The organism is Rhizobium vallis, assembly GCF_003985155.1.
In the GTDB taxonomy this organism is placed as follows: domain Bacteria; phylum Pseudomonadota; class Alphaproteobacteria; order Rhizobiales; family Rhizobiaceae; genus Rhizobium; species Rhizobium vallis.
Genome location: NZ_ML133686.1, coordinates 112,911 through 168,925, shown reverse-complemented (window position 1 = coordinate 168,925; position 56,015 = coordinate 112,911). Strand labels below are relative to the sequence as shown.

At 62.5% G+C, this 56,015-nt stretch carries 56 protein-coding genes, 2 pseudogenes and 1 riboswitch (2 of these 59 cut by a window edge); of the genes and pseudogenes, 20 read left to right on the top strand and 38 right to left on the bottom strand.

The genetic code is table 11. From position 1 onward, the window contains the following. From EFQ99_RS00875 to EFQ99_RS00865, 3 genes are all read left to right on the top strand, one after another. Positions 1-471: the 3' portion of a LacI family transcriptional regulator gene (locus EFQ99_RS00875; protein ID WP_126918780.1), read on the top strand. The gene continues 573 nt to the left of window position 1, outside the view; the window shows 471 of its 1,044 coding nt (coding positions 574-1,044); the start codon falls outside the window, past its left edge; its stop codon occupies positions 469-471. 261 nt (positions 472-732) lie between these two features. Beyond that, positions 733-1,347, top strand: a complete 615-nt coding sequence (locus EFQ99_RS00870; RefSeq protein ID WP_126918779.1) for a C39 family peptidase — start codon at positions 733-735, stop codon at positions 1,345-1,347. A 31-nt stretch (positions 1,348-1,378) separates the two neighbouring features. After that, entirely contained in the window at positions 1,379-2,455 is a 1,077-nt protein-coding gene (locus EFQ99_RS00865) for a D-alanine--D-alanine ligase family protein (RefSeq protein ID WP_126918778.1), read from the top strand. Positions 2,456-2,464: 9 nt separating this feature from the next. On the opposite strand, the gene EFQ99_RS00860 is transcribed toward EFQ99_RS00865, so the two are convergent. The 5 genes from EFQ99_RS00860 to gndA all read right to left on the bottom strand — a co-directional run bounded on the left by EFQ99_RS00860 (position 2,465) and on the right by gndA (position 5,888). After that, the gene (locus tag EFQ99_RS00860; RefSeq protein ID WP_126918777.1) at positions 2,465-3,082 is read right to left on the bottom strand and encodes a class I SAM-dependent methyltransferase; all 618 of its coding nucleotides are present in this window, start codon (positions 3,080-3,082) and stop codon (positions 2,465-2,467) included. A gap of 78 nt (positions 3,083-3,160) precedes the next feature. Continuing rightward, on the bottom strand, positions 3,161-3,670 hold the full coding sequence (locus EFQ99_RS00855) for a GNAT family N-acetyltransferase (protein ID WP_126918776.1): 510 nt from the start codon (positions 3,668-3,670) through the stop codon (positions 3,161-3,163). Positions 3,671-3,727: 57 nt separating this feature from the next. After that, the gene (locus EFQ99_RS00850) at positions 3,728-4,027 is read right to left on the bottom strand and encodes a type II toxin-antitoxin system RelE/ParE family toxin (RefSeq protein WP_126918775.1); all 300 of its coding nucleotides are present in this window, start codon (positions 4,025-4,027) and stop codon (positions 3,728-3,730) included. Continuing rightward, positions 4,027-4,308 (bottom strand): ribbon-helix-helix domain-containing protein, encoded by a 282-nt coding sequence (locus tag EFQ99_RS00845; RefSeq protein WP_126918774.1) that lies wholly within the window; start codon positions 4,306-4,308, stop codon positions 4,027-4,029. The genes EFQ99_RS00850 and EFQ99_RS00845 overlap by 1 nt, the downstream gene beginning before the upstream one ends. A gap of 128 nt (positions 4,309-4,436) precedes the next feature. Beyond that, positions 4,437-5,888 (bottom strand): NADP-dependent phosphogluconate dehydrogenase, encoded by a 1,452-nt coding sequence (gene gndA, locus EFQ99_RS00840; protein ID WP_208722707.1) that lies wholly within the window; start codon positions 5,886-5,888, stop codon positions 4,437-4,439. A gap of 210 nt (positions 5,889-6,098) precedes the next feature. On the opposite strand from gndA, the gene EFQ99_RS00835 reads away from it, so the two are divergent. The 3 genes from EFQ99_RS00835 to EFQ99_RS00825 all read left to right on the top strand — a co-directional run bounded on the left by EFQ99_RS00835 (position 6,099) and on the right by EFQ99_RS00825 (position 7,710). Beyond that, entirely contained in the window at positions 6,099-6,881 is a 783-nt protein-coding gene (locus EFQ99_RS00835) for a helix-turn-helix domain-containing protein (protein ID WP_126918772.1), read from the top strand. Between the two features lie 70 nt (positions 6,882-6,951). Beyond that, on the top strand, positions 6,952-7,350 hold the full coding sequence (locus EFQ99_RS00830) for an SRPBCC family protein (protein ID WP_126918771.1): 399 nt from the start codon (positions 6,952-6,954) through the stop codon (positions 7,348-7,350). Further along, positions 7,351-7,710: a VOC family protein gene (locus EFQ99_RS00825; protein WP_126918770.1), complete on the top strand. Its 360-nt coding sequence runs from the start codon at positions 7,351-7,353 to the stop codon at positions 7,708-7,710. A gap of 22 nt (positions 7,711-7,732) precedes the next feature. On the opposite strand, the gene EFQ99_RS00820 is transcribed toward EFQ99_RS00825, so the two are convergent. The 7 genes from EFQ99_RS00820 to EFQ99_RS00790 form a co-directional block, all read right to left on the bottom strand. Further along, positions 7,733-8,431 (bottom strand): PAS domain-containing protein, encoded by a 699-nt coding sequence (locus EFQ99_RS00820; protein WP_208722706.1) that lies wholly within the window; start codon positions 8,429-8,431, stop codon positions 7,733-7,735. Between the two features lie 292 nt (positions 8,432-8,723). Beyond that, positions 8,724-9,656, bottom strand: coding sequence for a lipid A biosynthesis lauroyl acyltransferase (locus tag EFQ99_RS00815; protein ID WP_126918769.1), 933 nt, complete (start codon positions 9,654-9,656; stop codon positions 8,724-8,726). Between the two features lie 6 nt (positions 9,657-9,662). Then, entirely contained in the window at positions 9,663-10,691 is a 1,029-nt protein-coding gene (locus tag EFQ99_RS00810; RefSeq protein WP_113320662.1) for a zinc-binding dehydrogenase, read from the bottom strand. A gap of 56 nt (positions 10,692-10,747) precedes the next feature. Continuing rightward, entirely contained in the window at positions 10,748-12,034 is a 1,287-nt protein-coding gene (locus EFQ99_RS00805; RefSeq protein WP_126918768.1) for a beta-ketoacyl-ACP synthase, read from the bottom strand. An 11-nt stretch (positions 12,035-12,045) separates the two neighbouring features. Further along, positions 12,046-13,251 (bottom strand): beta-ketoacyl-ACP synthase, encoded by a 1,206-nt coding sequence (locus tag EFQ99_RS00800; RefSeq protein ID WP_126918767.1) that lies wholly within the window; start codon positions 13,249-13,251, stop codon positions 12,046-12,048. Continuing rightward, positions 13,248-13,730 carry a 3-hydroxyacyl-ACP dehydratase FabZ family protein gene (locus tag EFQ99_RS00795; protein WP_126918766.1) on the bottom strand — a complete coding sequence of 161 codons (483 nt, stop codon included), beginning with the start codon at positions 13,728-13,730 and terminating at the stop codon, positions 13,248-13,250. The genes EFQ99_RS00800 and EFQ99_RS00795 overlap by 4 nt, the downstream gene beginning before the upstream one ends. A gap of 113 nt (positions 13,731-13,843) precedes the next feature. Continuing rightward, complete coding sequence (locus EFQ99_RS00790) at positions 13,844-14,122, bottom strand: acyl carrier protein (RefSeq protein WP_003540486.1); 279 nt, start codon at positions 14,120-14,122, stop codon at positions 13,844-13,846. Between the two features lie 374 nt (positions 14,123-14,496). On the opposite strand from EFQ99_RS00790, the gene EFQ99_RS00785 reads away from it, so the two are divergent. Further along, on the top strand, positions 14,497-15,216 hold the full coding sequence (locus EFQ99_RS00785; protein WP_126918765.1) for a Crp/Fnr family transcriptional regulator: 720 nt from the start codon (positions 14,497-14,499) through the stop codon (positions 15,214-15,216). On the opposite strand, the gene EFQ99_RS00780 is transcribed toward EFQ99_RS00785, so the two are convergent. From EFQ99_RS00780 to EFQ99_RS00740, 8 genes are all read right to left on the bottom strand, one after another. Next, on the bottom strand, positions 15,206-15,634 hold the full coding sequence (locus EFQ99_RS00780) for a L,D-transpeptidase (protein ID WP_126918764.1): 429 nt from the start codon (positions 15,632-15,634) through the stop codon (positions 15,206-15,208). The two genes, EFQ99_RS00785 and EFQ99_RS00780, sit on opposite strands and share 11 nt — an antisense overlap. A gap of 145 nt (positions 15,635-15,779) precedes the next feature. After that, entirely contained in the window at positions 15,780-15,980 is a 201-nt protein-coding gene (locus tag EFQ99_RS00775; RefSeq protein ID WP_126918763.1) for an ECs_2282 family putative zinc-binding protein, read from the bottom strand. 280 nt (positions 15,981-16,260) lie between these two features. Then, positions 16,261-17,241 (bottom strand): adenosylcobinamide-phosphate synthase CbiB, encoded by a 981-nt coding sequence (cbiB, locus tag EFQ99_RS00765; RefSeq protein WP_126918762.1) that lies wholly within the window; start codon positions 17,239-17,241, stop codon positions 16,261-16,263. Continuing rightward, on the bottom strand, positions 17,238-18,281 hold the full coding sequence (gene cobD / locus EFQ99_RS00760; protein WP_126918761.1) for a threonine-phosphate decarboxylase CobD: 1,044 nt from the start codon (positions 18,279-18,281) through the stop codon (positions 17,238-17,240). The genes cbiB and cobD overlap by 4 nt, the downstream gene beginning before the upstream one ends. Next, positions 18,278-19,585: a cobyrinic acid a,c-diamide synthase CobB gene (locus EFQ99_RS00755; protein WP_126918760.1), complete on the bottom strand. Its 1,308-nt coding sequence runs from the start codon at positions 19,583-19,585 to the stop codon at positions 18,278-18,280. Before EFQ99_RS00755 ends, cobD begins: the two co-directional genes overlap by 4 nt. Further along, positions 19,582-20,421: a uroporphyrinogen-III C-methyltransferase gene (cobA, locus tag EFQ99_RS00750; protein ID WP_126918759.1), complete on the bottom strand. Its 840-nt coding sequence runs from the start codon at positions 20,419-20,421 to the stop codon at positions 19,582-19,584. Before cobA ends, EFQ99_RS00755 begins: the two co-directional genes overlap by 4 nt. Before the next feature lie 338 nt (positions 20,422-20,759). After that, the gene (locus EFQ99_RS00745) at positions 20,760-21,710 is read right to left on the bottom strand and encodes a nucleoside hydrolase (protein ID WP_126918758.1); all 951 of its coding nucleotides are present in this window, start codon (positions 21,708-21,710) and stop codon (positions 20,760-20,762) included. Positions 21,711-21,837: 127 nt separating this feature from the next. Further along, positions 21,838-22,257, bottom strand: a complete 420-nt coding sequence (locus EFQ99_RS00740; RefSeq protein WP_126918757.1) for a cobalamin biosynthesis protein — start codon at positions 22,255-22,257, stop codon at positions 21,838-21,840. A gap of 98 nt (positions 22,258-22,355) precedes the next feature. Here EFQ99_RS00740 and EFQ99_RS00735 point away from each other — a divergent pair, with 98 nt between their 5' ends. The 3 genes from EFQ99_RS00735 to EFQ99_RS00725 all read left to right on the top strand — a co-directional run bounded on the left by EFQ99_RS00735 (position 22,356) and on the right by EFQ99_RS00725 (position 24,405). Then, positions 22,356-23,141 (top strand): TSUP family transporter, encoded by a 786-nt coding sequence (locus tag EFQ99_RS00735; RefSeq protein WP_126918756.1) that lies wholly within the window; start codon positions 22,356-22,358, stop codon positions 23,139-23,141. A 104-nt stretch (positions 23,142-23,245) separates the two neighbouring features. After that, positions 23,246-23,611, top strand: coding sequence for a nuclear transport factor 2 family protein (locus tag EFQ99_RS00730; protein ID WP_126918755.1), 366 nt, complete (start codon positions 23,246-23,248; stop codon positions 23,609-23,611). Next, a complete protein-coding gene (locus EFQ99_RS00725) occupies positions 23,611-24,405 on the top strand; it encodes a helix-turn-helix domain-containing protein (protein WP_126918754.1) in 795 nt (264 codons plus the stop codon). The genes EFQ99_RS00730 and EFQ99_RS00725 overlap by 1 nt, the downstream gene beginning before the upstream one ends. A gap of 3 nt (positions 24,406-24,408) precedes the next feature. Here EFQ99_RS00725 and cobO read toward each other — a convergent pair whose 3' ends face one another. Genes cobO through cobU form a run of 4 tightly spaced genes read right to left on the bottom strand, consistent with a single transcriptional unit; the run spans position 24,409 to position 30,666 of the window. Then, complete coding sequence (gene cobO / locus EFQ99_RS00720) at positions 24,409-25,041, bottom strand: cob(I)yrinic acid a,c-diamide adenosyltransferase (protein ID WP_126918753.1); 633 nt, start codon at positions 25,039-25,041, stop codon at positions 24,409-24,411. Beyond that, a complete protein-coding gene (gene cobN / locus EFQ99_RS00715) occupies positions 25,038-29,081 on the bottom strand; it encodes a cobaltochelatase subunit CobN (RefSeq protein WP_126918752.1) in 4,044 nt (1,347 codons plus the stop codon). The genes cobO and cobN overlap by 4 nt, the downstream gene beginning before the upstream one ends. Before the next feature lie 9 nt (positions 29,082-29,090). After that, positions 29,091-30,137, bottom strand: a complete 1,047-nt coding sequence (cobW, locus tag EFQ99_RS00710) for a cobalamin biosynthesis protein CobW (RefSeq protein WP_126918751.1) — start codon at positions 30,135-30,137, stop codon at positions 29,091-29,093. Between the two features lie 4 nt (positions 30,138-30,141). Next, a complete protein-coding gene (gene cobU, locus EFQ99_RS00705; protein WP_126918750.1) occupies positions 30,142-30,666 on the bottom strand; it encodes a bifunctional adenosylcobinamide kinase/adenosylcobinamide-phosphate guanylyltransferase in 525 nt (174 codons plus the stop codon). Between the two features lie 456 nt (positions 30,667-31,122). Then, positions 31,123-31,513: riboswitch (cobalamin riboswitch) on the bottom strand. A 256-nt stretch (positions 31,514-31,769) separates the two neighbouring features. Between cobU and EFQ99_RS00700 the strand changes: the two genes are divergently transcribed. Then, the gene (locus EFQ99_RS00700; protein ID WP_126918749.1) at positions 31,770-33,560 is read left to right on the top strand and encodes a chloride channel protein; all 1,791 of its coding nucleotides are present in this window, start codon (positions 31,770-31,772) and stop codon (positions 33,558-33,560) included. A gap of 21 nt (positions 33,561-33,581) precedes the next feature. Here EFQ99_RS00700 and EFQ99_RS00695 read toward each other — a convergent pair. Continuing rightward, a pseudogene (locus EFQ99_RS00695) lies at positions 33,582-34,670 on the bottom strand (adenylate/guanylate cyclase domain-containing protein). A 245-nt stretch (positions 34,671-34,915) separates the two neighbouring features. Between EFQ99_RS00695 and EFQ99_RS00690 the strand changes: the two are divergent. From EFQ99_RS00690 to EFQ99_RS00665, 5 genes and pseudogenes are all read left to right on the top strand, one after another. Further along, positions 34,916-35,737: pseudogene (locus EFQ99_RS00690) on the top strand (P1 family peptidase); the annotation flags it as partial. A 51-nt stretch (positions 35,738-35,788) separates the two neighbouring features. Further along, positions 35,789-36,709, top strand: a complete 921-nt coding sequence (locus EFQ99_RS00685) for a LysR family transcriptional regulator (RefSeq protein WP_126918748.1) — start codon at positions 35,789-35,791, stop codon at positions 36,707-36,709. A 148-nt stretch (positions 36,710-36,857) separates the two neighbouring features. Further along, a complete protein-coding gene (locus tag EFQ99_RS00680) occupies positions 36,858-38,387 on the top strand; it encodes an ABC transporter substrate-binding protein (protein ID WP_208722704.1) in 1,530 nt (509 codons plus the stop codon). Between the two features lie 365 nt (positions 38,388-38,752). Continuing rightward, positions 38,753-39,700: an ABC transporter permease gene (locus EFQ99_RS00670; RefSeq protein WP_126918746.1), complete on the top strand. Its 948-nt coding sequence runs from the start codon at positions 38,753-38,755 to the stop codon at positions 39,698-39,700. Positions 39,701-39,703: 3 nt separating this feature from the next. Next, on the top strand, positions 39,704-40,567 hold the full coding sequence (locus EFQ99_RS00665) for an ABC transporter permease (protein WP_126918745.1): 864 nt from the start codon (positions 39,704-39,706) through the stop codon (positions 40,565-40,567). Positions 40,568-40,585: 18 nt separating this feature from the next. Here EFQ99_RS00665 and EFQ99_RS00660 read toward each other — a convergent pair whose 3' ends face one another. From EFQ99_RS00660 to EFQ99_RS00650, 3 genes are all read right to left on the bottom strand, one after another. Next, complete coding sequence (locus EFQ99_RS00660; RefSeq protein ID WP_126918744.1) at positions 40,586-41,443, bottom strand: C40 family peptidase; 858 nt, start codon at positions 41,441-41,443, stop codon at positions 40,586-40,588. Between the two features lie 11 nt (positions 41,444-41,454). Further along, a complete protein-coding gene (locus EFQ99_RS00655; protein WP_126918743.1) occupies positions 41,455-41,805 on the bottom strand; it encodes a MarR family transcriptional regulator in 351 nt (116 codons plus the stop codon). A gap of 146 nt (positions 41,806-41,951) precedes the next feature. Continuing rightward, positions 41,952-43,343, bottom strand: a complete 1,392-nt coding sequence (locus EFQ99_RS00650; RefSeq protein WP_126918742.1) for a leucyl aminopeptidase family protein — start codon at positions 43,341-43,343, stop codon at positions 41,952-41,954. A gap of 143 nt (positions 43,344-43,486) precedes the next feature. On the opposite strand from EFQ99_RS00650, the gene EFQ99_RS00645 reads away from it, so the two are divergent. Further along, on the top strand, positions 43,487-44,323 hold the full coding sequence (locus EFQ99_RS00645; protein WP_126918741.1) for a tetratricopeptide repeat protein: 837 nt from the start codon (positions 43,487-43,489) through the stop codon (positions 44,321-44,323). 45 nt (positions 44,324-44,368) lie between these two features. Here EFQ99_RS00645 and EFQ99_RS00640 read toward each other — a convergent pair whose 3' ends face one another. The 10 genes from EFQ99_RS00640 to EFQ99_RS00595 all read right to left on the bottom strand — a co-directional run bounded on the left by EFQ99_RS00640 (position 44,369) and on the right by EFQ99_RS00595 (position 53,889). Next, on the bottom strand, positions 44,369-45,001 hold the full coding sequence (locus EFQ99_RS00640; RefSeq protein ID WP_126918740.1) for a LysE family translocator: 633 nt from the start codon (positions 44,999-45,001) through the stop codon (positions 44,369-44,371). A 61-nt stretch (positions 45,002-45,062) separates the two neighbouring features. Continuing rightward, positions 45,063-46,043: a type II secretion system F family protein gene (locus EFQ99_RS00635; protein WP_126918739.1), complete on the bottom strand. Its 981-nt coding sequence runs from the start codon at positions 46,041-46,043 to the stop codon at positions 45,063-45,065. A gap of 15 nt (positions 46,044-46,058) precedes the next feature. Next, positions 46,059-47,066, bottom strand: a complete 1,008-nt coding sequence (locus tag EFQ99_RS00630) for a type II secretion system F family protein (RefSeq protein WP_126918738.1) — start codon at positions 47,064-47,066, stop codon at positions 46,059-46,061. Between the two features lie 5 nt (positions 47,067-47,071). Beyond that, entirely contained in the window at positions 47,072-48,547 is a 1,476-nt protein-coding gene (locus EFQ99_RS00625; protein ID WP_126918737.1) for a TadA family conjugal transfer-associated ATPase, read from the bottom strand. 32 nt (positions 48,548-48,579) lie between these two features. Further along, complete coding sequence (locus tag EFQ99_RS00620) at positions 48,580-49,857, bottom strand: CpaE/TadZ family protein (RefSeq protein WP_126918736.1); 1,278 nt, start codon at positions 49,855-49,857, stop codon at positions 48,580-48,582. 14 nt (positions 49,858-49,871) lie between these two features. Beyond that, positions 49,872-50,630, bottom strand: coding sequence for a CpaD family pilus assembly protein (locus tag EFQ99_RS00615; RefSeq protein WP_126918735.1), 759 nt, complete (start codon positions 50,628-50,630; stop codon positions 49,872-49,874). Then, a complete protein-coding gene (locus tag EFQ99_RS00610; RefSeq protein WP_126918734.1) occupies positions 50,627-52,126 on the bottom strand; it encodes a type II and III secretion system protein family protein in 1,500 nt (499 codons plus the stop codon). Before EFQ99_RS00610 ends, EFQ99_RS00615 begins: the two co-directional genes overlap by 4 nt. Positions 52,127-52,138: 12 nt before the next feature. Then, positions 52,139-52,954, bottom strand: a complete 816-nt coding sequence (gene cpaB, locus EFQ99_RS00605) for a Flp pilus assembly protein CpaB (protein WP_126918733.1) — start codon at positions 52,952-52,954, stop codon at positions 52,139-52,141. A gap of 110 nt (positions 52,955-53,064) precedes the next feature. Beyond that, a complete protein-coding gene (locus tag EFQ99_RS00600; protein ID WP_126918732.1) occupies positions 53,065-53,577 on the bottom strand; it encodes an A24 family peptidase in 513 nt (170 codons plus the stop codon). 123 nt (positions 53,578-53,700) lie between these two features. Then, positions 53,701-53,889, bottom strand: coding sequence for a Flp family type IVb pilin (locus EFQ99_RS00595; RefSeq protein WP_126918731.1), 189 nt, complete (start codon positions 53,887-53,889; stop codon positions 53,701-53,703). A gap of 391 nt (positions 53,890-54,280) precedes the next feature. Between EFQ99_RS00595 and EFQ99_RS00590 the strand changes: the two genes are divergently transcribed. The 3 genes from EFQ99_RS00590 to EFQ99_RS00580 all read left to right on the top strand — a co-directional run. Then, positions 54,281-54,688 carry a pilus assembly protein N-terminal domain-containing protein gene (locus EFQ99_RS00590; protein ID WP_125846636.1) on the top strand — a complete coding sequence of 136 codons (408 nt, stop codon included), beginning with the start codon at positions 54,281-54,283 and terminating at the stop codon, positions 54,686-54,688. 115 nt (positions 54,689-54,803) lie between these two features. Beyond that, positions 54,804-55,439, top strand: coding sequence for a TadE/TadG family type IV pilus assembly protein (locus EFQ99_RS00585; protein WP_126918730.1), 636 nt, complete (start codon positions 54,804-54,806; stop codon positions 55,437-55,439). Continuing rightward, on the top strand, positions 55,439-56,015 hold the 5' portion of the coding sequence (locus tag EFQ99_RS00580) for a TadE/TadG family type IV pilus assembly protein (RefSeq protein WP_126918729.1). Its footprint extends 5 nt past the window's final position; the window shows 577 of its 582 coding nt (coding positions 1-577); the start codon lies at positions 55,439-55,441; its stop codon lies beyond the right edge, outside the window. The genes EFQ99_RS00585 and EFQ99_RS00580 overlap by 1 nt, the downstream gene beginning before the upstream one ends.

Below are 56,015 nucleotides of genomic sequence, written 5' to 3'. Positions count from 1 at the left end.
GTCAAGCGCGGCCGGCGGCGCATTGCCCTGCTGCAGCCGCCGAGCAAGCTCACCTATTACGCCCATATCCGTATCGGCTTCCAGACCGGCCTGCACGATTACGGCGCCGAGGAAGTGCCGCTGCGCGTCAACACCGACGCCCCGCTTGCCGACATCCGCGACGTCGTCGAGGTGATGATGCGCTCGGGGAACGCTCCCGACGGCATCGTCTGTTCGGCCGGCAGCGCGGCCATCGCCGTCAATGCCGGCATCGAGGCCGCCGGCAAGGCGGTCGGCCGCGATCTCGACATGGTCTCCAAGCAATCCGTGCCAATCCTCAACTGGATCCGCCCCGAGATCATCACTGCCCAGGAAGACGTGCGTCAGGCCGGCCGCGAAATGGCCAAAGCCGTCATCGCCCGCATCGACGGGGTGGAGCCGGAACTGCTCCAGAGCATCAGCCAGCCGGTCTGGCCGGAGGGCGGCAGGTAGGCGGATTTGGAGCGGGAACACCTCCTTCCGCGCCCCTCAGAAGCGCTAATCTCTCCTCCGTCATTCCTGTGCTCGTCACAGGAATGACGGAGGGAAAGGTTGGCACATCCCAACAAGTCTCTCAAGCACACTCCATATGATCAGACAGATCCCGCGGTGCCTCTCTGCCAAGCATGATCTCATGGATGCAAGTGGCCATAGGCCCGAAAAAGCCAAGATTGCCAGCCATCTCACAGACGAGCCACGGGGGATATCGATAGAATGCAACAGAGCGGCGTGCCTTATTTCAGCCAATGGGAAACACCGGGCATGACGCTGCCGGTGCTTGCCGAGGGAACGCAGGCGCTGCTCGGCGATCCGCTGTGGCGCCATTCGGGAGCCGACACGATCGAGGAATATGCGCGCTGGGCGGTGAATGTCTGCGGCATGGCCTGCCTGAAGATGATCCTTGCCGCGCGCGGCGAGATCCATCCGACCCTCGAGCTTGCCCGCGCCTGCACTGCCTATGGCGGTTACGTCGTCAACGAAATCGACGCCTCGATTAAGGGGCTGATCTACGCGCCCTTCGTTCGCTTCGTCAGCGAGCGCTTCGGGCTCGGCGCCGAGACAATGACCGGGGTTACAACATCCGCCATTCCCGATCTCCTGTCGAAGCGGCGCTTCTTCATCGCCTCGGTGAATTCGGGCATCCGCTGGCCGGAGCGCGAGCCACCCTCGAAGGGCGGGCATCTCGTGCTGGTAACGGCTGCTTCGCCGGAGACGATCCGCTTCCACAATCCGTCCGGCCATGACGAGGCGAGCCAGGCCGACGTCACACTTCCCCTTGCCGTCTTCGATCGTTTCTTTGCGGGTCGCGGCATATCGATCGAAGCCTGACCCTTTCAACAGCAGATCATCAGGAGGTTTCATGACCCCTTCTCCCAACAGGCTGCGCATCGCCGTGCTCTTCGGCGGCCGCTCGGCCGAGCACGAGGTTTCGATCCTTTCGGCAACGAATGTCATGGGCGCGCTCAATCCCGAAAGATATGACGCCGTCCCCGTCTTCATCACCCGCGAGGGGCAATGGCTGCTGAGCAGCTTCGAGGACGGCGCGCTGGCGACACCTTCGTCAGGCACGGAAATCTGCCTCGTCCCGGGCGGCCGCGGCCGAATGCTGGCGATCGCGGCCCACGGCGCGCCGCATGAGCTTCGAGGGATCGACATCCTCTTTCCCGTGCTGCACGGCCCGCATGGCGAAGATGGATCGGTGCAGGGTGTGGCCGAGGTGGCGCGCGTGCCGCTCGCCGGCTGCGGCATCCTCGGCTCTGCCGCAGCGCTCGACAAGGATATCGCCAAGCGCCTGCTCAGAGCGGCTGGCCTGCCGGTGGCACACGCCGTGACAATCCATGATGGCGCCGTTCATTCATTCGCCGCGCTCGAAGCTGAACTCGGCCTGCCGCTATTCATCAAGCCGGCGCGCCAGGGTTCCTCCGTCGGCGTCGCCAAGGTCCATGCCAGCCAGGAATTTGCAGCAGCCCTCGCCGGAGGCTTCCGCCACGACCGCACGCTGCTCGCCGAGGAATTCATCGTCGGCCGCGAGATCGAATTCAGCGTACTCGAGGATACGACAGGCGAGCTTTTCGTCTCCCGGCCGGGCGAAATCGTGCCAGCGGAAAGCCATGGTTTCTACAATTACGACGCCAAATATGTCGATGAGAATGGCGCGGCGCTGAAAGTGCCGGTTGACCTGCCGCCGGAGGTCGAAACTGCCATGCGCGATGCGGCCGCCAAAGCCTTCCGGGCCGTCGGCTGCGACGGCATGGCGCGTGTCGATTTTTTCCTGACGCCGGACATGCGCTTCGTCATCAACGAGCTCAACACCATTCCCGGCTTCACCGACATCAGCATGTATTCCAAAGCGATGGCGGCAAGCGGCATCAGCTACGCCGAGATCATCGACCGATTGGTGGACCACGGCATGGCGCGCGCCGGTCGGGCAGGCTGAACCAAGCGTTCAGCGCCTCCTGAAAACGCACCACTGAAACCACTGCCGGCCTCCGCCGGGCGTCGTGTGCTCTTCCCGCCAGTCGCGTTCGAGCGCGAAGGCGGAGCCGAATTCCACCGCGAGGGCGGCTGCGTCATAACGCTGGACCGGCAAACCGCTGCAGCGTTCCGGTCCGTCAGGTGCGAAGGTCGCGATGATGACGACGCTGCCCGGCGCCGTGCCGGTTTCGAGCGCATGGCGATAGGCGAGCCGCTGCTCCGGCTCGGTGAGGAAATGAAAAACGGCGCGGTCGTGCCAAACATCATAGCGCCGGCCGGGTCGCCATTCGGTGACATCGGCCACGATCCAGGCGACCCGGCCGGCATCACCCTGCAACCGCGCCTTGGCGACATCCAATGCCGGCGCGGCAATATCGAGAATGGTGAGGTCGAACCAGCCGCGCTCGAGGAGGCGATCGGCAAGGCTCGACGCGCCGCCGCCGACGTCAATCAGCGCTGCGGTGGCCGGCAGTTGCAACTCCTCAAGCGCCCTGAGCGAAGGCTCCGGGGTCGGCTGGTACCAGCTGACGCTGTTGGCAGCTTTCGTGCGGTAGACTTCGTCCCAATGTTCCCGCTTCGTGACCATCATCCGCTGTCCCCATTTCTTGATCAACATATAGGGATTGAGCCATCTGCCACCAACCGCTCGTCGGCCCGTGAGCATGGCTCAGGAAGCGACGTGACGATAGACGAGATCGGCAGGATCGGTTCGTGGCGCTGCAGGATCGAGACGCGCCCCCAGCCGTTCCGCAACGGCAACGGATGCAGCATTGCCGGGCGCGATATAGCTGACGAGCGACGGCAGCTTGAGCGTCGCGAAGGCCCAGTCACGCAACGCGGAAGCCGCTTCGGTCGCATAGCCCCGGCCCTCATACCCATCGTAAACGAACCAGCCCAACTCCCTCTCCGGAAAGAGCGGCCCATGATTGATCCCCACCTGGCCGACGCATTTACCGGTTTCGGCAAGATCGACCATCAGCGCCCCATGTCCGAAAAGCTGCCAGAGTGCGATGTCGTGACAGAACATCCCCCAGGATGCCCGCAGGTCGAACGGGCCGCCCATGCCGACCGATCGCGGCGAGGCCATTAGTTGCGCGTATGCCGCAAAATCATCGATGTCAGGCATCCGGAGCCTAAGCCGCTCGGTTCGAAGGGTAATCGCGCCCGTTTCGGACATGTCATCGCTTTCTGCTGCCCAGGTTGGTGTGCCCCCCAGCCCGAGATGGTCCAAGGCTCATTCCTCGTAAAGGCGCAGCTCCTGTCCGCCAGATAAGATCCTGAGGATATAGACCGTTTCTCCTTCGACGATAAAAGCGATACTCAGGCTGCGCTCAAAGCCGACAATCCTTAGGCCATCACGAATCTCGTCCCGAACCGTTCCTCGCTGAGGAAAGATTTGAAAACCTTTCAAAAAAGCTTGAAGGCGCGCGACATAGCTTTGCGCAATAACCTCTCCTGCCACCGGCACGAGGTAGTCCAACAGCGCATCGACGTCGCGTTGAGCGGCGGCACTCAGCCTGACGGCGTATTTCATTATTTGGTCTTGGCTGCGATGGATTTGATGCGCTTGTTGAAACCTTCGAAGGCATCATCAAGGGATACTGTCCTCTCAGGATGAGCCTTAAGCTCATCGTAGACAGGTGCAACCTCTTCACGAAGCCAGCGCTCCACCGCGGCATCGCGCGCCGCAAGGGTGCGTAGCCCATCGCGAATAACTTCGCTTTCGGTGGCATACTCGCCCGAGGCGACCTTAGCCTTGACCATTTCAGCCATTTCGATAGGCAAGGTGATGCTTAGGGATTGGGTTGTTCGCATGGAATACCTCTCATCTCAGCATACTTATCGCACGGAACACGATTAAATCCTACCCTTTCCAGCCAGACGCGCCCCACGAAAAAGCCCGGCACGACGGCCGGGCTTCCTCGATGTCTTCTCGGCAAACCTCAGAAGGTCGAAGCACCGCTGCCCCAAGGGCCGTGATGGAAGTCCTTGCCGTCGAGACGGTCGAAGCCGTGGGCGCCGAAGAAGTCGCGCTGGGCCTGGATGAGGTTTGCCGTTCCCCTGCCCTGGCGGTAGGCGTCGAAATAGGTGAGCGCCGAGGTCAGCGCCGGCACGGGCAGGCCGGCCGAAATGGCGGCAGCGACGACGCGGCGAAGCGCCGGGATGGATTCCTTGACCATCTCGGAGAAGGCCGGCGTGACGATCAGGTTCGCGGCATCAGGAGCCTTGGTGAAGGCCGAGGTGATCTCGTCGAGGAACTGCGAGCGGATGATGCAGCCGGCGCGCCAGATGCGGGCGATCGTCGGCATCGGCAGCGACCAATTGAACTCGCGCGACGCTTCCGCCATCACAGCGAAGCCCTGCGCATAGGCGCCGATCTTGGCGGCGAAGAGCGCCAGTTCCAGATCCTTGTTGAGCTCCGGGCCGTAGGCGATCGGGAAAGACACGGCCTGGGTGCCGAAGATCTTCTCGGCGGCTTCGCGCTGAGACTTCATCGAGGAGATGCTGCGGGCGGCGACCGCGGCTTCGATCGCCGTCGCCGGAATACCCATGTTCTGCGCTTCGATCGCAGACCATTTGCCGGTGCCTTTCTGGCCGGCCTTGTCGAGGATCATGTCGACCATCGGGCCACCCGAGACAGGGTCGTTGGCGGCAAGCACCTTTTCGGAAATCTCGATCAGGTAGGAGTTCAGCCGGCCCTTGTTCCATTCGCCGAAAATGCCGGAGATATCGGAAGCGCTCTTGCCGAGGCCGTCGCGCAGGATGCCGTAGATTTCGGCGATCATCTGCATGTCGGCATATTCGATGCCGTTATGGATGGTCTTGACGAAGTGGCCGGCGCCGTCATCGCCGAGCCAGGCGACGCAAGGCTCGTCATTGTAGCGGGCGGCAATCGAGGTCAGCACCTTCTCGACGCGCTTCCAGGATTCCTCGGTGCCGCCGACCATGATCGACGGGCCGTGGCGCGCACCTTCCTCGCCGCCGGATACGCCCATGCCGATGAAGGTCAGATCGGTATTCTTCAGGCGGTCGAAGCGGGCGACGGTGTCGCGGAAATTGGCGTTGCCGGCATCGATCATGATGTCGCCCTTGGACAAATGCGGGCGCAGCAGCTCCATCTGCTGGTCGACGGCATCACCCGCCTTGATCATGATGATGATCGGGCGCGGCGGCCGGATCGCATCGACGAACTCCTCGATCGTCTTGCAGGGAATGATCTGCTTCTTCAGATCGCCGGCGCTTTCGTAGAATTCGTCGGTTTTCTCCGGCGTGCGGTTGAAGACCGCGATTTTATTGCCTTTCTCCGCGATGTTGAGCGCCAGGTTGGAGCCCATGACCGCAAGGCCGATCAGTCCGATTTCTGCCTTTTCCACGACAAACCTCCGATGTGTCATTTGGACCGGTGTTGTGGCACTGTCTCGATCAAACGGCAAGTCTGGCAAGGGTCTAATCGGTTCGCAAAAGCCGATGAAATTCAGCTTTGATGAGCCGACTTGTCCGACAACCGCCGATCGCGGTGAGAGCGGCAAGCGTCAAATTTTCGCACTCGACGTGCCCGCAACGCCCGATCTCATGGTATCATCGGCGCCTCGGGAGATCTCGCATTGGCACCGGAACAACGAAAAGAAACGGCCATGCTCGCGGCGAGCGCCGGCCGCTACCGCGAATTCGCCCCGCCGCCGGCGCTGCGACGCCATTTCAGCCGCCTCTGGTCGCATGCGCTCCGCGACGGGCCGCCGGCAAAGGTGGCGATCGTACCGGACGGTTATTGCGACCTCCTCTGGATCGGCGATCGCCTAGTCGTCGCCGGCCCCGACAGGACAGCGGCTTTTCCCGTCATCCGGCCAGGCACCACCGTCATCGGCGCGCGGTTTGCGCCAGGTGCTGCAGCATCCTGGCTGAAGACGCCGCTCTCGGCACTGGTCGGCCTCTCGGTGCCCCTCGCCGACATCGGCCGGAAAGACACCGCCGAATTCGAGGCGCGACTTCAGGATTGCTCGGACCCAGCCGCCGCCGCGATGCAGTTCGGCCGTCTGCTCGAAGAAGCCGCAAACGATGAAGAGGCGCCCACTGTGGATGCCGCCGTGATCTTTGCCGCCGCTGGCGGCGGCCGCCCGGCCTCAGGCTTGCTCGGCATAAGCGAGAGGCAGCTGCGCCGCCGCTGCCACCATCATTTCGGATACGGCGCCAAGACGCTGGAACGGATCCGCCGGTTCCAGCGTTTCCTCGGCTTATGCCGCAGTTCGGACACAATGCCGCTCGCCCGTCTTGCGCTCGAAGCGGGTTTTGCCGACCAGGCCCATATGACGCGCGAGGTCGGCGACCTCTCGACGCTGACGCCCGCTGTCATTCTCGATCAGCTCGGCATGCGAAAAACATCCGGCTGACCGTTTTGTTCAAGACGCAGCCGGCCGGTCTGTTATTCCAGGCACACCAGATGCGAAGGACCTGCGAGCCATGCCGACAATGCCTGCGAAAATCATCCACCGGTCCATCGAGCGCGATTGGCGCGACGTCTATGAGTTCGCCGGCAAGCCCGAGAACATGCCGCTCTGGGCCTCCGGCCTTGCGAGCGGCCTCGATCCCGATGGCGCCGACTGGATCGCCCACGGCGCTCTCGGCAGCGTCAAGGTGAGCTTCGTGCCGCCCAATGAATTCGGCGTGATCGACCATACGGTGACGATCGCGTCCGGTTTAAGGGTCTATAATGCGCTCCGCATCGTGCCGAACGGCGATGGCTGCGAGGTCATGTTCACGCTGCTGCGGCTGCCCGGCATGACCGACGCACAGTTTCTGGCGGATGCCGCCCATGTCGAGAAGGATCTCGCCATGTTGAAAGCCCTGATGGAGAGATAGATGGCAGAAAAGACCGAAAACCACGATCGCCGCATCGATTATGTCGAATTCAACGTCGCCGATATCGCCGCCGCCAAAGCCTTTTACGGCTCCGCTTTCGGCTGGCGCTTTACCGATTACGGCCCGAACTACTGCGAATTCGACGATGGCCGGCTGAAGGGCGGCTTCACCGATTTCGGCCCCGTGCGGCCGGGCGGCCCGCTTGTCGTCGTCTATGCCAGGGATCTGGAAGAGGTGTTGACTTCGGTCGAGAAGGCCGGAGGCACGATCTGCCGGCCGATTACCGATTTCCCCGGCGGCCGCCGCTTCCATTTCCTCGACCGTGACGGTTACGAACTTGCGGTCTGGGCGAGCGCATAGGGGCGCGGATGTCAGCCTTCGGTTACCGACCGAGGTCTTCCATGACGAGCAGCGCGCCGATCACCGTGCCGCTTGCATCCCGCAGCGGCGACATGCGGCAGCGCACCTGCCGCGGTCCGGCATCTTCGGTCGGCCGCTCATAGACATAGTCGATCTGCTCGCCGGCAAAACAAGCGTCGAGCTTCTGCTTGGCGCATTGCGCAAACCGCTCCTCGCCGATGAATTCGGAAACATGGCGGCCGATCAGTTCCATCGGCTTCCGGTTCAGATGGGCGCTGTTTGCCGGATTGGAATAGAGATAGCGATAGTCCCGGGTCAGCACCGCGACGCGATCCGGCAGGCTTTCTAGAATCGCCGCGTTGAGGAACTGGCCGTTATCGGTATCCGGCACATAGGCCGCCGGCGGCTCGATGCGCACGTCCTGCGGCGAGGGCCGCCAGTCCGGCGCATGCGTGCCGAAATAGCGCTCGAGCAGGTAGGAAAGCACCGTCGTGTGCTCGGCAACGCTCGCACTGTCATCGGCGTCCCGGGCAATGAGATGGCTTACAAACTGAAGTTGCATATAGACTTCGAGCAGATTGTCTGCCCGACAGGCAAGGATGGCCTCGACCAGCGGCTCGACATGGCGGTCGAGCGCCGTGACGCGCTGGTCGTCACCCAGGCGTATGGCTTCCTCTATTTGCGTGCAACGCAAGGAAAAGGCTCGAAAAAGCTCCAGCAAGACGCCCCCAACTCCCATTTCCCAAGAGACGAGCCCGAAACCAGCCACGGCTGCGCTTAGCAAAAAATACGCCCTGTGATGGACTTTATTCGCGTCTTGGTGGTGACGGGTAACATGAAGCGTACTCCGTTTCAATCCGAGCGCACCTGCCGCTTTTCACCGCTGATAAATAAGGGTTGGCTTTTGTAAGAGAGCATGTCGCACAACACTGTGCAGTCGTTTTGCAGTAACGACATGTGTAAAAACAACGACCTGAAGCAAACGGAGCGAATCTGAAAGATTGCGGCGCGCGCTAGGCAAGCGTCTTCTTGATGTGCCAGCGGTCGTGATACCAGAGCCACTGTTCGGGATATTCGCGCACCCAGCTTTCTACCTTGTCGTTGAGCAGCTGTGCAGCGGCCGGCAGGTCGAGATTGCCCTTGGCATCGCGCGGCATTTCCAGCCGCGGCTCGATTTCCAGCCTGTAGCGGTTTCCGGGCAGCCGGATACAGCGGGCGGGATAGACCTCGCAGTTGAACTGGCGCACCAGCTTCGGCAGCAGCGGGTTGGTCTTCACATCACGCCCGAAGAAGGTGCCCTTCAGTCCCTTGCGGAACTTCTGATCGACGAGAACGCCCACGCCCTGCCCCGCTTCCAGCTGGCGGGCGAGTGCGAAGGATGAGCCGGCATGCGAGGGCACCAGCTTGCCCATGCGCGCGCTCCTGAAATCGAACACCTTCTTGGCGATATAGGGATTGTTCGGCGGCCGGAAAAGCACGGTCACGGTCATCCCGAAGGCAGCCGCCGCCACCGGCAGAAGCTCGAAATTGGCGGTATGGCCGGTGAAGACGATAAAGGGACGCGGATTGTCGCGTAGGTCGATGAAGGTCGGAATGCCCGACACCTCCACCCTGCCCGGCTCGGTTTGCTCGGGATCGAAATCGAAGAGCTGGTCGAGGAAGACATATTCGGCGGCGAGCCGGCCCATGTTTCCCCAGCTACCGATCGCGATTTCCTCGATCTCGGCCTCGCTCTTCTCAGGAAAGGCGTTGCGCAGATTGGTCAGCATCAGCCGGTGGCGGCGGGTCCGCGGGCCGATGCGGCGCATCATCCCGTCGGCGAAGCGGATGGCGCCATCGGCCGGAAACAGCTTCAGGAAATTCAGGAAGCCGAACATCACCTGCGCTACCAGCCATTGCTGGAAATTCCTGAGCGCCAGAACGATCCGGGTGATGAACAGCTTCACGTGAGGTCAATCCATCTTCAGGATGATCTTGCCGAAGATCTGGCGCGTTTCCATTCGCTCCAGCGCCCGGTCGATATCGTCGAAGCTGACTTCGGTGTCGATGACCGGATGGACGAGCCCGCGGCCCATCTTCTGCATGGCGTCAGCCATGTTCTCCATGCGGCAGCCGAAGGAGCCGAGCAGCTTCAGCTGCTGCTGGAAGAGCATCATCAGGTTCATCTCGGTAGAAACGCCCGAGGTCGAGCCGCAGGTGACGAGCCGCCCGCCGCGCTTCATGCAGAGCATCGAGCCCGCCCAGGTATCCTTGCCGACATGTTCGAAGACGACGTCGACGCCCTTCTTCTTGGTGAGCTTGCGCACCACGCCCTCGAAGCGGTCGGTGCGGTAGTTGATGACGTGATCGGCGCCAAGCGCCTTGGCCTTCTCGATCTTGTCGTCGGAACCCACGGTGGTGATGACGGTGCAGCCGATCTTCTTGGCAAGCTGGATCGCCGCCGTGCCGATGCCCGAGCCACCGGCATGAACGAGGATCGTTTCGCCGGGTTCGAGCTTGGCATTGTCGAACAGCATGTGCTCGACCGTGCCGAAGGTGACGGGCGCAAGTGCTGCACCGATCGCATCGACACCGGGAGGCGCCGGAACGAGCAGACGCGCGGGAAGGTTCACCTTCTCCTGCGCAAAGCCGTCGAGATGGAAGCCGTGCACGCCGGAGACATGTTCGCAGAGATTGTCGCGGCCTTCACGGCAGGGTCGGCAGAGGCCGCAGGTGCGCGCGCCGTAGATCGAGACGAGTTGACCGGGCAGCACGTTCGCAACGCCCGGGCCGATCGCTTCGACGACGCCGGAGGCTTCCGCACCGATGACCAGCGGCATCTTGCGCTTGGCAAAGGCCATGCCGCGCCAGCCCCAGACGTCGATATGGTTGAGCGCCACCGCCTTGACGCGCAGCGTCACCTCGCCGGCGCCAGGGGCGTCGGGTTCCGGCAGGTCGGTGATTTCAAGCTTGCGGTCGTCGATCAGTTGCAAAGCGCGCATGGCAAAATCCCTCGCCTTCTAGGCGGTCTTCTTATCCTGAAATTGTCGGGAACCGCTTAAGCCGGTTCGAGCGCCATGACAAGGCTGGCATTCTGACCGCCGAAACCGAAGGAGTTGGAAAGCACGGCCGAAACCTGGGCTTCCCGCTTCTTGTTCGGCACGACATCGAGCACGATCGACGGATCGGGATTGGTGTAGTTGATCGTCGGCGGCAGCGTTCCCGTCAGCATGGTCTGCAGAGAGAACACTGCCTCGACCGCACCCGCCGCCGTCAGCGTATGGCCGATCATCGACTTGTTGGATGAGACAGGAATGCCGACCAGCTTCTCGCCGAAGACGGCAGACATCGAGCCATATTCCATCTTGTCGTTTTCAGGCGTCGAGGTGCCGTGCGCGTTGATATAGCCGATATCGGCCTCGCTCATGCCGGCATCGGCAAGGGCCGCGCGGATCGTTGCGATTGCCGGAGCGCCATCCGGCGACGACCGGGTGCGATGGAAGCTGTCGGCCTTGTCGCCGGCGCCCTTCATGATACCGAGAACCTTGGCGCCGCGGGCAACCGCTGCTTCCAGCGATTCCAGCACCAGCGTGGCAGCACCCTCGGCGATGACGAAGCCATCGCGATCCTTGCTGAACGGCTTGGAGGCCTTGGTCGGCGGATCGTTCTGCGTCGAGAGGGCTGACAGCAGCGAGAAGCGGATCAGCGCCTCGGCGCTCAGCGACCCGTCGGTCGCGACCGTCAGCGCCCGCGTCGTGCGGCCCTGGCGGATCGCCTCGATGCCGAGTTGAATCGCGGTGACGCCCGATGCACAGGCCGTCGACAGCGTCACGGGAAGGCCGCGCGTGCCGAACCGGTCGGCAAGGCGCTCGGAAATCGCACCGAACAGTGCCGCTTCGTGGAAGGCGGGATCCGGCCGCTGGCGTAGCGCCGTCAGGAAACGCTCATAAGCATCGCCGGGACGTTCCGATGCGGGCGAACGGTCGGCAAGTTCGAAACGCGCGCTCCATTCCGGCTCGATCGGCGGCGCAGCGAGGAAGAGCGGACCGTTGAAATCGCCGGAAAGGCCGGCATCGGCAAGCGCCTCGATCGTCGTTTCCCGCGCAAAGGCATAGGAGCGTTCGACCGCATTCGGCGCCGGAATGCCGATGAAATCGACAGTGCCGGCGATCCGCGTCGACAGGCCTTCGGTCGGGAAGCGGTTGATCGCGTGGATGCCTGACGTACCGGAAGAAAGGGCCGCCCAGTTGTCGGAAAGACCCTGGCCGAGCGAGGTGATGATGCCCATGCCCGTGACGGCGACGATCGGACGGCCGAGATGATCTCTGTAAGCGGAAGCTGTCATGTCCTTACTCCTCACGCATCTGCGGAAAGAACGGCGACGCCCTCGCCGCGCTGGTGTCCGACCGTGGTCACCACAGCGGCCGTCGTCCCTGCCCGCATCGGCGCCTCATGGGCGGCATCGAAGGGCGGAACCTTGGCCTTGCCGTCGATGGCAAGGGCTGCGAGCGCCAGACCGAGCGTGAACTGCGTCTCGATCGTATGGCCGGCAACACCGCCGAAACCGCGGATCGCAACGTCAGGCAATTGATGTTCGAGCACCGCCCGCTCTCGGGCGGCAAGGTCGTGCATGCCGGTCGAGCCGGAAAAGATCGCCGTGCTTTCAGCGGCAAGCCCGGCGGCCGGCGCCAGAAGCCGCTCCAGCCGCACTTCGAGATTGCCGGCATTGCGGTTGCCGCGGTCGCCTTCGACCGCGTCGATGACGGCATAGATATGGGCGCCGCGGGCTTCCGCATGCTTGCGCGATTCCAGCACCAGGAAGGCGCCGGCCGAACCGGTGATCATGCCGCCGCCGTCGCTCGGCCTGCGCGACCAGAGCGGCACCCAGCCGCCACGCGCATGGGCGCCGATCGCCTCGGTAAGCAGGATCATGTCGGGACGCTCGGCCGCAAAGGCGCCGCCAACCAGCGCATGCGAGGATTCGCCCGACTTGATGCGCCAGAAGGCAGTCTCGACGGCCGAGATGCCGGCCGCCTCCTCGCCCATGAAGGTGCGCGAAGAGCCGGTGACCTTATGCACGATCGAGATATTGCCGGCGAGCAGGTTGGAGAGCTGGGCGAGGAACAGCGTCGGACGCAGCTCCGTCGTCAGCTTCTCGTTCAACAGCAGTTCGCGGTCGTTGCGCTTCAGCGCCTCGTCGACGATCAGCGTATCGACGTTGATGTCACGCTCGCCGCCGCCGGCCGCCACGATCATGTCCATCGTGCCGCAGGCTTCGATATCGTCCTTGAAGCCGGCATCGTCGAGCGCCAGTCCGGCGGCGAAAACGCCGATGCGCTGCCAGTTTTCCATCTGCCGCTGGTCGCCACGCTTGGCGATCTGCTGCGACCAGTCGATCTCAGGCAGCGGATGCACCGGATAGGGTTTGAATTTCTCGGTCTCGACGATCGCCTTCGGCGTGCTTTCGGCCGAAAGCAGCGCGATATGCGCATCCTTGCCGACGCCCTGACAGGTGACGATGCCGACGCCCGAGATGACGACGTCGTTTGCAGCCTTGCTCATCCAACCACTCCCTGCGCCGCGATCGCTTCGAGAAGCCCGATCTCGCTGGCGCGTTTTTTCACGATATCGCCAAGCGGAACCTCGCTGAAGGGCATGGTGCGCAGTTTAAGCTGCGCATCGCAAACCTTCTTGCCGCCGCTGGTGATTCTGGCCTTGGTGACGGCGAAACCCGAACCGTCGTGCTCCAGCACCGCCTCGATATCGAGCACGGCTTCCGGCTCGACGAAGGTGCGCATCTTGGCGCCGTCGACCGACATCAGGAAAGGCATGGCGGCAAAATCGGTGACGGCAAGCACCAGCATGCCGGAAGCCTGCGCCATGGTCTCGATCAGCAGCACGCCGGGAACGAGCGGCATGCCGGGAAAATGGCCTTCGAAGACAGGGCTTTTGGCCGGCACGACGGATCGAGCCGAAAGCACGCCCTTCTTCAGGTCTACCGCTTCAACGCGGTCAATCATCTGGAAATATTCCAGCAGCATTCGGATCCTCCGGCCCAACGCGCAAAAGCCCTGGGAAGGCCTACTTAGGAACAAAATCGCCCGGCCGCCATATCAACGGCGGCAGGGCGTGAAAAAAAGACGATGGTGTCGCTTCAGGCCTTGGCTGCTTTGAGCTCGTCGATCTTGGCGCAGAGGTTCTTCAGCACGAAATATTCTTCGGTGGAAACCTTGCCCTCGTTGACTTCCTGCGTCCACTTTTCGAGCGGGATCTTGATGCCGAATTCCTTGTCGATCGCAAAGACGATGTCGAGGAAATCGAGGCTGTCGATACCGAGGTCGTCGATCGTATGGCTTTCCGGCGTGATCGTGGCGCGATCGATCTCGCTGGTTTCTGCAATAATGTCGGCAACTTTATCGAATGTAGCGGTCACGCGCTGTACCTCATGAAATGACGATTTAAACCCCCTCATAGGCAAATCCATTTCAAAAGCCAATGCTTTCGTCCCGGCGTTGCGGCAATTTGGCAATGAGGTGTTGCCTAAACAGCAATCGAAACCGGCCTTTGGGAAGCGCGGCACGGGCGCCGAGACCGAGGGAGCGTTCCGCCGCCGAGGTGAAGAGCTGCCCGAATCAAGCCGGCGAATGCCGCCGCGCAGCGGGAGCGCCGCGAACATTGGTGAACTTTGATCTGAATCAAATCGTCATCCCGGCCATTTGATAATCATCAAGCCGCGCCGGAATCGCGGCAACTGCGATTGTGGCGCAATCGGTCGGGCAAGCCTCCGGCATGTTGAAGGAACAGGACATGGATGTCGCAAGCAGTGAGGTTTTCGAGGCCGTCGTTCCCCTCGCCTGCCGTTCCTGCCAGGCGCGGCACGGCGTCGTCTGCGGCGCCTTGTCGAACGACCAGTTGAAGGAACTTAACCGCCACTCGCTACGCCGCAAGGTCGATGCCGGCTGCGAGATCATCGCTCAGGGGTCGGAAAGCTCTTTCTATTCGAACATCATGCGCGGCGTGGTGAAGCTCTGCAAGGTGATGCCGGATGGACGCCAGCAGATCGTCGGCCTGCAATTCGCCCCCGATTTCGTCGGCAGGCCCTTCGTGCGCGAAAGCGCGCTGTCGGCCGAGGCTGCGACCGATGCCGAAATCTGCGTCTTCCCCCGCAACCTGCTCGACCGCATGATATCGGAGACGCCGGAACTGCAGCGCAGCCTGCACGACCAGGCTCTGAGGGAACTGGATGCCGCGCGCGAATGGATGCTGACGCTCGGCCGGCGCACGGCGGAAGAGAAGGTCGCAAGCCTGCTCCATCTCATCGCCACCCACGCAGAGCCGCAGACGGCAACGTGCACCGCCTTCGACCTGCCGTTATCGCGCGCCGAGATCGCCGATTTCCTCGGGCTGACGATCGAAACCGTCAGCCGTCAGATGACCAAATTCCGCAAGCAGGGCGTCATCCTGATCGAGAACTCCAGACACATCATCGTTCCCGATATGGATGAGCTGGAGAGGATTACCGCGTAATGACAACGCGGGTATTGGCAAGGCCGGCCTGCCGCGCCAGCGAGAAGAACTGCGCCGCGTTATCGGGATGCAGGCGGACGCAGCCATGCGAGGCGGGCGTGCCCAGGCGCTTCAGGTCGTAGGTGGCGTGAACGGCATAACCGCCGTTGAAGAAAACCGCATAGGGCATGGGTGCATTGTCGTATTTCCGCGAACGGTGATCGCGCGACAGCCACTTAGCGCTCCATGAACCGGTCGGCGTGACATAGCCGTTTCGCGCGGTCGAAACCTTCCAGCGATACTTCACCCAACCGTTCTCGGTGACGGTCATCGTCTGCCTGCCGATGCTGATATTGGCAACCAGGCTTGCTGCCTCAGCGGCAACCGGAGAAAACTGCAGCAATAAACTTGCGGCCGCGGCCGCCCAAATCGTCTTCATGATAACCCCTCTTCGCACTCGCGCAGTTTTAACTGCACCCTCACGATAGAGAGACTACGGCAATACTGATTATATAGCTTTAACCCGAATGGTAATCACAATTCTAACAGGCCAAAGCGGAAGTAAGCAGCAAACAGCAGCTTGCTCACTGAAGCTTGCGCGCCGCCGAAGGCTGCTTGAGCTGCTGATAGGCCTTGTTCATCTTCTCGCGGATCGACGCCATCGTACCGAGATTATGCCCGCAGGCGGCACAGGTGATGATGTCGGTCTCCCGGATCTCTTCCCGCTCGAACCTCATCTTGGTGCTCTTGCACTTCGGGCACGGTAATTCAACCTGAACTGTCATCGCTCTGCTTCCGGTATGATTGGATATGAGGCGCTTCGCATAAACGTTTGAGTGCGGCGTGTCCACAGGCAGGACTGTACCGTGTGACACCCCCCTCTGCCCTGCCGGGCATCTCCCCCACAGGTGGGGAGATCGGCAAGAGGTTCGACCATCGTTTCCTCTCTACCGTATCGGAGCACTTATGCGGCAGTTGTTTGGGGAAACCATCGCGCCCAGCCGATCTCCCTCCTTGTGGGGGAGATGCCCGGCAGGGCAGAGGGGGGTAACCCCACGGCACACCCTACAAGAAACACAAAAACAACCCGAACGTCAGGCCGGCGAGCACCATGCAGCTCGCATGAAACACCGATATTCCGTCCTCGATGTCGCGCGATGTCGCAACGTCGCGGCCGGCATTGTTGATCATCGGCTCCGCCACGACGACGCCGCCATAGATGCGCGGGCCGGCGAGCTGGACGTTGAGCGCCCCGGCCATTGCCGCTTCCGGCCGGCCGGAATTGGGCGAGCGGTGCAGGCCGCCGTCGCGCATCGCCACGCGGATCGCCTCGCGGCAGGCGCTCGTGCCCCGCCGAAGCCAGGCGCCGGCGGCGATCAGCAGGATCGAAAGCCGGGCGGCCGGCCAGTTGGCGAGATCGTCGAGCCGGGCCGAAGCCCAGCCGAAATCGATGTATTTTTCCGATTTGTGGCCGATCATCGAATCGGCCGTGTTCAGCATCTTGTAGGCAAGCAGCCCCGGCAGGCCGAACACCGCATACCAGAGTGCCGGCGCCACGACGCCGTCGGAGAAATTCTCCGCAAGGCTTTCGATCGCCGCCCGGCAGACGGCCGGCTCGTCCAGTGTCTCGGGATCGCGCCCGACGATGCGGGAGACGGCGGCCCGACCGCCGGCAATCCCCTCGTCGCGAAGGGCGGCGGCAACGGCCAGGACGTGATCGGCAAGGCTTTTCTGCGCCAGGAAAATCGCCACGAGCCCGGTTTCGAGCACGATGCCGATGGGGCCGAAGAACGCGAAGAAGCGGTTGAACACGATGCCTGCGACGACGGCCAACAGAAGCAGCGCCAGAATGGCGCCAACACCGTTCATCCGGCGCCGAGCCGCCTTCAGGCTCGCATTGTTGAGCTTTCGGTCGGCAAAGGAGATCGCCTCGCCGAAGATGGCGACCGGATGCGGCAGCTGCGACCACAGCCATTGCGGATCGCCGACGATCCGGTCGAGCAGCAGCGCCAGAAGCAGCACGAGAAGGTTTTCGTCGATCGTCATCGCTCAAATCTCTGAAGGGCTTCACCAAGCCGCCTGTCGGCCGCCGGATCGGGAGCAAGCCCGAAACGCAGCCAATCCGGCGCATAGTCGAACTTGCGGACGAGAATATGATGGCGGCAGAGATGCGTGTAAATATCGCCGGCTCTCGCATCGGCGACAAGGCTGAAAAGCGCCGTTCCCCCTGCCGTCCGCAATCCGGCGGCCGCCAGTGCGCCATGCAGGCCGGCGCAACGCTCATCGATACGGCTGCGGATCGCGGAAACGTCCGAACGAAGCAGCGAAGCAGCCAATGACTGTGCCGGACCGGAGACCGCCCAGGGGCCGAGCCAATCCTCGAAGCACGCGAGAATATCGTCACGCGCAATCACGAAGCCGAGCCGCAGCCCGGCAAGTCCGAAGAACTTGCCGAAGGAACGGAAGATCACCAGGTTGGAAAGTTCGTGCGCGCGCGCTGCGAGACTCAGCGTCGGATCGGTATCGCCGAAGGCCTCGTCGACAACGAGAAACCCGTTTGCGGCCTTCATCCTGTCGTGAAGGCCGAGCAGCACGTCAGCCGGCCAAGCGCGCCCATCGGGATTGTTCGGATTGACCACGACCGCAAGCCGATGCTCGGCTCCGATCGCGGCGATATCACCCACCGCATCGACGACAAAACCGGCCGAGGCGAAAGCCCGCGCATATTCCCCATAGGTCGGAGATACCACGGCAACCCTGTTGTCCGTCACGGCGACCCTGTCGTCCGTCACGACGACTTTGCTTCCCTGCCGAACCAGCCGCGGCAGAAGCTGAATCACCGATTGCGTGCCAGGCACCGGCAGCGGCAGGATTTCACCGCTGCCATAGTGATTCCGCGCAGCTACCCTTGCCTCATCCATGAGATGCCTGTCCGGCAGGCGGTGCCAAGCCCTTGCCGGGATCTCGGGCAGGTCGACGGGGCACGGATTGATGCCCGTGGAAAGATCGAGCCAGTCCTCCGGCTTGCCGCCGAAAGCAGCCGCAGCGGCGGTGATGCCGCCGCCATGGGCGATCGGTGCGCTCATGCGGCCCCTCCGGCGAGGTCGATCAAATGCATGTAGGAGCCCGCCACCTGATCGCGCCGGAGCCCGGCGGCACCGAGATCGGTCCCGAGCGCATCTTGCGTCGCAAACAGCCGCTTCCCCTCGCCCTCGGAGACAACGGTGGAATAGTGGAATTCATGCGCCGTCATCGTCCGGGCAAAGAAAGCGCCGTCGAGCGGCATGACACGGCGATAGCCGAGATGACGCTTTCGCTCGGCATAGCTGGTGACGACAGGCAGCAGCCCGAGCATTTCGTGGCGCCGCCCCTCCGCGTCGATCAGCCCGTCGCCGAGCACCATGTAACCGCCGCACTCGCCATAAATCCTGATGCCCCGCGCTGCCGCATCGAGCATGCCGGCGCGGAAATTCTGCGCCCCTGCCAGCCGCCCGGCATGCAGCTCGGGATAGCCACCCGGCAGATAGATCGCATCGGCATCGGCGGCGGGCTGTTCGTCGGCAAGCGGCGAGAAGAAGGAAATAGCAGCCCCGCGCCGCCGCCAGCCGAGCAGCATATGTTCGTAGGAAAAGGCAAAGGCGATGTCGCGCGCCACCGCGATGCGGGCGCCGAGCGGCATCAGCCGGTCGATATTGGCGGCCGACGGCCGGTTGAGCCCCTGCCTTGCAATGCGCAGCAGGAATTCGAAATTGCATTCCTCCGAAACGCCATCCGCCGCATGGTCGATGAACTCTTCCAGCGTTGCATGTTCGCCGGCCTGCACGAGCCCGAGATGGCGCTCCGGCAGCGAAAGCGCCTTGTCGCTACCGATGACTGTGATAACCGGCATACGGATGGCCTCGAGCGCCTGGCGCAGCATCGCCTCATGCCGTTCGCTGCCGACCTTGTTGAGGATGACGCCGGCCACGCGCACATCGGCACGGAAACCGGCAAACCCGGCAACCAGCGGCGCCACCGACTGAGACATGCGCGAGGCATCGATGACGAGCACCACGGAAAGCCCGAGTTGGGCGGCAAGATCGGCCGCCGTGCCCCGCCCGTCGGCGGCTCCGTCGAAAAGCCCCATCATTGCCTCGATGACGAGGATGCGATCGCCCGAGCGATGGAGGGCCGCATTGGCCGAGATCAGTTCCGGACGCATCGCCCAGGGATCGAAATTCAGGCAGGGCGTGCCGTTCGCCGCCGCATGGAAGGCGGGATCGATATAATCCGGCCCTGCCTTGCCGGGCGCGACCGCGACACCGCGGCGACGAAGCGCCCGGAGCAATCCGAGCGTCACCGTCGTCTTGCCGGCGCCAGAGGAAGGGGCTGCGATCAGGAGGCCGCTCATGCCCTCACCTTGCCGGATCGGCCGAACGGATCGGGTTGCAGGCGCCGTCCAGACAGCGCACCGAGCCAATCGAGCGAACCTCTGAGCCGCACCACCTCGCCGACGACGACCACTGCAGGCGGTTCGAGCCCGGATGCGGCGACGGCAACAGGCGCTTCGCCAAGCGTCGTCTCCAGCACCTGCTGCCGGCCGGTGGCGGCATTGCAGACGAAGGCGACCGGTTCAGTCGGCGGCCGGCCGGCAGCGATGAGATTGGCGCTGATTTCGGCGATATGCTTCATCGCCATGTACATGACGATGACAGGCGAGCCCCGACCGATCGCATCCCAGTCGATCCTGTCGGGCACGATGCCGGAGGAATCATGGCCGGTCAGGAAAGTCACGGCATGGTTGATGTCGCGATGCGTCACCGGAATGCCGGCATAGGCCAACCCGCCAATGCCGGCGGTGATGCCCGGCACGATGCGGAAGGGAATATTATGCTCGACCAGCGTCAACGCCTCCTCGCCGCCGCGGCCGAAGACGAAGGGATCGCCACCCTTCAGCCGCAGCACCCGCTTGCCGGCCCGCGCCAGCTCCACCAGCCTGAGCGAGATGTCGCGCTGTTTCGCCGAAGGCTTGCCGCCGCGTTTGCCGGCATATTCGAGTTCCGCGCCGGGGTGCGCGAGCTTCAGGCATTCCTCGTTAACAAGCGCGTCATGGACGATCACATCGGCCTCGGCCAGTCCCTTGGCGGCAAGCAGCGTCAACAGCCCGGGATCGCCTGGGCCCGCTCCAACAAGCCAGACGCTGCCCGGCTCCAGCGCCGGAAGATGAGAGAATGCGCTATTCAACATTTTGTTGATCTAGGCCCAGCAAGGGGCAAGGTCAACGCCGCCGGCACCGCCTCACTCGAAGTTGCTGACATGATGGTGATTCACTTTGCGAGCAGGTGGATTCGATTTGGTAGAAGAGCCATGTAACAGCATGAATATATTATAATATTATCGACATGAACGACCGCTTACTGCCGCCCTTCGGTTTATCGGCAAGCCTGCCTTTTTTTCTCGACGTCATCCCAGGCCTTGTGCCGAGGATCTGCTACGCATCGACCTGCGGAAGATGCTTGGGGCACAAGCCCGAGCATGACGAAAGAGGCGTTGGCCGACCGCGATGCAGTCGGCCCTCAACTCAATCACACCGCAAGCAGCGTATCGCGAATGAGGCCAATTACCTTCTCCGACTCGATTCCCGTGGCAACGACCTGGCTCGGCAGGCCATCCCAGTCACCCGGCGGGAAGCGGCAGCCATCCGGCTTGACGATCGTTTGCCCGTCGGCGATGCCGCCGCAGACGACGCGCACCGCACCCGTGATCGTGGTGAAAAGCTCGGGCGCCACGACGTAGACGCAGGCGCAGCTGTCATGCACCATCATGCCGTCCTCGACCGCGTGCTTGTAGAAATCGATGTAATGCTGCGACAGCGCGTCGAGCTGCTTGACCGCCTGGTCGCCCTTGGCAGCGATGTCGCCGAGATAGCTGCGGCTCATCGTCGTGATCGAGGTGACGTCAAGGCCGATGACGACGACCTTCCACGGCGCGGTCATGACGATATCGGCGGCTTCCGGATCGCCGTGGATATTGGCTTCGGCAACCGGCGAGACATTGCCCGGCACATAGAAATTGCCGCCCATGATGACAACGTCCTTGACCAGCGCCGCAATCCCGGGGTCTTCCTTCAGCGCCATTGCCAGATTGGTCATCCGTCCGACGGCCACCAGCCTGATTTCGCCGGGATTGGCGCGCACCGTGTCGATGATGAAGCGATGCGCCGGGCGCGGATCGAGCGGCAGGTCGATCGTCTCGGGCACCTCGAAATTGCCGAGGCCGTTGTCGCCATGCACCATGGCCGGCCATTCCCGCTCCGCGCGCGCAGGATCGATGGTGATGCTGGCGCCCTTGGCGACCGGTGCCGCAATATCCCATTCGCGCTTGAGGAAAAGCGCATTGCGCGTCGTCGTCTCGACCGAGGCATTGCCGAAGACGGTGGTGATGCCGATCAGATCGATCTCGGGATGACGGTGCAGGAAAAGAAGCGCCATGGCGTCATCGACGCCCGGGTCCGTGTCATAAATGACCTTGTGCATGATTATCCTCTACAGAGCAATTCCAGCAAAAGTGCGTGAGCGGTTTTGCGTCCGGAATTGCGTTGAACAAAGATGTGATTCGCTGGCCGCCGGACGGCGCCGCGATGTGGCGTCACCATAACGTCCGTCAGGCTTTCTGCAACCCGATGCCGGCAATCGCCGCCGTCGCATGGGTGGATTTGATCTTGCCGAGCATCAGCTCCGCATCCGCGCCAAGTGCGGCAAGTGCTGCCGATTCCGCCACGCCGTGGCAGCCGACGCTGATAAAGACGATCTCGGAGGGATTTTTAAGCCGCGGTGTTTCCTCTTCTAGCCGCGCAGCATCGAAGAAGACGGCGGGCACGGCAAAATGGCTTGCAACAGCAAGGATCGCCGCCTCCTGCCTGCGGCTGTCGATGGAGGCAACGGCCGCAAGCTCTGCCGCGCCGATGCCGGCTGCTTCAAGCGCCTCGATTGCCAGCGTCAGCACCTCGGCAGCCGGCGTCCCGCGCTCGCAGCCAAGCCCGAGCACATGGCGGCTGATCCTATCGAAGGGAATGTCGCTCATGGAAGCCGTTGAATACGCGCCGGTGTGTCATCGCAGCCATTGCAGCTTGGCGCGGCAAATGCAACAAGGCCGGCCGAAAGCCTTTCGGGAATACCGTCTTGCCTGACATTGCCCTCCATCTGCTCCTGCTGCTCTGCGCCGCTGCCTTCTTTGCCGGTTTTGTCGATGCCATTGCCGGCGGCGGTGGCCTGATCACCGTCCCCGCCATGCTGATTGCCGGCATACCGCCGCTGCAGACGCTCGGCACCAACAAGGTGCAATCGATCTTCGGCGCCGCCTCAGCCACGATCGCCTATGCGCGCAAGGGCCATGTCCAGCTTCAAGAACAGCTGCCGATGGCCCTGATGGCCGTCATGGGCGGAGCGATCGGCGCGGCGCTGGCGACGATCGTTCCCGGAGAGTTGCTGCAGGCGATCATGCCGGTGCTGCTGCTGGCGATTGCAATCTTCTTTGCCGTCAAGCCGAATCTCAATGACCTCGACAAACATCGTCTCATCACGCCCTTCGCCTTCGGCCTGACGCTGGTGCCGGCCATCGGCTTTTATGACGGCGTCTTCGGCCCCGGCACCGGTTCTTTCTTCATGCTCGGCTTCGTCACACTCGCCGGCTTCGGCGTGCTGAAGGCCACCGCTCACACCAAGCTTCTGAATTTCGGATCGAACCTCGGCGCGCTGATCGTCTTCGCAAGCTTCGGCGCGATCCTCTGGAAGATCGGCCTGCTGATGGGTGTCTGCCAGTTTCTCGGCGCGCAGCTGGGCTCACGGCTCGCCATGCGCATCGGCGCAAAGCTCATCAAGCCGCTGCTGGTGATTGTCTGCGTCGCCCTTGCAATAAAGCTGCTCGCCAACCCGGCAAATCCGCTGCGTGTCTGGCTCGGCATCTGACCGAGACCGCCTTCCATTACCTCTGACGTAATTGATAGGGTGCACCGCCTTCGCCCATGATCGCCCTGCCTGGAATTGACGGGCGATCAAAAGGAGATGACCCGATGAACGACGCAAAGACCACAGCCGAGCGCTACCTCGCCATCTGGAACGAGACGGATGCAGCGCACCGCCGCGCTCTCATCGCCGAGAGCTGGGCTGAAGCGGCAACCTATGTCGATCCGCTGATGCGCGGGCAAGGCCATGAGCAGATCAACTCGCTGGTCGAAGCCGTCCAGAGCCGCTTCCCCGGCTTCCGCTTCGAACTGATCGGCACGGCCGATGGCTACGGCGACAACGTGCGCTTCTCCTGGGGCCTCGGCCCTGAAAATGGCGAAGCGCTGATCAAGGGCACGGATTTCGCCGAGCTCGAAGACGGTAGACTGAAATCCGTCCGAGGTTTCATCGATCAATCGCCGGAAGCCGCCTGATGACGCCGACCGCCCGCTCTCTCGGAGATCACCTGCGCGAATGGCGCCAGCGCCGCCGCATGAGCCAGCTGGATCTCGCGCTCGAGGCCGATATCTCCCAACGGCACCTGAGCTTCATTGAGAGCGGGCGCGCGACCCCGAGCCGCGAGATGCTGCTGCATCTGGCCGAACGTCTTGATGTACCGCTCCGCGACCGAAACCCGCTGCTGCTCGCGGCGGGTTTCGCCCCGGTCTTTGCCGAACGCAAGCTGGATGATCCCGCCCTTGAGCCGGCGAGGCGCGCTATCGACATGGTGCTGAAGGGCCACGAGCCCTTCCCGGCCATCGCCATCGACCGTCACTGGACGCTCATTGCCGCCAACGCCGCCATCACGCCGCTGCTCGAAGCCGTTGCCGAGGCATCGCTCCTGGAACCACCGGTCAACGCGCTGCGCCTCAGTCTCCATCCGCAGGGCCTCGCACCTCAGATCGCCAATCTCCCGGAATGGCGCGCTCACCTCCTCGACCGGCTGCGCCAGCAGATATCGGTCTCGGGCGACCCGGTACTGGAAAAGCTGCTGAAGGATCTGCTCTCCTACCCCGCGCCCAAAGATGCATCTGAGCGCCATACCGACTTTGCCGGAATCGCCGTTCCCCTGCAGCTTTCAACCAAAGCCGGCCTTCTCTCCTTCATTTCAACCACGACCGTCTTCGGTACGCCCGTCGATATCACCCTGTCGGAACTGGCCGTCGAATCCTTCTTCCCGGCGGACGAGGAGACGGCCGCAATCCTGCGCGGCCATCTCGCCAACTGAAGATCAGAACTCCACGCCCGGCTGCCCCTTGATCCCGGAGCGGAAGGGATGCTTGATCAGTTCCATTTCGGTCACGAGATCGGCGACCTCGATCAGCTCGTCCTTGGCGTTTCGCCCTGTCAGGACCACATGCGTCATGGTGGGCTTCTCGGTCTTCAGGAATTCCACCACCTCGTTGATATCGAGATAGTCGTAACGCAGCGCGATGTTGATCTCGTCGAGCAGCACCATGGAATTGCGCTCGTCGCGGATCAGTTCCTTGGCCTTTTCCCAGGCCGCACCGGCGGCCGCGACATCCCGCGCCCGGTCCTGCGTCTCCCAGGTAAAACCCTCGCCCATCGTGTGGAACTGGCAGATATCCGAGAAATGCTTCTCGATCAGGTCACGCTCTCCGGTCCACATCGCACCCTTGATGAACTGCACGACGGCAGACGGCTTGCCATGGGCGATATGGCGGAAGATCATGCCGAAAGCGGCTGAAGACTTGCCCTTGCCCTTGCCGGTGTGGACGATGATCAGGCCCTTCTCATCCGTCTTCTTTGCCATGATCTTGTCGCGGGCGGCCTTCTTCTTCGCCATCTTCTCGGCGTGGCGGGCGTCGTCCTTTTCGGCTGTCTCTACTGGCTCATCACTCATGGCTGGCTGCCTGCTCTTTTTCTGGTTTCGTTGCGTTCACTGAGATCGAATTGCGCCGAGTTGCTGCGCGGCGTCCAGAGCTTGCGCTCGATTGCTTCCAGCAGCCGCCCCTTCATCTCGGAAAGCGCGGCCGGGTTCTTTTCGGCCATGAAATCGCGCACCCTGGGGTCGGCGACATAGGCCTGATAAACCGCCTCGAAATGATGGCTGCCGACGGCACCTGTCGTCGCCGCAAAGGCAAAGAGATAATCGACCGTCGCGGCAATCTCGAAAGCGCCCTTATAGCCGTGGCGCATGACGCCCTCGATCCATTTCGGATTGACGACACGCCCGCGTACCACGCGGCCGATCTCCTCCTCGAGAGAGCGTATGACCGGCTTTTCCGGCCTGGAATGATCGTTGTGATAGATCGCCGGCCGCGCGCCTGCCAGCGCTTCGGCTGCCGCCGCCATACCGCCTTCGAACTGGTAATAATCGTCGCTGTCGAGCAGGTCATGCTCGCGATTGTCCTGGTTCTGCACGACCGCCTGAATGGAGCGCAGCCGCTCCTCGAAGACCCCGCGCTCGGCCTTGCCCTCCTCGCCCGCGCCATAGGCATAGCTGCCCCAGACGAGATAGGCTTCGGCGAGATCGGCCCGACGCTCCCAGCCCTTCTCGTCGATCAGCGCCTGCAGGCCGGCGCCATAGGCGCCAGGCTTCGACCCGAAGATGCGATAGCCGGCCCGCTTCGCCGCCGCCTTCTCATCGAGCCCAGCGGCAGTGAGCCGCGCTGCCTCACCGCGCATGCGCCCGGCTATCGGATTGTCCGCGGCATCCTCCTCCAACGCGCCGACGGCGCGGATCGCCTTGTCGAAGAGCGCGATCTGCTCCGGAAAAGCATCGCGGAAGAAGCCGGAAATGCGCAGCGTCACATCCACCCGCGGCCGCCGCAGCATGGCCTGTGGAATGATCTCATAGCCGGTGACCCGCCGCGAGGCCATGTCCCACACCGGCTTGACCCCGATCAGCGCCAAAGCCTGGGCAATATCGTCACCGCCGGTACGCATGTTCGACGTGCCCCAGGCTGTCAGCCCGAAGGAGACAGGCCACTCGCCGTGATCCTGCACATACCGGCGGATCAGCAATTCCGCGGATTTCTTGCCCAGCTCATAAGCCGCCGGCGTCGGCACCGCGCGGCTATCCACCGAATAGAAATTCCGCCCCGTCGGCAAGACGTCAGGCCGCCCGCGCGTCGGCGCGCCGGAGGGACCGGGCGAGACGAAACGGCCATCGAGACCGCGGAGCAGACCGGTGATTTCGGCCGGACCGCAGGCAAGGATCGAGGGCTTGAGGCGGACTTCGATTTCGTCGAGCACGGCTCTGGTTTGGGACCAGTGGGTTGGGCAGTCGATTTCGCCGGAAACAAGCTTGGCGGCGAGCAGCTCAATGCGCTCGACCGTATCGCCGCTCGTGCGCCAGGGGGCGTCGAGTAGGTCGGTGAGGATTGGCGGTCTTGGGCCGGCCCAAGGGGCGGCCATGTCGCAGTCGAGAGGGTCGAAGAAAGACCCCTCCCCAACCCCTCCCCACAGGTGGGAGGGGCTTGCCGGGCGCGCCGGCTCGCTATCAACTTTGGTCTCGGAGATTGCCGCAAATTCAAGGGTAAGTCCCTCCCCCTTGTGGGGAGGGGTTGGGGAGGGGTTTTTCAGCAAATCCCCAGCAATCGCCCGCTGCAGACTCGCATCGCCACCCTCGCCCAGCCCACGCGGCACCCGTGCCAAGGCCACCGTCAGATCCGTCAGCAACCGCCCCTCGGGCGACACCCCAAACACATGCAGCCCATCACGGATCTGCATTTCCTTGAGGTCGCAGAGATAGGCATCGAGCTTCTTCAGCGCCTCACCTTCGCTCTCTCCCTTGGCAATGCCGGCATCGCGATCGAGTCCGATATCGGCAACCAGATCAAGGATCTGCCGGGACAGCAACCGGATACGCCTGGGATCCCCGCCCGACGCCTCGTAATATTCGTCGACCAGCGCCTCCAGGTCCTTCAGCGGTCCATAACTTTCGGCCCGCGTCAGCGGCGGCGTCAGATGGTCGATGATGACGGCAGCGGTGCGCCGCTTGGCCTGCGTGCCCTCGCCGGGATCGTTGACGATGAAGGGATAGAGATGCGGCAGCGGCCCGAGGATCGCCTCGGGATAGCAGGTCTCCGACAGCGCCAGCGCCTTGCCCGGCAGCCATTCCAAATTGCCGTGCTTGCCCATGTGAATGGCGGCATCGGCGCCGAACTCTTCGCGCAGAAAAGCATAGAAGGCGAGATAACCGTGCGGCGGCACGAGATCGGGCGAGTGATAACTGTCCTTCGGATCGATATTATAGCCGCGCGCCGGCTGGATGCCGATCAGCAGCCCGCCGAAACGGGCAAAGGGCAGCGCGAAACCGCCCTCGCGCAGGTAGGGATCGGCCTCGGGATCGCCCCAGCGGGCCGTTACTTCATCCTGAATCTGATTGGGAAGAGATACAAAGAAGCTCCTGTATCGACTCAGGGAAAGCGTCTCGCGAACGACCTTGCCGTCGAAGCCCGAATTGGTCGGCCCCAGCATCAGGTACCGCATCAGCGCATCGCCATCGGGGGGAATATCGGCAATGGGATAACCAGCCTTCTCCATCGCCCGCATCACCTCGACCGTGCCGGCCGGCGTATCGAGACCCACCCCATTGCCAAGCCGCCCGTCACGGTTCGGATAATTCGCCATGACGAGCGCAATCCGCCGCTGCGCCGCGGGCAACTGCCGCAGCCGCGCCCAATTGGCGGCAAGCGCGGCGACATAGCCCATGCGCCCGGCATCCGGTTCGCTGGAAACGATATTCGCTTCGACCGCAGCGTCGTAACGCGCCGCCGATTTGAAGGAGACGGCCCGCGACAGCACGCGGCCATCGACCTCCGGCAACGCGACATTCATGCCGAGATCTCGCGCCGACAATCCTTGCGAGGAAGCCGCCCAGGCTTCCCGCGACGAAGCCGAAAAGATCGCCTGCAGCACGACGGCGTCATTGGCTTCCAGCACCGTCGGCTCGCGATCGGCGCCAGGCGCGGAGACGGCAAAGCCCGTGGTGTTGATGACGACCTCGGGCTGGAGGTCGGAGAAGATGCTTTCGAGGATGCCCTTGGAGACCGGGTCCTTGAGACTGTAGGCGAAGACCGGCAGCGGGCGGAGGCCTTGTGCTTGCAGTGCCTTGATCAAGGCTTCGACGGGTTTGGTTTCGCCGCTCTGGACGAGGGCGCGGTAAAAGGCGATGGCGACAGTTGGTGCTGGCTGTCCCTTCTCCCCATCGGGGAGAAGGTGGCCCGAAGGGTCGGATGAGGGGGCCACCCCACAAACCTCGACATCGTGCTCCTGTTGCTCACTCCTTACGTCGTTCGCCCCCCTCATCTGCCCTGTCGGGCATCTTCTCCCCGCTGGGGAGAAGACCGAACCGACAAGCTCCTTCCACTCCTCAACCCCAACCAGCCCCCGCCCCGGCCACCAGATCCCCGCCTTCATCAACGGCGCAGCCGGCGCCGGTTTCTCCGCCCCCGAAAGCATCGCCGCCGCATAGGCAAGAAAACCCCGCGCATTGGCGTCCCCGCCTTCGATCAGATACCCCCACAACGCATTCAGATCCTCCAGCGCCACATTGGAAAACGGTGTCAACCCCGCATCCGGCTTGGAATCCCCCGGCAGTACCGCAATCAGCGCCCCATTCCGGGCCGCCACCGCATGCAGCGCCTCCAGCGCATAATGAAAATAGCTCGCCCCACCCAGCGCCCGCACGATGATCAGCTTCGCATGCCGCGCCGTCCGCTCGACATAGGTATCAACCGACATCGGATGCTTCAGGCTCATCAGGCTCGCAAGCCTCAGCGAATGCCCCACGTTACCGCCGGCATGCGCCGCGGCAATCGCCGCAAGCTCAGTGTCGGCGGCCGACAGGAACAGGATATCGCCCGGCGACTGGCCGAGGTCGATGGCCTCGTCCCCGTCGCTGATCGTTCCCTGTTGGGCCAGAAGCAGATGCATGTCTTACCCTCAGACGAGCGCTTCGATCGCCTTGCGCACCGCGTCCTGATCCATCTCATGCAGGCCGATGACGACAAGGCGCGTGCTACGAGCTTCATCAGGCGCCCAGGCCCGGTCGAAATACTGGTCGATGCGGGCACCCACGGCCTGCAGCTGCAGGCGCATCGGCTTGCCCGAGACATCGATGAAACCCTTCAAGCGCAGCACGTCATGCTCGGCGATGATGCCCTTCAGCTTCTCGACGAAACCTGATGTATCGGCGATGGCGCCAAGCTCGACGACGAAACTGTCGAATTCGTCGTGATCATGCGGCGCACCCTCTTCATGCTCCAGCTCGTGATGGGACTTGCGGTTGACGATATCGTCTTCCGTGCCGATACCGAGGCCGAGCAGCACGCTTGCCGGCACCTCGCCATTCCTCGCCTCGATCATCACGGGCTTGCGGGCGATGCGAGAAGCCACTTCGCTCTTCACCCGGCCGAGACCGTCGGCGTCGATCAGATCGGTCTTGTTGAGCACGATCAGATCGGCGCAGGTCAATTGATCCTCGAACAGTTCCTCGATCGGGCTTTCATGATCGAGCGATTCATCCTCGGCGCGCCGCGCATCGACGGCATCGTGGTCGTCGGCAAAACGCCCGGCGGCAACGGCGGCGCTATCGACGACGGTGATGACGCCGTCAACGGTGACTTCGCTTCTGATATCAGGCCAGTTGAAGGCGGCGACCAGCGGCTGCGGCAGGGCAAGGCCGGAGGTTTCGATGACGATATGGTCCAGGCGCTGCTCGCGCTCCAGCAGCTTGGTCATGGTCGGAATGAAATCGTCGGCGACGGTGCAGCAGATACAGCCATTGGTGAGCTCGATGATGTCGTCCTCGGTGCAGTTCTCCGCGCCGCAGCCCTTCAGCACGTCGCCATCGACGCCGAGATCGCCGAACTCGTTGATGATGAGCGCGATCTTCTTGCCGCCGGCATTGGTGAGCAGGTTGCGGATCATCGTCGTCTTGCCCGCGCCGAGGAAGCCGGTGATGACGGTTGCGGGAATTTTCTGCTGCATGGAACTAACCCTTCATTTTCAGCGGCAGGCCTGCCGCGATAAAATAGACTTCGCCGGCCTTCGCCGCGATCATCTGGTGCAGCCGGCCGGCATGGTCGCGAAACTCCCGTGCCATGCGGTTCTCAGGGACAATGCCCAGGCCGACTTCATTGGAAACGATAACGAGCTGCGCTTTCGCCTGCGGCAGCCAGGTCGCGAGTGCAACCGACTGGGCAACGATATCGCGCCCCTCCATCATCAGATTGGTAAGCCAGAGCGTCAGGCAGTCGACCAGGATCGCCCTACCCTCGCCATCGATGGCGGCAAGGCGTTCGGCAAGATCGAGCGGCTCTTCATGCGTGCTCCAGGAGGGACCGCGATCAGCCTTGTGCTGATCGATGCGCGCCTGCATCTCATCGTCCCAAGCCTGGCCGGTGGCGATGTAATGACGCTCGAGGCCGGTCGCAGTGATGAGGTTTTCGGCAAACCGGGATTTGCCGGAGCGGGCGCCGCCGAGGATGAAGACAGCGCTGGTTGGGGAGGCCGTCATGCGCAAACGGTCCTTTGATAAGATAGGGCACGCCGTGCCGCCCCCCTCATCCGACCCTTCGGGCCACCTTCTCCCCGCTGGGGAGAAGAGGGAGCAAGACGCGGCCTAAAACCGTCCCTCCAACCTCTGCGGAATGACAAGAAGCGAGGCGCTGCAACGATTCTCTTCTCCTCAGCGGGGAGAAGGTGCCGGCAGGCGGTTGAGGGGGTGAGCGGCCAAGCCGCGAATGCGCTGAGCGCAAGCGATGCGCAACAATGAAGGGCGTGCCGTGCCGCCGCCCTCATCTGATCCTTCGGACCACTGACTAGGGTTGAGCCCAGGGTCTCAACCCGTCCTTCGGACCCCCATTGGGGAGAAGATGGAGCAAGCCGCACCACCGAAGGCAGCGCCGAATTCAATCGTTCAGCCAAAACAACCTCCGTGCTGGCAGCGGGCCTCTTGCCCAGGGTTGGGCTTTTCGCCCGGCACGGGATGGCAGGTCTCCTGGCTCGCGGGTATCGGCACGATCGGGGCGGACCGGAAACCGGTCGCCCTGATCGTGCCGGCGGATCTGCCTCGCCTTCCCGGCTGCATCAGTGAAAAGGTGGACGATTCGTAGATTTAGAGGCGTCCGACCCCGGTTGATCACCATGCACTTCCAGTGGCTTTTCCGGCATATCGCCCATACCGCCCGCCTGCACCATTGCATGCGGACAAAAGGGGCTCGATGCCGGATGGAAGACCCTGACCGCTCTACAGTCGCGGGGTCGGCTGTGATGAAGGCGCCCGGCTTGGGTCCGCCTCGTCACATTCCCTTTTCATCCGGAAAGCGTAACGCCGATCCGGAACCATCCGTTATGTCAGGATGGTCAGCCGACCATCCGTTATGCCTGGGATGGTTAGGCAAGCTCAGGGGTGAAGTCAACCTGCCTTGGCGACCGCGGGATGGCCGCCCGGCCGACGGGCTTGCGCCAACACGACTTACTCTACCTAAATTATCGTCATTTATCAGAGACTTACGTCATAAATATTTATCGCCCTCGCCGGCTTTTCGCCGCAATTGCGTCGCATGCGGACTGCGCCTTCGCCCTTGACCGGGCCTCTCCCTGCCTAGTTGTCTAGCCATGCTTATGAAATTGGATCGGCGCCGTTTCCGCGCGCTGCGTGTTTTCCTCGACCCCGGCCGGCTGCGCGTCCTGACGCGACGCAGCGAAATCGGCTTGTCGCTAGCGGGCGCCGTCGTCGGCATCGCCTCGGGACTTGCCGTCACCGGCATGAGTTTCGTCTCGAATGAATTGCACCAGATGATCTTCGGCATCGCAGACAGCGAAAGGCTGAGCTCGTCTGACATCGACGACAAGCTGCTGCTGCTGACCGCTCCGGTCATCGGAGGCGCGCTGCTCGGCCTCCTGCTGTTCGTGCTGTCGAAACGGCGCAAGAAGCCGATGGTCGACCCGATCGAGGCCAATGCGCTGCATGGCGGCCGCCTGTCGCTGACCGACAGCATCATCGTCGCCGTGCAGAACCTGATCTCCAACGGTTTCGGCGCCTCGGTCGGCCTAGAAGCAGGTTATACCCAGCTTGCCGCCGGCATCGCCTCGAAATTCGGGCTGAAGCTGCAGCTTCGCCGCTCGGACCTGCGCATTCTTGTCGGCTGCGGTGCAGCGGGCGCCATCGCCGCCGCCTTCAACGCGCCGCTGACCGGCGCCTTCTATGCCTTCGAGCTGATTATCGGCACTTATACGATCGTGTCGCTGACGCCGGTCGTCACTTCCGCCATCGTTTCGACACTCGTCGCAAGGTTGCTCGCAGAAGGCGATTTCACCATCGATATCGGCAGCTTCGGCTCGGTCGTGCCGGCCGACTATGTGCCCGCACTGCTGCTCGGCGTCTTCTGCGCCGGCGTCGGCATCCTCATCATGCAGGGCGTCGCCTTCATCGAGGAGGTGGCGCGCAAGAGTTCGATCGCTCCGGCCTTCCGTCCGGCGCTGGGCGGCATCATCGTAGGCCTTCTGGCGATGATCTCGCCGCAGGTGCTTTCGGCCGGCCACGGCGCGCTGCATCTCAACCTGTCGCGCGATGTCGCGATCCCGGCGCTGATCGGCCTCTTCCTGTTGAAATCGCTCGCCTCGGCGATTTCGATCGGCTCCGGCTTCAGGGGCGGCCTGTTCTTCGCCTCCCTGTTCATGGGCGCACTGCTCGGCAAGCTCTTTGCATATTGCGGCCCCTATTTCGCCGCGACGACCCTGACGCCCGCCATCTATGCCGTGGTCGGCATGAGCTCGCTTGCCGTCGCCGTCATCGGCGGACCACTGACGATGACCTTTCTCGCGCTCGAAATCACCGGCGACTTCCCGATCACCGCGCTGGTGCTCGCCGCCGTCATTACCTCCTCGCTGGTCGTGCGCTCGACCTTCGGCTACTCCTTCGCCACATGGCGCTTTCACCTCCGCGGTGAAAGCATCCGCAGCGCCCACGACGTCGGCTGGATCCGCAACCTGACGGTGGACAAGCTGATGCGATCAGACGTCAAGACGGCCAAATCAGGCATCTCGCTGGAAGAGTTCAAGAAGGCCTTCCCGATCGGTTCGACCCAGCGGGTCATCCTCGTCGAGGAGAGCGAAAAATATGCCGGCCTCGTGCTGGTGCCTGAGATTTACGCCAATCCGACCGACGCCCAGGACGAAGGCAAGGCGCTTGCCGATTTCGTCCGTTACCGCAACGACTTCCTGCAGCCGCAGATGAATGCGAGGCAGGCGGCGGCGATCTTCGACAAGAGCGAAAGCGAAGCGCTCGCCGTCGTCAACAACCTGATCGAACGCAAGGTGGTCGGCCAGCTCAGCGAAAGCCATACGCTGCGCCGCTACAGCGAAGAGCTCGACCGCCGCCGCCGCGAAGTATCAGGCGAGATCTGAGCGGACGCTTCAGCACTGCAGTTATTCAGCAGCATCGGCGAGCCTGAAGACATCAGCCCGCTTCGAAACCCCGCGCAGTTCGAACGATCCGAGATATTCGCAAGGCGCAGCGCAGGTCGTCGCGAAGCTCTCCGACATCAACAGAGGTTGATCGAGCGTGCCGCAGAGCTTTTCAAGCCGCGAGGCCTCGTTGACCGCCCTGCCGATCACCGTGAAATCGAGCCTGCCATGGGCGCCCACATTTCCGTAGAAAACCTCGCCGAGATGCAGCACGACGTCGACACCGATATCGGGGCCGCCATTGCCCGTCCGTTCGCGATTGAGCGCCTCGTTTGCTTTCAGCAGGCTCTTTGCCGAAGCGAGTGCCGCCCGGCAGGCCTACTGCGGATCGTCCGCGTCCGTCGGGAAGATCGCCAGCACGCTGTCGCCCATGAACTTCAGGATCTCGCCGGAATTTTCTTCGACATGCCGGTCGATCAGCTCGAAATGCTCGTTCAGAAAACCGACGATCTCTTCGGGCTGATAGACCTCGGTCAGAGCCGTGAAATTCCTGAGGTCCGCCAGCAGGATCGCGGCATTGATGGAGCCGCCCGTCCCCCGCTGGGTCTCGCCGGCCAGGATACGCGCGCTCGTCCTGGCGCCCGTATAGACGGCAAGGATATCGGTCGCGGTCTTTGATGCCGCCACGCGGTAGGCCGCAAGCCCCAGCGCCGGGAAAAGCTCTTCGATAGCAGCCAGTTGTTCATCGGAAAATCCGCCGGGCACGTCGCTGGTCAGCGAAAAACCGAGCCCGCGCAGCGCAACCTCTTTCGGGAATTCGAAAAGGCTGATCACATGATCCGTGCCCCCGGCGAGCGCGAATTCGCGGAGCTCGCTATAGTCGAGACCCTCGCCTCTCTCCAGGCTCCATCGCCCTCGTCTTTCGCCGCGGTTCAAAAGATAGAATATCGGCGTCTCCTCGAAGATCCGCTCGCTCGCAATGCCGTGTTCGGCAATTTCGATGGTCGTGACGCCGCCCCTGATGAAATTGGCCGCGATACCGCGATACATGGGATGGATGGACGGCATTCGGATGCTTGCCCGCCAGATCGGAAATCCCTCGGCGATCAGCCGTTCGCATAGGCCGGCCACGAGGTCGCCAATATGCTCGCTGGTGATTCCCTGCTCTATAAGCCAGTTGATATGATCGTTAATTTCTAAAACCTCCGCATCGGGCCGAGAGCCGGAGAAGCCGTTTTCACGATCGAGGCCCGGCACCGGGAACCGCAGGACAGGCGCTGAAAAAGCCATGCCGCGCATGCCACTCATTAGCCTGCTTCGCCTCGCGATACTACTCCCAGGCGAATGAGGGCATGATGACCGTCAATACAGTCGATGCCTTCGTGCTCTCGGGCGGCTCCGCCTTCGGGCTCGACGCCGCAGGCGGCGTGCAGGCGGGCCTGCGCGAACTCGGCCGCGGCTTTGCGGTTGGAGCGGTCAAGGTCCCGATCGTGCCGCAAGCGATCCTGATGGATCTCCTGAACGGCGGCGACAAGGATTGGGGGCTTCACTCGCCCTATCGTGACCTGGGTTATGCCGCGGTGAAGGCCGCCGCCAAGGGCGCATTCGCGCTCGGCACAGTCGGCGCCGGCGCCGGGGCGACGACCGCTACTTTCAAGGGCGGCCTCGGCTCGGCGAGTGCCGTCAGCAGCGCCGGGCATCGCGTCGCGGCCATCGTCGCGGTCAATGCGCTCGGCTCGGCGACGATCGGCGAAGGACCGCATTTCTGGGCAGCCCCCTTCGAAAAAGACGGCGAATTCGGCGGGCTCGGCATGCCTGCGGCGGCTGATCACGGGATGCGGCTGAAGGGAATGAGCGGACCTGCGACGACGATCGGCGCTGTCGTGACCGACGCGCAGTTGACGAAGGCCGAAGCGCATCGGCTTTCGCTTGCCGGCCATGACGGCCTCGCCCGGGCGCTGTTGCCGGCGCACCTGCCGCTCGATGGCGACACCGTCTTTGCCGCGTCGACGACCAGGCATCCAAGAGACGACATGGCGAGCCTGATGGAGCTTTGCCACCTCGCCACCATCGTCATGGCACGGGCGATCGCCCGCGGGGTCTATGAGGCAACCGCCCTTCCGGTCGAAGGCGCGCAGAAGGCATGGCGTGACCGCTACCCGAACACGGCTGATTGAATAAGGTCGGACCCGGACAGATCGAATATGCCGAATGGCGGAGAGACGTGAATGCAGATCCGGGCGCTGATGTATTTCGACGAGCTGGTCAGGACCAATTCGATGCGCCAGGCTGCCGAGAACCTCAATGTCGCGCCGACGGCGATCAGCCGGCAGATCGAGAACCTCGAAGATCATTTCGGCGCGCCGCTCGTCGAACGCAGCGCCCGCGGCGTCAAGCTGACGGCGGCGGGCGAACTGCTCGCCGCTCGTGCCGGCCGGACGCTGCGCGAACTCGATCATGTGCAGCAGCTGATCGAAGACCTGAAGGGCCTGGAGCGCGGCCATGTCAGCATCTATGCCAATGGCGCTACCGTCACCAATCTGCTGGCGCCGGCACTTGCGGAATTCAGCCTGAAATATCCGAAACTGCGCTTTACCGTGACGATCGCCAGCGCGCGACAGGCGGTTGATGCCGTCAGCAGCGCCGAGGCGGATATCGCGGTGACGCTGTTTGCGCCTGCCATCTCCGGCACCAAGGTCCGGCTGCGCTCCGAGATCGCCTATGATCTCATCGTCACGCCGCAGCATCCGGCGGCGACACTTGCCGAAATACCCCTCCGAAAGCTCGCCGACTACGCACTGGCGCTGCCGGAACAATCCTTCGGCTTTCGTCAGGCCTTCGACGCGCTGATTGCGAAGGAGGGGCTAAGCCTCGATCCTGTCTTCGTCACGAGTTCGCTGGAGATGCTGAAGGAACTCGTGCTCGGCGGCGCAGCAGTTACCTTGCTGCCGGCACTGACCGTCCGGCGCGAAATCGAAGCGGGTCAGCTCAGGGCCATTCCGCTCGCCGGCAGGAAAGGCATACGCACCCATGTCGACCTCTGCGTCGCACCGGACCGGCAGCTGTCCTTCGCCGCGACGAAGCTGATCGACTTCATCGAGACGTTCATGCACGACAGCACGAACCGCCGGGCCGACACGAAAGACTGAGGCTTACGGCTTGCATTGTCCGTGAATTTGATGTGTAGCTTTTTCGGCTACACTGAGCGCATAAAATCGCGAATATGTGTACACTGAGATAGCGCCGCTTTTTCCGCAAAGGGCCTTCGCCACCGAGCGCGACCGGGCAGAGGACATGATGATCAAGGTTTCACTTCTGCCTTCGGCGCGTTTCATCCGGCAACTTTCCCTTGGGGCAGCGCTTTCGACCGGCTTCCTGATGGCGGGGATGACGCCATCCGAGGCGGCGAAGACCAGCCTCAATCTTGGCATGAGCGTCGAGCCGACCGGCCTCGACCCGACGATCGCCGCACCGGTGGCGATCGGCCAAGTCACCTGGCAGAACGTCTTCGAGGGGCTGGTAACCATCGATCAAACCGGCAAGGTCCAGCCGCAGCTGGCGAAAAGCTGGGAGATTTCTCCCGATGGCCTGACCTATACGTTCAAGCTGCAGACCGGCGTCAAATTCCATGACGGCGAAGTCTTCGATGCCGCCGCCGCCAAATTTTCGCTCGACCGTGCCCGCGGACCGGATTCGGTCAATCCGCAGAAACGCTTCTTCGCTTCGATCGCCTCGGTCGATACACCCGACGCCCAAACGCTGGTGCTGCATCTCTCGGCACCGACCGGCAGTCTGATCTACTGGCTCGGCTGGCCGGCCTCGGTGATGGTTGGGCCGAAGACAGTTGCCGACGACAAGGTGACGCCCGTGGGCACCGGTCCGTTCAAATTCGCCGGCTGGGCGAAGGGCGACAAGGTCGAACTCGCTAGAAACGCCGATTACTGGAACAAGGATGCGGCCGCCAAGCTCGATAAGGTGACCTTCCGCTTCATTGCCGATCCGCAGGCGCAGGCAGCAGCGTTGAAGTCCGGCGATCTCGATGCCTTCCCGGAATTTGCGGCACCCGAACTGATGAGTTCCTTCGACGGCGATGCACGGCTCATCACCAAGGTCGGCAATACCGAGCTCAAGGTCGTTGCCGGCATGAACAATGCCAAGAAGCCTTTCGACGACCAGCGTGTCCGCCAGGCGCTGATGATGGCGATCGACCGCAAGACGGTGATCGACGGCGCATGGTCCGGCCTCGGCACGGTGATCGGCAGCCACTACACGCCGAACGATCCGGGCTACCAGGATATGACCGGCGTGCTTCCCTACGATGTCGAGAAAGCGAAGGCGCTGCTCACTGAAGCCGGCTATCCCAACGGCTTCACCTTCACGATCAAATCGCCGCAGATGGCTTATGCGCCGCGCAGCGCCGAAGTGATGCAGGCGATGTTTGCCGAGATCGGCGTGACGATGAATATCGAGCCGACGGAATTTCCAGCGAAATGGGTCCAGGACGTCATGAAGGACCGCAACTTCGACATGACGATCGTCGCCCATGCCGAACCGCTCGACATCGATATCTATTCGCGGGACCCCTATTATTTCAATTACAAGAATCCTGTTTTCAATGCGCTGATGAAAAAGGTCCAGGAGACGACCAACCCTGCGCAACAGAATGCGATCTACGGCGAAGCACAGAAGATCCTCGCCGAGGACGTGCCAGCGCTCTACCTCTTCGTCATGCCGAAACTCGGCGTCTGGGACCGACACCTCAAGGGGTTATGGGAGAACGAGCCGATTCCTTCCAATGTGCTGTCTGGGGTTTCGTGGGACGAGTGAGACTGGCGGGCCCCCAGTGGGATGGTTGGTACGACGTGGGGCTAGGGAACATCCGACATGCATTTGGCCGATATCGCGCGCAGCCGTCTCCCTCCCTCACCAAGTCGGTTCAACCAGGGCGGACATTGTTTGGTTCTGCTGGCGAATGGCATTCCTGACGTGAGCGCCGTGAAGGGCTCCTTCCGCACACTCCGCCCTCCGTCATGCTCGGCCTTGAGCCGAGCATCCACACCACATCCACCAGTAGCCATGGCATGGATCCCAGGCTCAAGGCCTGGGATGACGGAGAGTGAGGTTGGCGTTCTCGCCAAACTCGCAGCCGATGCCCCCGGTAGCCGCCGTGCCATCTCGGCAGCGTGGACCTCATGATCACCCTCCTCGCCCGCCGCTTCGCCGGTCTCATCCTCACGCTTCTGATCGTCTCGCTGCTGATCTTCGCCATCATGGATCTCCTGCCCGGCGACGCCGCTTCGATCATGCTCGGCACCTCTGCAAGCCCGGAGACGTTGGCGTCCCTGCGGCATGAATTGGGGCTCGACCAGCCACTGATCCTCCGTTACGCGCAGTGGCTGGCCGGCGTGTTCTCCGGCGATCTCGGGCAGTCTTATACTTATGGCGTACCGGCGGCGGGGCTGATCGTCGAGCGGCTGGCGGTGACGCTGCCGCTGGCGCTGATGGCGATCGTGCTTTCGGTGGCGATCGCCTTGCCGCTCGGCGCGTTGGCGGCCTCCCGGCGCGGCGGCGTCTTCGATATCATCGCAACGCTCTTTTCGCAGATCAGCATCGCCGTGCCGGCCTTCTGGCTGGCGCTGCTCCTGATCATTCTGTTTTCGACGATGCTCGGGTTGATGCCGGCCGGCGGCTTCCCGGGCTGGAGCGCCGGGCTTCTGCCGGCATTGCAGGCACTTGTGATGCCGGCTGTCGCGCTCGCAATGCCGCAGGCCGGCGTATTGACACGCGTGGCGCGCTCGGCGGTGCTCGATATATCGCACGAGGATTTTGCCCGCACCGCAATGGCCAAGGGGCTTTCGCGCAACGCCGTGCTGTGGCGACATATCCTGCCGAATGCGCTCATCCCGATCCTCACGGTGATCGGGCTGCAATTCACCTTCCTTGTCGCCGGCGCGGTGCTGGTGGAAAACGTCTTCAACTTGCCCGGCCTCGGGCGGCTTGCTCTTCAGGCGCTCTCGCAGCGCGACATTATCGTAATGCAGGACGTGGTGCTGTTTTTCGCAAGCCTCGTCATCGTGATGAATTTCATCGTCGACCTCTCCTATCTCGCGATCGATCCCAGGTTGAGAAGGACGGGATGAAGCATGGCTCCGTTCTTTCCCACCTCAATCGCCAGCCGACGCCGGCGCTTTAAATTTAGCCGACGAATAAACCTGATCTCGGGAGCAGTCATCCTCGGCTTGCTGATCGCCGTCGCATTGTTGTCGCTTGTCTGGACACCGCTGCCGCCTGCGAAAATGCGGATCATCCACAAATTACAGCCACCGCTTGCCTTCGGCCTGCTCGGCACGGATCAGTTCGGCCGCGACGTACTTTCGATGCTGATGATGGGGTGCTGGAATTCGCTGTCGATCGCCATCACCGCGGTTGCGATCGGCGGGACGCTCGGCTCCATCGCCGGCATTTCGGCGGCAGCGGTCCGCGGCCCCTTCGAAGCGTTGCTGATGCGCATCTGCGACGTCATCTTCGCGCTTCCGCCGATCCTGTCGGCGATGGTGCTCGGCGCCTTTCTCGGGCCGGGGCGGTTCACCGCGATCACCGCGATTGCCGTCTTCATGATCCCGGTCTTTGCCCGCGTGACGCTCGCAACCGCGTTGCAGACCTGGAGCCGCGATTATGTGACGGCGGCACGCGCGATCGGCAACACGCGCCTGGCCATTTCGCTGCGCCACGTCCTGCCTAATATCATGAGCCAGATCATCGTGCACGGCGCGATCCAGCTCGGGCTCGCAATCCTCACCGAAGCCGGTCTCAGTTTCCTCGGCCTTGGCATGGCGCCGCCGGCGCCAAGCTGGGGCCGGATGCTTGCCGATGCGCAGACCTATCTGGCGCTGGCGCCATGGCTGGCGATCCTGCCCGGCCTTGCCATCGCGCTTGCCGTCTTCGGCTTCAACATGCTCGGCGATGGATTGCGCGATCTTCTCGACCCACACCAGGCGAGCCGCTGATCCCTTCCCCGAGGACTGTCAGACGATCGGGCGGCGGTAGCCGGTCGGCTGCTCGTAGAGCCAACCGATGCGTTCAACGGCGGCCTCGAAATTCTCGCGCGCCACCGTCATGCTATGGCCGTTAGCATGGAGGATCGTTTTCGGGTCTTCGAAGACGGCGACATGTCCCTTCCAGAACACCAGGTCGCCGCGGCGGATTTCGGCGCGGTCGATCGGAACGCCGAGGCTTGCTGCCTGCATGTCGGTATCGCGCGGCGCCTTCCTGCCCGTCATCAGCATCGCAAGCTGGACGAGGCCGGAGCAATCGATGCCGAGGCCGGAACGCCCACCCCAGAGATAGGGCGTCTCCAGGAAGCGGGCTGCGATATCGACGTAATCGGCGCCATCAAGCGCGCCGATCGGCTGGACGTGCTTGGCGAAGATCGCCGTTCCGTCTTCAAGCACGACGTAGCGATTGCCGCGCGCTTCCGCCTCGCCCGTTATGTGAACGCGGCTTCCCATCGAGACGATGCCCTTGTGGGGTTTACGCAGTTCCGGTTCCGAATAGACGAAGGTGCGCTGCACGGTGACGATATGGGTCGGTGTCGGCTTGCCTTCGCAGAGCGCTTCGGCCTCGACATAACCGACATAACCGTCCGAGACAGCCTTCACCCAGCACCAGCCGCCGGCACGCTCGAAAACCGTGACGTCCTCGCCGAGAAGCAGTTCCGTATCGATGCCGCGTGCAAGGTCCGGTTCGGGGCGCAGGGCTATGACCGGAACGGCGACGCGGGCCGGCGTGCCCTCCACGAAGCGTGAAGCCTTCACCTTGCCTTCGAGCCCCGCTTCCGCAAGGTCCGGCCTATAGGCATGCAGGCGGCGGTCGAGCATCGTCATTTGCATTCCCTTCAGATCGGCAACCGGCGGCCTTGATCGCGGACGAGATCGCCGAGCTTTTCCAGATAGAGCGCACCGTCGACGGTGCGCTTGACAAGCACGTTACGCCGGTCGGCATCGTCGCGCACGCGGTCGACCAGACCCATCTCGCCCATCGTGTCCAAGGCGCGGGTGATGACCGGCTTGGTGACACCAAGCGTGGCGGCGAGCCCCCGCACCGTGTGCGGCGGCGGCACCAGATAGATATGCAGCAGGATCGCCATCTGGCGCAACGTCAAATCGCGGTTATCGTGGCGGACCTGATCGAGCGCCACGCCATGCCAGAGCCCCAGCGCCTGCGAGGCGGTCAGTTCGATCGGCACGGCCCCTCCGGAGATCGTTACGCTAACGTTCCATTTTCCGGTAGTTGCAATACACATGCAAGAGGCGGCAGGAACTGCCGCCCGGCAGGGTGAATAAAATTTTAACGATCGCCCGAGACCACCCCATGGTTTTCGGGTGGCATGCCTCAGCGCACACTCTCACGGATATGGTGGAAGAGAGCGCGGATCGCCTGCGCCTCGCCGCCGCCCGGCGAATGCGGGCGTTCGGACTGGGCCCAGCCGTAAATATCGAAATGCGCCCAGCTCTTCGCCTTGCTGACGAAACGTTTGAGGAAGAGAGCTGCGGTGATCGCTCCCGCCATGCCGCCGGCTGGCGCATTGGTGATGTCTGCTAATTTGGTGCGAATGTCCTTTTCGTAGCCGGCATAGAGCGGCAGGCGCCAGAGCGGATCGTCCGTTTCCAGGCTCGCTTCGGTCAGGTCATGCGCCAGATTGGCGTCGTCGGTGAAGAAGGGCGGAAGGTCAGGACCAAGCGCAACGCGGGCAGCCCCCGTCAGCGTCGCCATGTCGATCAGCAGCTCCGGCTCTTCCTCGTCGGCATAGGCAAGCGCATCGGCAAGAATCAGACGGCCTTCGGCGTCGGTATTGTCGATCTGGACGGTCAGGCCCTTGCGGCTTCGGTAGATATCGCCGGGACGGAACGCATTGGACGAGATCGCATTTTCGACGACGGGCAAGATAACGCGCAGATCGACCTTCAGCTTAGCGTCCATGATCATCAGGGCAAGGCCCATCACATTTGCCGCGCCGCCCATGTCCTTCTTCATCAGCAGCATGGAGGCGGCCGGCTTGATGTCGAGACCACCGGTATCAAAGCAGACGCCCTTGCCGACGAGCGTCACCTTGCGATGGCCCTTTTTGCCCCAGCGCAATTCGAGAAGGCGCGGCGCATCGGCGCTGGCACGGCCGACCGTATGGACCAGCGGGAAGTTTTGCTTCAGCAGCTCGTCGCCTTTGATGACCGACACTTCCGCCTTGTAATGCTGGGCCAAGCCCCGGAAAGCGGCCTCGAGCTGTTCCGGCCCCATGTCGTTCGTCGGCGTGTTGATGAGGTCTCGGGCAAGAAAGACGCCGGCGAGCTGACGCTTGATATCGGCGCCGTCGGCATCGCGGGGGATCATCAGCGTCGCCACAGGCGATTTTTCCGATTTGTAGCGGTCGAAACGATAGCTGCCGAGCCCGAAGCCGAGAGCCAGGCGATTTGCCGTCAGCGGCGCGGTCTCGATATGCCAGTCGCCGGCCGGCAGCGCGCGAGCGAGCCTGCCGGTGATGAAAGGCTGCTCGGACGGATTGCTGCCGAGGCCGTAAAGCGCACCGCCGAGATGACCGTCGGCCGTCGGAATCAGCAGCAACGACCCGCTTTCAGCCTTGTACCCAGCCTTCTGCGCCCAATCGAGAGCGATCGGATCGATCGTGCCGGTCTCGATGTGGGCGGGGGTGACGGCAAAGATCGGCAGCGTCGAGCCGCCCTTTGTGTTGAAAGGGGTCGGTCTTTCGATGAACTGATAGGGGGCCATGATTGTCCTTTGGCGGTCGCAAGGAATCAGTCCTTAACGGTCTGTTAGGGTTAACAGACTATTGCTGGAGCGAAGATTGCGTCAAACCTTTCCCTGTTCCGCGTTCGAGGTCAGGCGCCGATTTCGGAATTCAGGAACGCGTCATGCCTGCCTTGCTCACCACCACATTCACGAATCGTATCCTGCAGGGTGCCGCGGCATCGCTCATCGTGCTTGCGCTTGCCAGTTGCTCGACCACCAAGGACCGGATGACGACGGGCTCGGTGCCGAAGATCACCAAGCCAGTCGAAGAGATGGATGCGACCGAGCTGCGCACGGCAACGGACCGACTAGGCCAAGCCTATGAAAAGAACCCGCGCGATCCCGTCAACGGCGTCAACTATGCCAATCTGCTGCGCATGAACGGGCGCGACGCGCAGGCGCTCGCCGTCATGCAGCAGGTGGCGATCTCCAACCCCAGCGACCGCAACGTGCTGGCGGCCTACGGCAAGGCGCAGGCGGCTGCCGGCCAGTTCCAGCAGGCGCTCGACACGATCGGCCGCGCCCAGACGCCGGACCGTCCGGACTGGAAACTGATCTCGGCCGAAGGTGCGATCCTCGACCAGATGGGCAAGGCAAGCGACGCCAGGCAGCGCTATCGCGATGCACTCGACATCCAGCCGAACGAACCGTCCATCCTTTCCAACCTCGGCATGTCCTACGTGCTGACCGGCGACCTGCGCACAGCCGAAACCTATCTACGCTCTGCCGCCAGCCAGCCGACCGCCGACAGCCGCGTCAGGCAGAACCTTGCCCTCGTCGTCGGCCTGCAGGGACGTTTTCCGGAAGCCGAGCAGATCGCGCGGCGTGAGCTTTCGCCACAGCAGGCTGATGCCAATGTCGCCTATCTCAGAAGCATGCTCTCGCAGCAGAATTCCTGGCAGAAACTCGCCGCCAAGGACAAGACGCCGGGAACGGCGGATGGCGGCAATACCAACTGACAAGATCATGATGCCGAAGAGCTTACGCCGTCGGTCAAAATGCCCTTAGCGAACGCTCAGGCCTGAAAGAATGAGACGGAGACCAAGGCCGCCCATGACGGCTCCCGCGGCCCGGTCGATCCAGCCTTTGGCTGCAAGATAGAGCCGCCGCGGATGGCGCGCCGAAAACGCCAACGCCACGATCGAATACCATCCCGCCTCCACCGCAAAGACGCCGAACGGCAGCGCGACGATGAGATCGAGGGGCACGCTCCTCGGCAAAAGCGCGGCAAAGAGGCTGGCATAGACGATGATGGTCTTCGGGTTGCTGAGCTGGGTCAGCAACCCAGTCATGAAGCTGCGCACAGGCGCGCGATGGCCATTGACGGCGTCGGAAACTTCCAGCGGCTGTGCCGCGCCCTTCCAGATATTGACGGCGATATAGACGAGATAGGCGCCGCCTGCGATTTTGAGCAGGACATAAAGCCATTCGAACTCAGACAGCAGCGCCGTCAGCCCCGCGAGCGCTAGCCCGGCAAAGACAACGCCGCCGACGCCCATGCCGACTGCGGCGGCAAGACCATCCAGCCTCGAACGCGAGATGGCGATCCTGGAGACGACCACGAAGCTCGGACCGGGGCTCATTGCGCCGACGATCAGAGCTGCCATGATGCTGATGAAAATGCCCGCGGAAGACATTCGGAAACCCTCGTTTGAGATCGAAGGCTAGCCGTTTTCCAAAACGGCGGCAACCGCTGGACTAGAACCTGTCGGCCACCTGGATGCCGGCGGGTCCGAGAATGACGGCGATCAACACCGGCAGGAAGAACAGGATCATCGGCACCGTCAGTTTCGGCGGCAGGGCGGCCGCCTTCTTCTCCGCTTCATTCATGCGCTCGTCGCGCCCTTCCTGGGCGAGAACGCGCAGCGCCTGCGCGACGGGCGTACCGTAACGATCGGCCTGAATTAGCGCCTGGGTCACCGAGCGCACCAGCTCGAGCTGCGTGCGCGTGGCAAGATTTTCGAGCGCCGCGCGCCGATCCGGCAGGAAAGAGAGTTCGGCCGTGGTCAGCACCATCTCCTCGGCAAGTGCCGGCGACTGCTCGCCGAGTTCTTCCGACACACGACGCATCGCGGCCTCGATCGAAATGCCGGACTCGACGCAGATCAGCATCAGGTCCAGCGCATCGGGCCAGGCGCGCTTGATTGAATGCTGACGCTTGCCGATGCGGTTCGAGATATAGATGTTCGGCGCGTAAAATCCGATATAGGCGATGCCGATGACCGCTAGGACGCGCATTGGCATGCCCCGCTCGGCAAGACCGTCGAGGCCGAAGACCCAGAAGGCGGCAAGCGCGAAGAAAAGAAATGGCAGCAGGAAGCGCGCCGCGAGGAAGGTATTCAGCGCATTTTCCGAGCGGAAACCCGCGGCTCTGAGCTTGTTGACCGTATTGTCGTCGACGAGAGCCTTGCGCAGGTTGAAGCGCTCGACGATCTGGCGGACCGGGCGATTGTTCTGGGCCCTCAACGAGGCCTTGCCGGGTTCGGCATTCATGCGGGCGCGTTCGCGGGCGCGGATCTGCTCGCGCTCGGTCGAGACGGCCTTCATGCGCTTGTTGAGATCGCCGCGCTCGAAAAAGGGGATGGCGATCGTATATAAAGTGGCGAAGACGGCGATCGCGACGAAGAGGGCGATCAGCATGCTCGGATTGGTGAGGGTTGCGGCAAGATCCTGCGACATGGTGCTTCCTTCCCGCTAGATGTCAAAATTGACCATGTTGCGCATGACGAAGATGCCGATCGACATCCAGATCGCCGAGGCACCCATGATGAAATGGCCGCGCGGATCGGTGAAAAGGACCATCATGTAATTCGGCGAAGTGAGGTAGACGAGGGTCGCGACGATGAAGGGCAGAGCGCCGATGATGACGGCCGACGCCTTGGCTTCCATCGAGAGCGCCGAAACCTTGGCTTTCATCTTCCTACGGTCGCGCAGGACCTTGGAGAGGTTGCCGATCGCTTCCGAAAGATTGCCGCCGGCCTGCGACTGGATGGCGATGACGATGGCGAAAAAATTGACTTCCTGCAGCGGCATATTCAGCGTCATGCGGGCGCAGGCGTCGGGAATGCTGAGCCCCACCTGCTGCGCCTCGATCACGCGGCGAAACTCACCCTTGACGGGCTCCGTGCCCTCAGTCGCGATAAGGCGGATCGCATCGTTGAGCGGCAGGCCCGATTTGATCGAGCGCGTGATGACATCAAGCGCATTGGGGAGCTCATTGAGGAACTTGTTCTGCCGGCGCTTGACCAGGAAGCCGACAACCCAGCGCGGCAGGCCGAGGCCGGCGACAACGGCGATGCCGATCATGACCATCAGCGATGCCCCGACGATGAAGGCCATGATAAGCAACACGCAGGCCAAGACGGCGCTGACGAGGTAGAATTTCCCCACCGTGATCGACAGGCCGGCCTGCGCCAGCCGGGATTTCATCGATAGGGTCTTCTTGGTCTTTTCGTGCTGGCGCTTTTCCAGATCCTTGAGATTGTCCTGCACCGACTTGCGGCGCTTCGACAATTCCTGCACCCGGTCGCGGGCGGCCTTGACCTTGACGCGGTCGCTTTCAGCCGATTTGACGCGGTTGATGCGGCTTGCCGATTTCTTGTCGGCCTCCATCCGGGAAAACATCAGGGCATAGGCGACCGCCGCCGCGGAGACGGCGGCGAGCACGACGATTGCCAGGACTACCGGATCGAACCCGAACATCACCTCTATTCCTTCGTTTTCGCTTCCATCGCGTCGAGGGCGGCGGCAAGGCGCTTTTCCTCATTGAAGTAACGAGCCCGATCCCAGAAATGCGGCTTGCCGACGCCGGTCGACATGTGCCGGCCGATCAGCCGGCCGCCCGCATCTTCGCCTTCGATCTCGTAGCGCATCAGGTCCTGGGTGATGATGACGTCGCCTTCCATGCCGATTACTTCGGTGATCTGGGTGATGCGGCGCGAACCGTCGCGAAGACGCGCGGCCTGGATGATGACATCGACCGAGGAGGAGATGATCTCGCGCACGGTCTTGGCCGGCAGCGTGAAGCCGCCCATGGCGATCATGGATTCGATACGGCTCAGGCATTCGCGCGGCGTGTTGGCGTGGATCGTACCCATCGAGCCGTCGTGACCGGTGTTCATCGCCTGCAAGAGGTCGAAAACTTCAGGTCCGCGCACTTCGCCGACGATGATGCGCTCTGGGCGCATACGCAGGCAGTTCTTAACGAGATCGCGCATGGTGATCTCGCCCTCGCCTTCGATATTCGGGGGGCGCGTTTCCAAGCGCACGACATGCGGCTGCTGCAGCTGCAGTTCGGCCGTATCCTCGCAGGTGATGACGCGCTCGTCCCGGTCGATATAGTTGGTGAGGCAGTTCAGAAGCGTCGTCTTACCGGAGCCCGTGCCGCCTGAAATGATGACGTTGCAGCGCACGCGTCCGATAATCTGCAGAACTGTCGCGCCCTCAGGTGTGATCGCGCCGAAACGGACGAGCTGATCGAGCGTCAGCTTGTCTTTTTTGAACTTGCGGATGGTGAGCGCCGGCCCGTCGATCGACAGCGGCGGCGCGATGACGTTGACGCGCGAACCGTCCGGCAGGCGGGCGTCGCAGATCGGGCTCGATTCGTCGACGCGACGGCCGACCTGGCTGACGATGCGCTGACAGATCGAGAGAAGCTGCGAATTGTCGCGGAAGCGGATCTCCGACTCGATCGTCTTGCCGCCGACTTCGATGAAGGTCTGGCCGGCGCCGTTGACCATGATATCGGCGATATCGTCACGCGCCAGCAACGGCTCGAGCGGGCCGTAGCCGAGCACGTCGTTGCAGATATCCTCGAGCAGTTCTTCCTGCTCGGAGATCGACATCGCAAAATTCTTGATGGTGATGATGTCGTTGACGATGTCGCGGATTTCCTCGCGCGCACTTTCGCCGTCGAGTTTGGAAAGCTGCGAGAGATCGATCGTGTCGATCAGCGCGGAAAAGACCTGCGCCTTGGTATCGTAATATTCGTCGGTGCGCACCGGGCGCTTGCGCTGCGGTGTGTGCATCGGCGGCGGCGTCACCTGCTGACGCGCAGGCTCGCGCGACGGTTCGACCAGAATAGAAGGGGAAGAGGCCGCAGGGGCGGCGGCCGGTGCCGGCGGCGGAGAAGCGATCGCCTCTCCGGCCTTTCCGAAACCTTCGTTTCCGCGTTTTCCAAACATGCCGCTTAATCCAATCTCTTCGTTCTACTCGTCTACTTACGCTTCAGGAGGCCCAGCAAGCCGCCCTTCTTCGCCTTCTTGAGCGCGACACGGCCGGTGACGATGTGCGATATCTGCGAAAAGGTTTCCGCTGTCGGCGACTTCGGGTCGACTTCGGAGATCATCCGGCCGCTATTGGCGGCATTGCCGAAGAGGTTGATGTCGAAGGGGATGATCGCAATCGGATCAATCTCCAGCGGCTCGCAGAAGTCCGACGGCGAAATCTCCGGGCGCTTCGGCATGCCGACCTGATTGAGGACGAGATGCGGCGGCTTGTCGTTCGGCCGCATCTTGCGCACGGCGTCGAGCATGTTCTTGGCGTTGCGCAGGTTGGCGAGATCGGGAACCGCGCACAGAACCACCTCGTCGACGCTCGACAGAACCGAGCGCGTCCATTCCGACCATGCATGCGGGATATCGAGCACGGTGACGGGCGCGCTGCGCTGCAGGACGTCGAGCACCGGCTGAAAAGCGTGGCCATCGAAATCATAGGCGCGGTCGAGCAGCGAAGGTGCGGCGAGCAGGGAAAGATGCTCGGAGCATTTCGTCAGCAGGCGATCGAGGAAGACCTCGTCGAGACGATCGGGCGCGAAGACCGCCTCGGCGATGCCCTGGGCCGGATCCTGGTCGAAGTCGATGTTCGCCGTGCCATAGGGCAGGTCGAGATCGGCCAGGATCGTCTCGGTGGAGAAGAGATTGGAAATGCCGAAGGCGCAATTATGCGCGATGGTCGAGGCGCCGGTGCCGCCCTTTGAGCCGATGAAGGCGATGCTGCGGCCAAGCGGCTCAGCTTCCGGATCGACGAATATCGAAGCCATTGCCGAAAGGACATCGGGCATGGCCACCGGCTGAACCATATATTCGGAAATGCCGTTGCGGATGAGCTCGCGATAGAGGCCGATATCATTGTAATAACCGACGATGACGACCTTGGTCGTCGGATCGCAGACGGCCGCTAGCGGCGTGAGTTCATTCAGCAGGTTCGCTGCATTCGCCTTGGTCTCGAGGATGATGAGGTTCGGCGTGGGCGCGCCGGCAAACATGTTGGCGGCAGCCGCTATGCCACCGCTGGTGATGCGCATGCTGACCTTTGCCACGCGCCGATCATTGGCGCAGCGTTCCATGACGCGCTGCAGAGACTCGCTCTCGCAGAAGGCATGGACGGAGATGCGCGGCAACGGCCGCATGTTTTCCAGATCCGCCATGCGCACCGCCTCTTCGGCGTGGCGAAGCTCGCTGGGATTGTTGATTTCGTATTCGACCGCGCTCATCGTCCCGTTCCGCCTCAGAAGCCGCTACTGCCGCTGGCGACATCTTCGATCGTCGATGTCGTCGTCCGGTATTCCTGGATCGCATTGTTGCGCCGCTGCGCATCGATCGGCGTCATGCCGCGGGGTGCCACCAGATCCTCCGGATTGGCGATCTGGGCGGCAAGGTTGTTTTGCGAGGCACAGCCGAAATTGTAGTAGTTCTGGTTGGTGAAATCGTTCGAGATATCCTTCGGCCACTGACCGCATTGCGTGGTGATCGCAGTCGTGCCGGTGAAGCTCAGCCGGATCGGCGCCGCATCGCCGGCGCCGGCCGCCGCATAGGAGGTGTTGACGATCTTCGAGCTTGCGATCCCCCTCCCCGCCAGTTCGGCGCGGACCTGATTGCGAAGCTGATAGGCCGCCGCCGAATTGGGCGAGCCTTGCGGCGATAATACGTAGACGGGGCCCGAGGCCCGCGAGATATAGTTTGCGGCAAAGCCGCGGATGAGATCGCGCTGGGCGATGGTCAGGCGACGATCGGTCGAGGCGACGGGTATATCCACCGTCTGCTCCGCCTCGGTCACGATGATCGGATGGCGGGCGCGATAGTCGTCGGGGATGCCGCCCGTCGTCAGCTGGTCGTGCGGGCCGGCGCATCCGGTCAGGACCGCCACCGAAATGATGGCTGTGGCAAATAGCGCCCGGGAGATTCCAAGGCGGGGTGTCGTCGCGTTCATTTGGGCCATCGCCTGATCTCTGTTTTGTGCCATTGCTGCCGATCGCGCCCCGCTCATTTGTAGATGAACCCGATCGAGCCATGGAACTGCGCGTCGGCGACCGGCGCCTCGCGGCGGCCGTAGACCTTGTTGACACGGTTGAGGAAGAAGGTTGCGCCGTCGTTCTCGGGGCTGAAATTATCGTCCGGCCGGTTGAGCTGGTTGCGCGCCACCGGGCGCACCAGATAGGGCGTCGCAATGATGACGAGCTCGGTTTCCTGACGCTCGAAACCCTTCTGGCGGAAGAGCGTGCCGAGCAGCGGGATCTTCGAGACACCGGGGGTTCCGCCCATCGTCTGGGAAACGTTGTCGCGGATCAGGCCGGCCAGTGCGATCGAACCACCCGAGGGCAGCTCCACCGAAGTCTCCGCCGAGCGACGCTGATAGGTGGCGTTGCCGGCGCCGGCCACCGGTTCGGAGACATTGGTCTTGATCTCAAGGCTGATGCGGCCCGATGACAATACGATCGGCTTGAAGGCGAGGTTGATACCGTAGTTGAACGGCACCACGGTGACGTTGCCGTTACTGTCGGTCGTCGAATAGAGCTGCTGACCGCCGGAATTGAAGGTCGCGGCCTGGCCCGAAATCGCCGTCAGTGTCGGCTCGGCGAGCGTCTTGACGACCTTGGCCTGCTCCAGCGCATTGAGGTAGGTCGAAATATCGTATTTGCCGATCGAACTCTTGAAGAGCGCCGCCAGGCCACCTCCGACCGTCGATGTAGCGCTGTCGGCGCTCGGAGTGCCGAGCTGGGCGACCGTCATGCCGGAGGAATTGGAGATGAGATTGTCGAAGCCAAGCTGCTTCAATACCTCACGGCGAACTTCGGCGATCGTCACCTTGAGGGTGACCTGGTCCTCGCCCTGGATCTGCAGGAGGTTGACGACCTGCGAGGTCTGGCGACCTTCTGCAAAGAGCGCCACCGAGCTGTCGCCGCCGCTGCCGGATGCCGTCTCAGTTCTGGTCGTCGCTTCGCCGCCCTTCAGGAAGACCTGCGCCAGATCGGCTGCCTGTGTGGCATCCTGCGGGGTGCGCACGGTACCGGTCAGCACGATATTGTCGGAGACGATTTCGACGTTGATGTTGGAGTCGGGGATGAAGCGGCGGAGATTGACCTCGAGACCGGAGACGTCGCGCTCGATCTCGATGTCGAGGTTGACGATCTCCTGCCCATTACCACCAAAGACGAAGATGTTCGTCTGGCCGACCTTCTTGCCGAAAAGATAGATGCGCCGCGAGGTGCGGGTCACGGCATCGGCCATGGTCGGATCGGATACGAGGATATCATGTGCATCTTCCGGCAGATCGACGACGACGGCCTTGTTGAGCCCGAGCTTCAGCCGACGATGGGCGTTTGGGCCGATCTGCGAGATGCGGATCATGTTTTCGGAATCGGCACGCGCCTCGCCTGCGCCGAGAAGCGGCCCGAAAGAGGCAGGCACTATCCCGGAGACGCCGATTGCCAGCGAGAGGCAGCCTTTCAGGAGAAGCCCGGCGCGCCGCGTTGAATTACTCATTTGCACGTCCTTTTACTCCGCCTTCGGCGTTGCGGTGGCATCCGTGACGATGGCGCCCGACTTGATGACCTGGATGATCGCACTGCCGTTGTCGCCGCTCAGAAGATAGTCCGCAGCACTGGTATCCTGCTCCTGCGCATCCGCGACCGAGCGCAGCGCGAGCGACAGCCGGTCCGCCATCTGCTGAGCGACGGCAAGAACTTTGGTTTGGTCGGGTGTCAGTTCGAGCGTCGCGGTCGTGCCGACCACCGACTTCGAGCCGTCATCCTTTTCCTGAATCTGCTGGTCGATGGCGAGAACGCGGACATTGCTCAGCACCGTTTCGGTGATGAGCTTGTTGGCTTCAGTGCCCTTGCGCACCATGATGACGTCGACGCGGTCGTTCGGCAGGATGAAGCCGCCTGCACCTGTCGCCACCGATATCTCGGTCGCGACGGCGCGTTTGCCGGCCGGCAGCAGCGAGGAGAGAATGCGGCTGTTGGAATCGGCGACCTTCTCCGGCCGGATCGGCTCGCCTTCGAAGATCGGGAGGCGAACGACCGCGCCCTGCAGGTCCTTGATCGCATCCGGCTTGTCGGCTTCGGTGATGAACCCCTGGACGACGCCGCCCTTCGGCCAGGCCATCCATTGCACCGACTTCTCGTCCAGCCGTGCACCGACCGGCAGGTTGGCGCCCGAGACGAGGATATTGACGGTCGGCTCCTTCTCGATGACCGACTGAACCTGGGTGACGACACCGGGATTGCCCGCCATGCGCATCGCCAGGAGACCGGCGAGGCCAGCTGCCACCACGGCGACACCTAGAATTATAACGCGGGCCGGTTTCATCGATCATTCCTCAGGGCACGATATGTTCGCCCTGCAGAATGCTCTGCAATTGGTATAATTATGGTTAATGGAACGCTTACATTTTAAGTTAACGGGCAATTAAAATGCCGTTATTTCAGGCCTTCCAGCGCGGCGAGAAAGAGCGGCGAGGACGGGAAGGCCATGAAGCCGCCGATCGCGATGGCGATGCCATAGGGGATCTTCTTGGCGAAGAGGACCGAGTTCGGCACCGGCAGGCCGATCGCGAGAATGGTGTCCGATTGCGCTCTCACCAACAGGATGAGCAGGGTGACGAGACCGCCGATCAAGGCGACATCCGTCATCAGGAAGAGCAGGGATTCGTTCAGACCGAACCAGAGGGCAGTGGCGCTCAACAGCTTGGCGTCGCCGCCGCCCATCACATTGAAGGCGAAAAGGGTGAAGCAGGCGGTAAAGACGATGGCGCCGGCGGCAAGATGCATGCCGACCATCTGCAGGTCAAAGCCTGAAAGCGGCGCGAGAACGAAGAAGGAGACGATGAGGATAAGGGAAACGCGGTTCGGGATCGTCATGGTGAACAGATCCGAGAACGCCGCCATGGCGAGGCAAAGTGGCAGTATCACGAAGACTGCAGCTGCGATCATGCGTATACCCGATCATAACGTGACGCGAAAAGGCTCACGGCCTTTCAGCCTGTGAGCCCGCTCGATAGTTCGGCCGAAGCAAGTTCGGCCGGCATTAGCCCGACATCGTCTGGCGATAGCAGATCAGCCGCCACTCGCGGTCTCAGCGCCGGCCATCTTGTTGCTCAGGCCATTGAACGTGTTGCCGATCTTGCTGCCGAGGGTCGTGGCGCCGGCAATGAGGGCTACGGAAATGAGGGCTGCGATCAGGCCGTATTCGATTGCGGTCGCGCCGGATTCGTCCTTCAGAAAACGGCTAAAAAGCTTGGTCATGGTTACTCCTAACTCCAGTTGATGTTCAGCACGTCCGCCAACTGTTGCCGTTGATCGGATGAGTGCAACCTAGCGAATGGGCGTTTCCATCGGCTTAAGGAAAAGAGTTAACGAGGTGTGAATGAGACAACAGGCCCTTGTAAGGTAAGTATTTTCTTACTCGATTCCCTCAATGTCGATTGACGCTCCGAAGCGGAAGCCGCCGTGACTGCGACCATCATCCAGAAATGAAACGGATGCTGTTTCCTCTTGCGCCAACTGCCGATTGCGGTCGTCTCAAATCAGGCCACACGCGCCATGGCGGAACATACCGCGGCGACTTTAAGCCTTCGTTCACCAATCTTTTCCATTCTATGGGCATATTGCGCTGTGATCGTGAAAGAGGACCAGAATGTCATCGAGCGGCAAAACCATTTTCTTTGCCGGCATGATCGCCGTTTTCGGTGTTTCGGGAATTTCCGCGGCCGCAGACGATGACATGCTGCGCGTCTACATGGATCACGCGCGCGTACTGAAACTCGACCGCCCCGTCAGCAAGGTGATCGTCGGCAATGCCAAGGTTGCCGATGCGACGGTCGCAGACGCCAAGACCATCGTGCTGACAGGACGCAGCTTCGGCACCACCAATCTGGTCCTTCTCGACGCCGACGGCAATGCAATCCTCGACGAGCGCATCCTGGTATCGATCGATGAGGGCAATACGGTTCGCGTCTACCGGCAGACCGAGCGCTCCGTGCTGTCCTGCACGCCGAACTGCGAGCAACATGCCCAGCAGGCGACGGCAACCACCTCGCCCTGATCGCGCGGTGTCAGCCTCTTTGGCAATTCGTTAAAATCGTCGTATCAGGCTGAAACGGAAAATCAACGATCGGTCCCTAGTGTGACGGCAGGAAAATGTCGTTTGGGTCCAGTCAATGACGGTAATTGATCAGAAGGCGGATGAGGCGCGCGGCTTTGCGTCGTTCCGTTTCTCACGGTTTCGCGCGCTGGCCCGCTCGCGCGACGGTGCAGCAGCGATCGAATTCGCGATGCTCGCCATTCCTTATTTCATGGTGATCTTCGCAATCCTCGAAACCTTCGTCGCCTTTGCCGCCGAGGAACTCGTCTCCAACGCCGTCGATACGATGAGCCGCCGGATGCGGACCGGGCAGATCACCTACAATCTCGGCCGTACGACCGATATGAGCCAGACCCAATTTCGCCAGGCCTTCTGCAACGAGATCTCGATCCTGATCAGCTGCTCGACAAGCGAAGTCGCCACACCGAGCAAGCTCTACCTCGATGTGCAGACGTTCGCCACGTTCGCGGCGATTCCGACGACCATCCCCAAGGTTTCCACCGACCGATATGCTGACCTCAACACGGCGGCCTTCAAATATACGCCGGGCGGCGCCGGCACCATCAACATGCTGCGCGCCTACTACCGCTGGGAAATCATCACCGATCTGATCCGGCCCTACATCACGACGATACGGCCCTCCGGCAGTTCGATGCCGACGCAATACCTGATCGTCGCGACCACTGCCTTCCAGAACGAGCAGTATCCATAATGACGTTGCGCAACCCGTTCACAAGGCTGGTATTGACGGCGCGACGGCTGGCGCGAGAGCGCAAGGGCGCCGGAGCGATCGAATTCGCCATCCTCTTTCCCGTGCTCATCATGCTCTATATCGGCGCTTTCGAGATCACGATCGGCCTCAGCGTCAGCAAGCGCGTGACGCGCGCCGCAGGGGCAATCGCCGATATCGTCACCCAGCAGCAATCCGTCACCAAGTCTGTACTTGCGCAGATGCCCTCGGTCGCAACCTCGATCTTCGTGCCCTACAATTCGACGTCGGTGAAGCTGAAGATCACCGGGATCACCATCGATGCCGGCGCCAATGCGAAAGTGCTTTGGTCCTGGGCGCAGGATGGGACCGCGCCTTATGCCAAGAACACCGCAGTGAACAACGTGCCGGCGGACATGAAAACGGCAAACAGCTTCCTGGTCCGCACCGAACTCAGCATTCCCTACGCGATGTTCATGTTCGCGCCGAACTTCATGCCGGAGGGCATGCGCACCATCACCATCAGCCGCAGTTATTTCTACCGCCAACGGCAAGGTGACTCGATCCCCTGCGGCGACT

Coding starts and splice junctions, on each gene's coding strand:
- EFQ99_RS00870 (WP_126918779.1), top strand. CDS start 733: ATGCAACAGAGCGGCGTGCCTTATTTCAGCCAATGGGAAACACCGGGC.
- EFQ99_RS00865 (WP_126918778.1), top strand. CDS start 1,379: ATGACCCCTTCTCCCAACAGGCTGCGCATCGCCGTGCTCTTCGGCGGC.
- EFQ99_RS00860 (WP_126918777.1), bottom strand. CDS start 3,082: ATGATGGTCACGAAGCGGGAACATTGGGACGAAGTCTACCGCACGAAA.
- EFQ99_RS00855 (WP_126918776.1), bottom strand. CDS start 3,670: ATGTCCGAAACGGGCGCGATTACCCTTCGAACCGAGCGGCTTAGGCTC.
- EFQ99_RS00850 (WP_126918775.1), bottom strand. CDS start 4,027: ATGAAATACGCCGTCAGGCTGAGTGCCGCCGCTCAACGCGACGTCGAT.
- EFQ99_RS00845 (WP_126918774.1), bottom strand. CDS start 4,308: ATGCGAACAACCCAATCCCTAAGCATCACCTTGCCTATCGAAATGGCT.
- gndA (WP_208722707.1), bottom strand. CDS start 5,888: ATGACACATCGGAGGTTTGTCGTGGAAAAGGCAGAAATCGGACTGATC.
- EFQ99_RS00830 (WP_126918771.1), top strand. CDS start 6,952: ATGCCGACAATGCCTGCGAAAATCATCCACCGGTCCATCGAGCGCGAT.
- EFQ99_RS00825 (WP_126918770.1), top strand. CDS start 7,351: ATGGCAGAAAAGACCGAAAACCACGATCGCCGCATCGATTATGTCGAA.
- EFQ99_RS00810 (WP_113320662.1), bottom strand. CDS start 10,691: ATGCGCGCTTTGCAACTGATCGACGACCGCAAGCTTGAAATCACCGAC.
- EFQ99_RS00805 (WP_126918768.1), bottom strand. CDS start 12,034: ATGACAGCTTCCGCTTACAGAGATCATCTCGGCCGTCCGATCGTCGCC.
- EFQ99_RS00800 (WP_126918767.1), bottom strand. CDS start 13,251: ATGAGCAAGGCTGCAAACGACGTCGTCATCTCGGGCGTCGGCATCGTC.
- EFQ99_RS00795 (WP_126918766.1), bottom strand. CDS start 13,730: ATGCTGCTGGAATATTTCCAGATGATTGACCGCGTTGAAGCGGTAGAC.
- EFQ99_RS00785 (WP_126918765.1), top strand. CDS start 14,497: ATGGATGTCGCAAGCAGTGAGGTTTTCGAGGCCGTCGTTCCCCTCGCC.
- EFQ99_RS00780 (WP_126918764.1), bottom strand. CDS start 15,634: ATGAAGACGATTTGGGCGGCCGCGGCCGCAAGTTTATTGCTGCAGTTT.
- EFQ99_RS00775 (WP_126918763.1), bottom strand. CDS start 15,980: ATGACAGTTCAGGTTGAATTACCGTGCCCGAAGTGCAAGAGCACCAAG.
- cbiB (WP_126918762.1), bottom strand. CDS start 17,241: ATGACGATCGACGAAAACCTTCTCGTGCTGCTTCTGGCGCTGCTGCTC.
- cobD (WP_126918761.1), bottom strand. CDS start 18,281: ATGAGCGCACCGATCGCCCATGGCGGCGGCATCACCGCCGCTGCGGCT.
- EFQ99_RS00755 (WP_126918760.1), bottom strand. CDS start 19,585: ATGAGCGGCCTCCTGATCGCAGCCCCTTCCTCTGGCGCCGGCAAGACG.
- cobA (WP_126918759.1), bottom strand. CDS start 20,421: ATGTTGAATAGCGCATTCTCTCATCTTCCGGCGCTGGAGCCGGGCAGC.
- EFQ99_RS00745 (WP_126918758.1), bottom strand. CDS start 21,710: ATGCACAAGGTCATTTATGACACGGACCCGGGCGTCGATGACGCCATG.
- EFQ99_RS00740 (WP_126918757.1), bottom strand. CDS start 22,257: ATGAGCGACATTCCCTTCGATAGGATCAGCCGCCATGTGCTCGGGCTT.
- EFQ99_RS00730 (WP_126918755.1), top strand. CDS start 23,246: ATGAACGACGCAAAGACCACAGCCGAGCGCTACCTCGCCATCTGGAAC.
- EFQ99_RS00725 (WP_126918754.1), top strand. CDS start 23,611: ATGACGCCGACCGCCCGCTCTCTCGGAGATCACCTGCGCGAATGGCGC.
- cobO (WP_126918753.1), bottom strand. CDS start 25,041: ATGAGTGATGAGCCAGTAGAGACAGCCGAAAAGGACGACGCCCGCCAC.
- cobN (WP_126918752.1), bottom strand. CDS start 29,081: ATGCATCTGCTTCTGGCCCAACAGGGAACGATCAGCGACGGGGACGAG.
- cobW (WP_126918751.1), bottom strand. CDS start 30,137: ATGCAGCAGAAAATTCCCGCAACCGTCATCACCGGCTTCCTCGGCGCG.
- cobU (WP_126918750.1), bottom strand. CDS start 30,666: ATGACGGCCTCCCCAACCAGCGCTGTCTTCATCCTCGGCGGCGCCCGC.
- EFQ99_RS00700 (WP_126918749.1), top strand. CDS start 31,770: ATGCTTATGAAATTGGATCGGCGCCGTTTCCGCGCGCTGCGTGTTTTC.
- EFQ99_RS00685 (WP_126918748.1), top strand. CDS start 35,789: ATGCAGATCCGGGCGCTGATGTATTTCGACGAGCTGGTCAGGACCAAT.
- EFQ99_RS00680 (WP_208722704.1), top strand. CDS start 36,858: ATGATCAAGGTTTCACTTCTGCCTTCGGCGCGTTTCATCCGGCAACTT.
- EFQ99_RS00670 (WP_126918746.1), top strand. CDS start 38,753: ATGATCACCCTCCTCGCCCGCCGCTTCGCCGGTCTCATCCTCACGCTT.
- EFQ99_RS00665 (WP_126918745.1), top strand. CDS start 39,704: ATGGCTCCGTTCTTTCCCACCTCAATCGCCAGCCGACGCCGGCGCTTT.
- EFQ99_RS00660 (WP_126918744.1), bottom strand. CDS start 41,443: ATGACGATGCTCGACCGCCGCCTGCATGCCTATAGGCCGGACCTTGCG.
- EFQ99_RS00650 (WP_126918742.1), bottom strand. CDS start 43,343: ATGGCCCCCTATCAGTTCATCGAAAGACCGACCCCTTTCAACACAAAG.
- EFQ99_RS00645 (WP_126918741.1), top strand. CDS start 43,487: ATGCCTGCCTTGCTCACCACCACATTCACGAATCGTATCCTGCAGGGT.
- EFQ99_RS00640 (WP_126918740.1), bottom strand. CDS start 45,001: ATGTCTTCCGCGGGCATTTTCATCAGCATCATGGCAGCTCTGATCGTC.
- EFQ99_RS00635 (WP_126918739.1), bottom strand. CDS start 46,043: ATGTCGCAGGATCTTGCCGCAACCCTCACCAATCCGAGCATGCTGATC.
- EFQ99_RS00630 (WP_126918738.1), bottom strand. CDS start 47,066: ATGTTCGGGTTCGATCCGGTAGTCCTGGCAATCGTCGTGCTCGCCGCC.
- EFQ99_RS00625 (WP_126918737.1), bottom strand. CDS start 48,547: ATGTTTGGAAAACGCGGAAACGAAGGTTTCGGAAAGGCCGGAGAGGCG.
- EFQ99_RS00620 (WP_126918736.1), bottom strand. CDS start 49,857: ATGAGCGCGGTCGAATACGAAATCAACAATCCCAGCGAGCTTCGCCAC.
- EFQ99_RS00615 (WP_126918735.1), bottom strand. CDS start 50,630: ATGAGCGGGGCGCGATCGGCAGCAATGGCACAAAACAGAGATCAGGCG.
- EFQ99_RS00610 (WP_126918734.1), bottom strand. CDS start 52,126: ATGAGTAATTCAACGCGGCGCGCCGGGCTTCTCCTGAAAGGCTGCCTC.
- cpaB (WP_126918733.1), bottom strand. CDS start 52,954: ATGAAACCGGCCCGCGTTATAATTCTAGGTGTCGCCGTGGTGGCAGCT.
- EFQ99_RS00600 (WP_126918732.1), bottom strand. CDS start 53,577: ATGATCGCAGCTGCAGTCTTCGTGATACTGCCACTTTGCCTCGCCATG.
- EFQ99_RS00595 (WP_126918731.1), bottom strand. CDS start 53,889: ATGACCAAGCTTTTTAGCCGTTTTCTGAAGGACGAATCCGGCGCGACC.
- EFQ99_RS00590 (WP_125846636.1), top strand. CDS start 54,281: ATGTCATCGAGCGGCAAAACCATTTTCTTTGCCGGCATGATCGCCGTT.
- EFQ99_RS00585 (WP_126918730.1), top strand. CDS start 54,804: ATGACGGTAATTGATCAGAAGGCGGATGAGGCGCGCGGCTTTGCGTCG.